Source organism: Mesorhizobium sp. M0854 (assembly GCF_040319815.1).
Classification (GTDB): domain Bacteria; phylum Pseudomonadota; class Alphaproteobacteria; order Rhizobiales; family Rhizobiaceae; genus Mesorhizobium.
In genome coordinates, this window is sequence record NZ_JAMYOL010000001.1 from 569,138 (window position 1) to 624,540 (window position 55,403).

Annotated in this window: 54 protein-coding genes and 1 pseudogene (1 of these 55 cut by a window edge); 19 read left to right on the forward strand and 36 right to left on the reverse strand. The window is 63.7% G+C overall.

What is annotated here, in order from left to right:
• A protein-coding gene (locus NKH99_RS02605; RefSeq protein ID WP_353012384.1) for a 2-dehydropantoate 2-reductase crosses the window boundary here: on the reverse strand, window positions 1-441 show its beginning. Its footprint begins 591 nt before the window's first position; the window shows 441 of its 1,032 coding nt (coding positions 1-441); it begins with the start codon at window positions 439-441; its stop codon lies beyond the left edge, outside the window.
• Between the two features lie 130 nt (window positions 442-571).
• Between NKH99_RS02605 and dapE the strand changes: the two genes are divergently transcribed.
• Window positions 572-1,771 carry a succinyl-diaminopimelate desuccinylase gene (gene dapE / locus NKH99_RS02610; RefSeq protein WP_352615021.1) on the forward strand — a complete coding sequence of 400 codons (1,200 nt, stop codon included), beginning with the start codon at window positions 572-574 and terminating at the stop codon, window positions 1,769-1,771.
• A gap of 2 nt (window positions 1,772-1,773) precedes the next feature.
• Complete coding sequence (locus NKH99_RS02615; protein ID WP_352615023.1) at window positions 1,774-2,382, forward strand: transporter; 609 nt, start codon at window positions 1,774-1,776, stop codon at window positions 2,380-2,382.
• On the opposite strand, the gene truA is transcribed toward NKH99_RS02615, so the two are convergent.
• The 4 genes from truA to def are packed head-to-tail and all read right to left on the reverse strand — an operon-like array spanning window position 2,364 to window position 5,120.
• Window positions 2,364-3,119: a tRNA pseudouridine(38-40) synthase TruA gene (gene truA, locus NKH99_RS02620; RefSeq protein ID WP_353012391.1), complete on the reverse strand. Its 756-nt coding sequence runs from the start codon at window positions 3,117-3,119 to the stop codon at window positions 2,364-2,366. The genes NKH99_RS02615 and truA overlap by 19 nt on opposite strands.
• 18 nt (window positions 3,120-3,137) lie before the next feature.
• On the reverse strand, window positions 3,138-3,647 hold the full coding sequence (locus NKH99_RS02625; protein WP_352615027.1) for a GNAT family N-acetyltransferase: 510 nt from the start codon (window positions 3,645-3,647) through the stop codon (window positions 3,138-3,140).
• A complete protein-coding gene (gene fmt / locus NKH99_RS02630) occupies window positions 3,644-4,573 on the reverse strand; it encodes a methionyl-tRNA formyltransferase (RefSeq protein WP_352615146.1) in 930 nt (309 codons plus the stop codon). Before fmt ends, NKH99_RS02625 begins: the two co-directional genes overlap by 4 nt.
• 16 nt (window positions 4,574-4,589) lie before the next feature.
• Entirely contained in the window at window positions 4,590-5,120 is a 531-nt protein-coding gene (def, locus tag NKH99_RS02635; RefSeq protein ID WP_352455964.1) for a peptide deformylase, read from the reverse strand.
• A 103-nt stretch (window positions 5,121-5,223) separates the two neighbouring features.
• On the opposite strand from def, the gene NKH99_RS02640 reads away from it, so the two are divergent.
• Complete coding sequence (locus NKH99_RS02640) at window positions 5,224-6,486, forward strand: DNA recombination protein RmuC (protein WP_352769475.1); 1,263 nt, start codon at window positions 5,224-5,226, stop codon at window positions 6,484-6,486.
• Window positions 6,487-6,525: 39 nt separating this feature from the next.
• On the opposite strand, the gene NKH99_RS02645 is transcribed toward NKH99_RS02640, so the two are convergent.
• The 3 genes from NKH99_RS02645 to NKH99_RS02655 form a co-directional block, all read right to left on the reverse strand.
• Complete coding sequence (locus tag NKH99_RS02645; RefSeq protein ID WP_352769472.1) at window positions 6,526-6,930, reverse strand: GFA family protein; 405 nt, start codon at window positions 6,928-6,930, stop codon at window positions 6,526-6,528.
• 67 nt (window positions 6,931-6,997) lie between these two features.
• The gene (locus NKH99_RS02650) at window positions 6,998-7,960 is read right to left on the reverse strand and encodes a cation diffusion facilitator family transporter (protein WP_352977479.1); all 963 of its coding nucleotides are present in this window, start codon (window positions 7,958-7,960) and stop codon (window positions 6,998-7,000) included.
• Between the two features lie 122 nt (window positions 7,961-8,082).
• Window positions 8,083-8,892 carry a transglutaminase-like domain-containing protein gene (locus NKH99_RS02655; RefSeq protein WP_352501143.1) on the reverse strand — a complete coding sequence of 270 codons (810 nt, stop codon included), beginning with the start codon at window positions 8,890-8,892 and terminating at the stop codon, window positions 8,083-8,085.
• A gap of 215 nt (window positions 8,893-9,107) precedes the next feature.
• Here NKH99_RS02655 and NKH99_RS02660 point away from each other — a divergent pair, with 215 nt between their 5' ends.
• Both NKH99_RS02660 and NKH99_RS02665 read left to right on the forward strand, forming a co-directional pair.
• The gene (locus tag NKH99_RS02660) at window positions 9,108-9,233 is read left to right on the forward strand and encodes a hypothetical protein (protein ID WP_013528464.1); all 126 of its coding nucleotides are present in this window, start codon (window positions 9,108-9,110) and stop codon (window positions 9,231-9,233) included.
• Between the two features lie 148 nt (window positions 9,234-9,381).
• On the forward strand, window positions 9,382-9,687 hold the full coding sequence (locus NKH99_RS02665; protein ID WP_352539941.1) for a DMT family transporter: 306 nt from the start codon (window positions 9,382-9,384) through the stop codon (window positions 9,685-9,687).
• A gap of 82 nt (window positions 9,688-9,769) precedes the next feature.
• Here the strand turns inward: NKH99_RS02665 and NKH99_RS02670 are convergent, their stop codons facing one another.
• Window positions 9,770-10,198: a DUF6481 family protein gene (locus NKH99_RS02670; RefSeq protein WP_023718183.1), complete on the reverse strand. Its 429-nt coding sequence runs from the start codon at window positions 10,196-10,198 to the stop codon at window positions 9,770-9,772.
• A 228-nt stretch (window positions 10,199-10,426) separates the two neighbouring features.
• On the opposite strand from NKH99_RS02670, the gene NKH99_RS02675 reads away from it, so the two are divergent.
• The 3 genes from NKH99_RS02675 to NKH99_RS02685 all read left to right on the forward strand — a co-directional run bounded on the left by NKH99_RS02675 (window position 10,427) and on the right by NKH99_RS02685 (window position 13,940).
• Window positions 10,427-11,488 carry an LLM class flavin-dependent oxidoreductase gene (locus NKH99_RS02675; RefSeq protein WP_352682292.1) on the forward strand — a complete coding sequence of 354 codons (1,062 nt, stop codon included), beginning with the start codon at window positions 10,427-10,429 and terminating at the stop codon, window positions 11,486-11,488.
• Between the two features lie 133 nt (window positions 11,489-11,621).
• Entirely contained in the window at window positions 11,622-12,782 is a 1,161-nt protein-coding gene (locus NKH99_RS02680) for an AI-2E family transporter (protein WP_023676958.1), read from the forward strand.
• 156 nt (window positions 12,783-12,938) lie between these two features.
• Window positions 12,939-13,940 (forward strand): LLM class flavin-dependent oxidoreductase, encoded by a 1,002-nt coding sequence (locus NKH99_RS02685; protein ID WP_023676959.1) that lies wholly within the window; start codon window positions 12,939-12,941, stop codon window positions 13,938-13,940.
• A 156-nt stretch (window positions 13,941-14,096) separates the two neighbouring features.
• Here NKH99_RS02685 and NKH99_RS02690 read toward each other — a convergent pair whose 3' ends face one another.
• Both NKH99_RS02690 and NKH99_RS02695 read right to left on the reverse strand, forming a co-directional pair.
• Entirely contained in the window at window positions 14,097-14,720 is a 624-nt protein-coding gene (locus tag NKH99_RS02690) for a L,D-transpeptidase (RefSeq protein WP_352682294.1), read from the reverse strand.
• 251 nt (window positions 14,721-14,971) lie between these two features.
• Window positions 14,972-15,991, reverse strand: coding sequence for a LacI family DNA-binding transcriptional regulator (locus NKH99_RS02695; RefSeq protein WP_254815864.1), 1,020 nt, complete (start codon window positions 15,989-15,991; stop codon window positions 14,972-14,974).
• A gap of 217 nt (window positions 15,992-16,208) precedes the next feature.
• Between NKH99_RS02695 and NKH99_RS02700 the strand changes: the two genes are divergently transcribed.
• From NKH99_RS02700 to NKH99_RS02710, 3 genes are read left to right on the forward strand one after another with little or no spacing between them, the layout of a single operon-like run.
• Entirely contained in the window at window positions 16,209-17,792 is a 1,584-nt protein-coding gene (locus NKH99_RS02700) for a sugar ABC transporter ATP-binding protein (RefSeq protein WP_352682297.1), read from the forward strand.
• Entirely contained in the window at window positions 17,789-19,102 is a 1,314-nt protein-coding gene (locus NKH99_RS02705) for an ABC transporter permease (RefSeq protein ID WP_023676963.1), read from the forward strand. The genes NKH99_RS02700 and NKH99_RS02705 overlap by 4 nt, the downstream gene beginning before the upstream one ends.
• Window positions 19,099-20,064, forward strand: coding sequence for a substrate-binding domain-containing protein (locus tag NKH99_RS02710; protein WP_352682299.1), 966 nt, complete (start codon window positions 19,099-19,101; stop codon window positions 20,062-20,064). Before NKH99_RS02705 ends, NKH99_RS02710 begins: the two co-directional genes overlap by 4 nt.
• Before the next feature lie 68 nt (window positions 20,065-20,132).
• Here the strand turns inward: NKH99_RS02710 and NKH99_RS02715 are convergent, their stop codons facing one another.
• The 6 genes from NKH99_RS02715 to NKH99_RS02740 are packed head-to-tail and all read right to left on the reverse strand — an operon-like array spanning window position 20,133 to window position 27,197.
• Window positions 20,133-20,594, reverse strand: a complete 462-nt coding sequence (locus NKH99_RS02715) for a MarR family winged helix-turn-helix transcriptional regulator (RefSeq protein WP_352540033.1) — start codon at window positions 20,592-20,594, stop codon at window positions 20,133-20,135.
• The gene (locus NKH99_RS02720; RefSeq protein WP_023676966.1) at window positions 20,591-21,175 is read right to left on the reverse strand and encodes an amino acid synthesis family protein; all 585 of its coding nucleotides are present in this window, start codon (window positions 21,173-21,175) and stop codon (window positions 20,591-20,593) included. Before NKH99_RS02720 ends, NKH99_RS02715 begins: the two co-directional genes overlap by 4 nt.
• Complete coding sequence (locus NKH99_RS02725; RefSeq protein ID WP_352682301.1) at window positions 21,168-22,043, reverse strand: UPF0280 family protein; 876 nt, start codon at window positions 22,041-22,043, stop codon at window positions 21,168-21,170. The genes NKH99_RS02720 and NKH99_RS02725 overlap by 8 nt, the downstream gene beginning before the upstream one ends.
• Complete coding sequence (locus NKH99_RS02730) at window positions 22,040-23,584, reverse strand: 6-hydroxynicotinate reductase (protein WP_353012400.1); 1,545 nt, start codon at window positions 23,582-23,584, stop codon at window positions 22,040-22,042. The genes NKH99_RS02725 and NKH99_RS02730 overlap by 4 nt, the downstream gene beginning before the upstream one ends.
• Window positions 23,581-26,337, reverse strand: coding sequence for a molybdopterin-dependent oxidoreductase (locus tag NKH99_RS02735; protein WP_353012403.1), 2,757 nt, complete (start codon window positions 26,335-26,337; stop codon window positions 23,581-23,583). The genes NKH99_RS02730 and NKH99_RS02735 overlap by 4 nt, the downstream gene beginning before the upstream one ends.
• Window positions 26,337-27,197: an FAD binding domain-containing protein gene (locus NKH99_RS02740; RefSeq protein ID WP_352539932.1), complete on the reverse strand. Its 861-nt coding sequence runs from the start codon at window positions 27,195-27,197 to the stop codon at window positions 26,337-26,339. The genes NKH99_RS02735 and NKH99_RS02740 overlap by 1 nt, the downstream gene beginning before the upstream one ends.
• Before the next feature lie 272 nt (window positions 27,198-27,469).
• On the opposite strand from NKH99_RS02740, the gene pncA reads away from it, so the two are divergent.
• Both pncA and NKH99_RS02750 read left to right on the forward strand, forming a co-directional pair.
• Window positions 27,470-28,069, forward strand: coding sequence for a bifunctional nicotinamidase/pyrazinamidase (gene pncA, locus NKH99_RS02745; protein ID WP_352697255.1), 600 nt, complete (start codon window positions 27,470-27,472; stop codon window positions 28,067-28,069).
• A gap of 141 nt (window positions 28,070-28,210) precedes the next feature.
• On the forward strand, window positions 28,211-29,536 hold the full coding sequence (locus NKH99_RS02750; protein WP_502899990.1) for a sodium:proton antiporter: 1,326 nt from the start codon (window positions 28,211-28,213) through the stop codon (window positions 29,534-29,536).
• Here NKH99_RS02750 and NKH99_RS02755 read toward each other — a convergent pair whose 3' ends face one another.
• The 8 genes from NKH99_RS02755 to gcvA (NKH99_RS02790) form a co-directional block, all read right to left on the reverse strand.
• The gene (locus NKH99_RS02755) at window positions 29,537-30,256 is read right to left on the reverse strand and encodes an ABC transporter ATP-binding protein (protein WP_352472376.1); all 720 of its coding nucleotides are present in this window, start codon (window positions 30,254-30,256) and stop codon (window positions 29,537-29,539) included.
• Entirely contained in the window at window positions 30,249-30,977 is a 729-nt protein-coding gene (locus NKH99_RS02760; protein WP_352769443.1) for an ABC transporter ATP-binding protein, read from the reverse strand. The genes NKH99_RS02755 and NKH99_RS02760 overlap by 8 nt, the downstream gene beginning before the upstream one ends.
• Window positions 30,974-31,936 carry a branched-chain amino acid ABC transporter permease gene (locus NKH99_RS02765; RefSeq protein WP_352819612.1) on the reverse strand — a complete coding sequence of 321 codons (963 nt, stop codon included), beginning with the start codon at window positions 31,934-31,936 and terminating at the stop codon, window positions 30,974-30,976. The genes NKH99_RS02760 and NKH99_RS02765 overlap by 4 nt, the downstream gene beginning before the upstream one ends.
• Window positions 31,933-32,814, reverse strand: coding sequence for a branched-chain amino acid ABC transporter permease (locus tag NKH99_RS02770; RefSeq protein WP_352455934.1), 882 nt, complete (start codon window positions 32,812-32,814; stop codon window positions 31,933-31,935). The genes NKH99_RS02765 and NKH99_RS02770 overlap by 4 nt, the downstream gene beginning before the upstream one ends.
• A gap of 86 nt (window positions 32,815-32,900) precedes the next feature.
• On the reverse strand, window positions 32,901-34,205 hold the full coding sequence (locus NKH99_RS02775; RefSeq protein WP_353012409.1) for an ABC transporter substrate-binding protein: 1,305 nt from the start codon (window positions 34,203-34,205) through the stop codon (window positions 32,901-32,903).
• A 162-nt stretch (window positions 34,206-34,367) separates the two neighbouring features.
• Window positions 34,368-35,807, reverse strand: coding sequence for a hypothetical protein (locus tag NKH99_RS02780; protein ID WP_353012412.1), 1,440 nt, complete (start codon window positions 35,805-35,807; stop codon window positions 34,368-34,370).
• Between the two features lie 163 nt (window positions 35,808-35,970).
• Window positions 35,971-37,275: a nicotinate phosphoribosyltransferase gene (gene pncB / locus NKH99_RS02785; RefSeq protein WP_353012415.1), complete on the reverse strand. Its 1,305-nt coding sequence runs from the start codon at window positions 37,273-37,275 to the stop codon at window positions 35,971-35,973.
• 192 nt (window positions 37,276-37,467) lie between these two features.
• Window positions 37,468-38,442, reverse strand: a complete 975-nt coding sequence (gcvA, locus tag NKH99_RS02790; protein WP_023676980.1) for a transcriptional regulator GcvA — start codon at window positions 38,440-38,442, stop codon at window positions 37,468-37,470.
• A gap of 183 nt (window positions 38,443-38,625) precedes the next feature.
• On the opposite strand from gcvA (NKH99_RS02790), the gene speB reads away from it, so the two are divergent.
• From speB to NKH99_RS02810, 4 genes are all read left to right on the forward strand, one after another.
• The gene (gene speB / locus NKH99_RS02795; RefSeq protein ID WP_352449470.1) at window positions 38,626-39,687 is read left to right on the forward strand and encodes an agmatinase; all 1,062 of its coding nucleotides are present in this window, start codon (window positions 38,626-38,628) and stop codon (window positions 39,685-39,687) included.
• Window positions 39,688-39,823: 136 nt separating this feature from the next.
• On the forward strand, window positions 39,824-40,633 hold the full coding sequence (locus tag NKH99_RS02800) for a transporter substrate-binding domain-containing protein (protein WP_352472382.1): 810 nt from the start codon (window positions 39,824-39,826) through the stop codon (window positions 40,631-40,633).
• A 6-nt stretch (window positions 40,634-40,639) separates the two neighbouring features.
• A complete protein-coding gene (locus NKH99_RS02805; protein WP_353012418.1) occupies window positions 40,640-41,308 on the forward strand; it encodes an amino acid ABC transporter permease in 669 nt (222 codons plus the stop codon).
• A complete protein-coding gene (locus tag NKH99_RS02810; protein ID WP_353012421.1) occupies window positions 41,305-41,952 on the forward strand; it encodes an amino acid ABC transporter permease in 648 nt (215 codons plus the stop codon). The genes NKH99_RS02805 and NKH99_RS02810 overlap by 4 nt, the downstream gene beginning before the upstream one ends.
• Window positions 41,953-41,968: 16 nt before the next feature.
• Here NKH99_RS02810 and NKH99_RS02815 read toward each other — a convergent pair whose 3' ends face one another.
• The gene (locus NKH99_RS02815; RefSeq protein ID WP_353012424.1) at window positions 41,969-43,372 is read right to left on the reverse strand and encodes an MATE family efflux transporter; all 1,404 of its coding nucleotides are present in this window, start codon (window positions 43,370-43,372) and stop codon (window positions 41,969-41,971) included.
• 232 nt (window positions 43,373-43,604) lie between these two features.
• Here NKH99_RS02815 and NKH99_RS02820 point away from each other — a divergent pair, with 232 nt between their 5' ends.
• Window positions 43,605-44,186, forward strand: coding sequence for a histidine phosphatase family protein (locus tag NKH99_RS02820; RefSeq protein ID WP_353012482.1), 582 nt, complete (start codon window positions 43,605-43,607; stop codon window positions 44,184-44,186).
• Between the two features lie 13 nt (window positions 44,187-44,199).
• On the opposite strand, the gene NKH99_RS02825 is transcribed toward NKH99_RS02820, so the two are convergent.
• The 9 genes from NKH99_RS02825 to gcvA (NKH99_RS02865) form a co-directional block, all read right to left on the reverse strand.
• The gene (locus NKH99_RS02825; RefSeq protein WP_353012427.1) at window positions 44,200-45,786 is read right to left on the reverse strand and encodes an FGGY-family carbohydrate kinase; all 1,587 of its coding nucleotides are present in this window, start codon (window positions 45,784-45,786) and stop codon (window positions 44,200-44,202) included.
• Window positions 45,783-46,466 carry an HAD family hydrolase gene (locus NKH99_RS02830; RefSeq protein ID WP_352539921.1) on the reverse strand — a complete coding sequence of 228 codons (684 nt, stop codon included), beginning with the start codon at window positions 46,464-46,466 and terminating at the stop codon, window positions 45,783-45,785. The genes NKH99_RS02825 and NKH99_RS02830 overlap by 4 nt, the downstream gene beginning before the upstream one ends.
• A gap of 15 nt (window positions 46,467-46,481) precedes the next feature.
• The gene (locus NKH99_RS02835; RefSeq protein WP_353012430.1) at window positions 46,482-47,960 is read right to left on the reverse strand and encodes a mannitol dehydrogenase family protein; all 1,479 of its coding nucleotides are present in this window, start codon (window positions 47,958-47,960) and stop codon (window positions 46,482-46,484) included.
• A 70-nt stretch (window positions 47,961-48,030) separates the two neighbouring features.
• On the reverse strand, window positions 48,031-48,801 hold the full coding sequence (locus tag NKH99_RS02840; protein WP_352449477.1) for an L-iditol 2-dehydrogenase: 771 nt from the start codon (window positions 48,799-48,801) through the stop codon (window positions 48,031-48,033).
• Window positions 48,798-49,802 carry an ABC transporter ATP-binding protein gene (locus tag NKH99_RS02845; protein WP_023676991.1) on the reverse strand — a complete coding sequence of 335 codons (1,005 nt, stop codon included), beginning with the start codon at window positions 49,800-49,802 and terminating at the stop codon, window positions 48,798-48,800. Before NKH99_RS02845 ends, NKH99_RS02840 begins: the two co-directional genes overlap by 4 nt.
• A 51-nt stretch (window positions 49,803-49,853) precedes the next feature.
• A complete protein-coding gene (locus NKH99_RS02850; RefSeq protein ID WP_023676992.1) occupies window positions 49,854-50,678 on the reverse strand; it encodes a carbohydrate ABC transporter permease in 825 nt (274 codons plus the stop codon).
• 207 nt (window positions 50,679-50,885) lie between these two features.
• A complete protein-coding gene (locus NKH99_RS02855; RefSeq protein ID WP_023676993.1) occupies window positions 50,886-51,758 on the reverse strand; it encodes a carbohydrate ABC transporter permease in 873 nt (290 codons plus the stop codon).
• 114 nt (window positions 51,759-51,872) lie between these two features.
• Window positions 51,873-53,183, reverse strand: a complete 1,311-nt coding sequence (locus tag NKH99_RS02860) for an ABC transporter substrate-binding protein (RefSeq protein WP_352814026.1) — start codon at window positions 53,181-53,183, stop codon at window positions 51,873-51,875.
• Window positions 53,184-53,395: 212 nt separating this feature from the next.
• Window positions 53,396-54,307, reverse strand: a complete 912-nt coding sequence (gene gcvA / locus NKH99_RS02865; protein ID WP_353012435.1) for a transcriptional regulator GcvA — start codon at window positions 54,305-54,307, stop codon at window positions 53,396-53,398.
• 110 nt (window positions 54,308-54,417) lie between these two features.
• Here gcvA (NKH99_RS02865) and NKH99_RS02870 point away from each other — a divergent pair, with 110 nt between their 5' ends.
• On the forward strand, window positions 54,418-54,603 hold the full coding sequence (locus NKH99_RS02870) for a hypothetical protein (protein ID WP_023676996.1): 186 nt from the start codon (window positions 54,418-54,420) through the stop codon (window positions 54,601-54,603).
• A gap of 75 nt (window positions 54,604-54,678) precedes the next feature.
• On the opposite strand, the pseudogene NKH99_RS02875 reads toward NKH99_RS02870, so the two are convergent.
• Window positions 54,679-55,403: pseudogene (locus NKH99_RS02875) on the reverse strand (sugar-binding transcriptional regulator); the annotation flags it as partial.

Below are 55,403 nucleotides of genomic sequence, written 5' to 3' on the forward strand. Positions count from 1 at the left end.
CGGCAATTCGCCCTCCGGTGATTGGACCACGTTGAACGGCACCATGCCCGCGAGCACCCGCCGGGCGGTGAGATGGGCTCGCAACTTATCGGCATTGTCGACGCCGTTCTGCAGACTGAGTACCACCGCATCCGGTCGGGCATGGGCCGCAATAAGCCCGGCCATGTCTTGCGTCGCGCCGCTCTTGACCGTTAGCAGGATGACATCGGCACCGGGGAATGCCGCGGCCGGATCGGCGGTGACCGACAATGCCTCCGGCTTGACGGATCGGTCGCGGCCATCACGGTCGGTGATGCGCAATCCACCTTTTTGCAGCGCCTTCTCGATGCGAGGCCGCGCCAGCAGAACCACCTTTCGCCCGGCAAGTATCAGGCAGCCGCCGGCGTAGCACCCGATACTGCCGGCACCGGCGATTACGATCGTCCTGCCATGCGTGATCATGCGATGGCCCTGTCCTGGTTGAGAGGCCTTGCCGCAACTTATACGGCATGAAAACCATAATGTCGGCGGCATGGCTGGCCCTTATGTCTGGCCGTGACAGGCCTTGCGCTTTCGACTATCGCTTTTGCCCATGACGCTGCCTACCGATCCGACCAGAAATCTGGCTGCTCTCATCCGCTGCGCTTCCGTGACGCCCGCCGAAGGCGGTGCGCTGAGCGCGCTGGAAGAAATGTTGAAGCCGCTCGGCTTTGCCGTCGAGCGCCCGGTGTTTTCCGAATCCGGCACACCTGACATAGAGAACCTTTACGCGCGGCGTTCCGGCAACGGCCCGCATCTGATGTTTGCCGGCCATACCGATGTGGTGCCGGTGGGCGATGAAACAGCCTGGACGCACCCACCCTTTGGCGCCGAGATCGCCAATGGCGAGATGTTCGGCCGCGGCGCCGTCGACATGAAGGGCGGCATTGCTTGTTTCGTCGCGGCGGTAGCGCGACATATCGCGCAGAAGGGCGGCCCGAAGGGGTCGGTCTCGCTGCTGATAACCGGCGACGAGGAAGGGCCGGCGATCAACGGCACGACGAAGCTGCTCGAATGGGCGGCTGCCAAGGGTGAGAAATGGCATGCTGCGATCGTCGGCGAGCCGACCAATCCCGACGCGCTCGGCGATATGATCAAGATCGGCCGGCGCGGCTCGCTCTCCGGCACGGTCGTCGTCAACGGCCGCCAGGGCCACGCCGCCTATCCGCAGCTAGCCGACAACCCGGTGCGCGGCCTGGTGACGCTGGTCGACGCCTTGCTTCACCCCGTCTTCGACAACGGAACAAGGGATTTCCAGCCGACCAATCTTGAGGTCACCTCCATCGACGTTGGCAACCCTGCCACCAACGTCATCCCGGCGAAGGCGGCGGCTACCTTCAATATTCGCTTCAACGACATATGGACCGCCGAGACGATCCAGGCCGAGATCCACAACCGCCTCGACCGGGCGGCGAAACGCAAGAAATACCGCGCCGGCAAGAAGACGCCGGTCGACTACGAGATCGTCTGGCGCGACGGACCGAGCCACGTTTTCCTGACACGCGACGACAGGTTGATCGAGACGCTTGGCGGCTCGATCAAGGCGGTGACCGGCAGGAAGCCGGCGCTCTCCACCTCCGGCGGCACCTCCGATGCCCGCTTCATCAAGGATTATTGTCCGGTGGTCGAATTCGGACTGGTCGGCAAGACCATGCACATGGTCGACGAACGCGTGGCGATTGCCGACCTCGAGACGCTGACGCAGATTTATCTGCGCTTCGTTGAAGACTGGTTTGCGCAGGACATATCCTAGTGATGCTTTCAGCGGATGAAACCTACGCTTCGCTTGCCGGTGCCTGGCGGCTGATGCTCGGCAAGGCCGACGGATTTCGCCTGCTCGACCTTTCGGCGGACGGTTTCTGGAACTCCTTTTTTGCCATCGTCGTCGCGGCGCCGGCACTGATCGTCGGCTGGGTCGGTATTGCCAACGAGATCGGCGATCCCAACGCATTCGTCGGCCGTTTCAGCATGTTGATCCGCCTGGCCACCGTCGATATCGGCGCCTGGGTGCTGCCGCTCATAGGCCTCGCCCTGGTGGCGCCGCGGGTCGGCGTCGGCGGCCGTTTCGTCCATTATGTCGTGGCCAGCAATTGGGCCTCGGCGATCATCGCCTGGATGATGCTGCCATCGGCGTTGATCCGGCTTTTCCTGACGTCGGCCAGCGAAGTCTCCGGACTCGTGTCGCTGCTGTTATTCGCGCTGTCGATGGTATTGACCTGGCGGATGACCAACGTTGCGATCGGCAGGGGTGCGGCCACCGGCAGCGCCGTTTTTGCCGGCATGTTCGTGGCGTCGCTGATCGTCCTGTTCGGCCTGCAGGCGCTGCTCGGGATCAGCGTTCCGGATCAGCCAGGCGTCGGATAATCGACGCCGACGAGAAACAGCCCGTCGGGCGGCGCCACCTGACCGCAGGCCGCACGGTCGCGCGCCTCAAGCGCCGCCTTGAGGTCGGCAACAGTCCAGCCGCCTTCGCCGACACGTTTGAGCGAGCCGACCATCGAGCGCACCTGGTTGTGCAGGAATGACCGCGCCGAAGCGCGGACCTCAATGAAATCGCCCGCCCGGCTGACATCCAGCCGGTCGAGCGTGCGGACGGGGCTGGTGGCTTGGCACTGGGTCGAGCGGAAGGTGGTGAAATCATGCCGGCCAAGCAGCACCTTTGCCGCTTCGTGCATGGCACCGGCATCGAGCTGCTTCGGTACCCACCAGATCTTGCCCTTGTCGAGCGCCGCCGGCGCGCGGCGATTGACGATGCGGTAGAGGTAATGGCGGCTGATCGCCGAGAAACGCGCATCGAAGCCATCCGGCACGACGGCGGCCTTCAGGATGGCGATGCGCACCTTGGCCGCCTGCAGATGCGCGTTGACGGCGTCGCGCACCTTGTCGCCGGGCCATGCCTTGATCAGATCGACATGCGCCACCTGAGCGGTCGCATGGACGCCGGCATCGGTGCGGCCGGCGGCGCGCAGCGAAACCTGCTCACCGCAGAAGTTCTCGATCGCCCGCTCGATCGCCTGCTGCACCGAAGGCTGGTTGGCCTGGCGCTGCCAGCCGGCGAAGAGACTGCCGTCATATTCGATGTCGAGGCGAAAACGCGGCATTCCCGGATCGAGGCGAAATCAGGCGGCGAGGGCTGAGCCGAAGGCCGAGGCGTAGACCAGCCTGCCGGTCTCGGGCGCCTCGCCCCAGGCAAGCGCCTGCAAAGCCTCGCTTTGGTAGTCGCTCTCGAATTTCGCTGCACGGGCGCGGCTGTAGCCGAAACGGCCATAGTAAGCGGGATCGCCGAGCACCACGGCGAGCGTCTCGCCAGCAGCCTTCAGGCGGATATGCGCCTCGCGGACCAGCGCACCGCCGATGCCGGTGCCGTGGAACGACGGCTCGACCGCCAAAGGAGCCAAAGCCACCGCCGGGAAGCTCTTGCCGCCATTCCGCACGAAAAGCCGTGAAAACAGGATATGGCCGACCACTTGCCCGTCTTCGTCCGCCACCAGTTCGACGACGGCATCACCGCCGGTGACCAGCGCGTCGACCAGTCCGGCCTCGGTCTGCTGGCCGAATGCGTGTTCTTCGACAAGGCGGATCGCCTCGCGGTCCCGCGGCGTCGCCGCGCGTATGGACATCATGCTCACGACAATTTCATTCCTTTTTCGAGCCTGGCCCCGCGCAGAAACTCCTGCGCGGCAATGGGCCTTGCGCCCGCACGTTGAACTTCGACCGGCCTGATCGCGCCTGACCCGCAGGCGACCGTCAGCCGGTCATCGAGAATTCCTCCCGGTTCGCCGGCGCCTTGCGAGAGCGTCGAGCGAAGCAGTTTCAGCCGTTCCACGCGGCCGCCGATTTCGGCCTCGCACCATGCACCGGGAAAGGGCGACAGGCCGCGAATCTGGTTGTGCACGTCGCCGGCAGGTCGCAGCCAGTCTATGCGAGTCTCCGATTTATCGATTTTCTTGGCGTAGGTCACCCCCACCTCCGCCTGTGTGGTAAATGTCAGCGTATTCCGCTCCAGCCGTTCGAGCGCTTGCACTATCAGCGAAGCACCCAAGACCATCAGCCGATCGTGCAGATCGCCGGCCGTCATGTCGGGTCCAATGGCGCATTTTTCAACCATTGCCACCGGGCCGGTGTCGAGGCCTTCCTCCATCCGCATCACCATCATGCCCGTTTCGGTATCGCCGGCCATGATGGCGCGCTGGATAGGGGCAGCGCCGCGCCAGCGCGGCAGCAGCGATGCATGGCCGTTGAGGCAACCGAGCCGCGGCGCCTCGAGAATGGGTTTGGGCAGAAGCAGCCCGTAGGCGACCACCACGGCGACGTCGGCACGCAACGCGCGGAACGCCTCCTGCTCCGCCTCGCCCTTCAGCGACACCGGCGACCGCACCTCGATGCCAAGCCGCTCGGCCTCGCGCTGCACCGGCGACGGCGTCAGTTCGAGCCCGCGCCGGCCGCCGGCGCGCGGCGGCTGCGTGTAGACGGCTGCCAACTCGTGCCCGGCCCCGGCAATCGCCCGCAGCGTCGGCACGGAGAATTCGGGCGTACCCATGAAGATGACACGCAGGGGCATTCGTCGACGCCTACCCCACCATCTTGCCCGGCGCCTTGTCCCTGGCGAGCTTCTTGAATTTCTTGACCACCATGTCGCGCTTCAGCTTGGAGATGTAATCGATGAACAGCACGCCGTTGAGGTGGTCGATTTCATGCTGCAGGCAGGTCGCCATCAGCCCCTCGGCCTCGATCTCCTGCAGCTTGCCATCGCGATCGAGATATTTCACCCGCACCGCGGCGGGGCGCTCGACTTCCGCATAGTAATCGGGGATCGACAGGCAGCCTTCCTCATAGACCGAACGCTGGTCGGAGCTTTCAAGGATTTCGGGATTGATGAAGACGTGCGGCGCCGGCGTCTCGTCCTCCTTGGCGAGGTCGATCACCAGCATGCGCAAGGGTTCGCCGACCTGGATCGCTGCGAGGCCGATGCCGGGCGCGTCATACATGGTGTCCAGCATGTCGCCGGCCAGTTTGCGCAAATCGCCATCGACACGCTCGACCGGTTTTGAAACCTGGCGCAGGACGGGATCGGGGAGGATGATAAGCGGCTTGATCGACATGGCGTCTCACCTAAGACCTCGCAGGAAAAGCGTCAACCGGGGCGCCTTCGGGTCGTTCACGTTTTGATCTGTGCTGGCAGACCGAATCATCTATGCTGTCGACATGAACGATCTGGCCACCATCCTGTCCGAACCTGTCGCCCGCCTAGGCGCCACCACGATCACGCTCGGCCATGCCCTGGGTTTCGGCGCAATGCTGTTCCTTGGACTGTTCGTGGCGCTCGTCGTTGCGCTCTGGCGATCGGCCAAGGCGCGTGCAGTGGCGGCCGCCGAAGCCGCCGACCACGCCCGCGACGCCGAGGTGCGGATGGCCGGCATCTTGGCAAGCCAGGCGGAAATGCAGGGCCGCATGGGCGCCATCGCCGAAGTGTTCGGGGCGCGCCAGGCGGAACTGACACAGTCGATCGGCCAGCGTCTCGATGCCATGACCGGCCGCCTGGGCCAGACCATGACCGAGCAGACGAGATCGACGCATGAGAGCCTCGCCAAGCTGCAGGAACGGCTGGCGGTCATCGATATCGCGCAAGGCAACATCCAGTCGCTGGCCGGCCAGGTCGTGCAATTGCAGGCGATCCTTTCCAACAAGCAGACGCGCGGCGCCTTCGGCCAGTCGCGTATGGAAGCTATCGTCGCCGACGGATTGCCGCACGGCGCCTATGAATTCCAGGCGACCTTGTCGAATGGCAGCCGGCCCGACTGCCTGGTGAAGATGCCGAACGGCGCACCGTCGCTTGCCATCGATGCAAAGTTTCCGCTCGAGGCCTGGAATGCCATCCGGGCCGCCGAAGGCGCCGAACTGCAGAAGACCGCCGCACAGGCTTTCCGCCGCGACATCGAGGTGCATGTCCGCGATATTTCCGAAAAATACCTGATCCAGGGCGAGACGCAGGACACCGCCTTCATGTTCGTGCCTTCGGAATCGGTGTTCGCCGAAATCCACGAGAATTTCGAGGCCGTTGTCCAGAAGGCGCATCGCTCACGGATCGTCATCGTCTCGCCATCGCTTTTGATGCTGTCGATCCAGGTCATCCAGGCGATCCTCAAGGATGCCCGCATGCGCGAGCAGGCACACCTGATCCAGGGCGAGGTTATCCGGCTGATGGAAGACGTCTCCCGGCTAGACGAGCGGGTGCGCAAATTGCAGACGCATTTCGGCCAATCGGCCAAGGACATCGAGGACATCCTGGTCTCGACATCGAAGGTGACCAGGCGCGGACAGAAGATCGAGGCGCTGGAGTTTGGCGTGCAGCCGGCGGAGGACACCCCCGGTTCGAATGGCAGCGGAGCAAAAGCGGAAAGCAGCCCGCGCGTCGCCGATTCGAAAACCGGGCAGTTGAGGCTAAGGGTCGTCGAAGGCGACGATTGAGAGCTGCGCCGGAACCGGAGGCTTCGCCCCGGTCTGGCGCTACTGCTCCTCGATGATGGTTGTGCCTTCGAATTCCGGCAGCCAATGCAGCGCCGAGCGGTGCCAGATCTGCTTTCTCGGCACCAGTTGCTCGCGCTGCCGTGCCGTGCCGACCCTGATACCGTAAACCTTCGGTCCCTCACCCGCCGAAGTGGCGTAGAGATGCGAGCCGCACTCACCGCAAAATGCCTGGGCGCGCTTGGCGCCGCTCGAACCGGTCTTGATGTAGATCTTCGGCGTGCCCTTGGTGATCCTGTAATTGTCCTCGGACGCCGGCACGGTGACGCGAAAGGCCGTTCCGGTTAGCTTCTGACAATCGATGCAGTGACAAATGGTGGTCTTTTCCGGATCGATCTCGGCCTCGTAAGTAATGGCGCCGCAATGACACCCGCCGTCGATTTTCATCTTCGTTCCTCCTGGAGCTTTTGCCCGCAATCATAACCGGGACTGCCCGATGGCGCAGCCATTTTCCTCAGGCTGGTTCCCCTCCGGACGCCGCCAAGGCCTTGCTCCGGCGTTCCCAGGTGCCGGTGGTCTGCGGTTTGACGAAGAGCCGCGTCACCTCCGGCATCTCCGCCTTCAGCCGCGTCTCCAGGCGCTCGACACAGGTCTCTATCTCCGGCGCCGACAAATGATCCTCGAACTCGATGCTCAAAGCGGCGACGATCTCCTGCGGACCCATATGCAGCGTCAGCGCGCCATTCGCCCGCTGCACCGCCGGGTCCTGCTGGACGATGGCCAGCACCTCTGTTTGCACCTCGGGCGAAGCCGGCTCGCCGAGCAGCAGGCTCTTGCTTTCGCGCGCCAGGAAGATCGCGGTCCCGCCCAGGATCAGCGCGATGCCGATCGACGCGGCGCCGTCGAGCTTCGGCATGTCCAGCAGTTCCGCCGCCGATATCCCGGCGAAGGCGACAACGAGGCCGAGAAGTGCCGCGCTGTCTTCGAACAGCACGGTGTAGACACTCGGGTCTTTGCTGAGCTGCACCGCCTCAAGCCAGCCGTGGCTGCCTTTTTGGTGGCGGAACTCCTTCAGCGCCACCAGCCAAGAGGTGCCTTCGAAGAGAAAGGAAAGGCCAAGGACAGCGTAGTTCACCTTGGCGTTGGCAATCGGCTCCGGCGTCATGATGTGCGTCACGCCTTCGTAGAACGATATGCCGGCGCCCAGTGCAAAGACGAGGAGCGCAACGATGAAGCTCCAGAAGTACAGCTCGCGGCCATGGCCGAGCGGATGCGTGCGGTCGGCCGGGCGCGCGGCACGGTGCATGCCGTAAAGCAGCAGGCTGCCATTGCCGGTATCGACGAGCGAGTGGACGCCTTCCGAGAGCATTGCCGAGCTGCCCGTGAACAAGGCAGCGGCGAATTTGGTCAGTGCGATCGCAAGATTTCCGGCGAGCGCCGCATAGATCACTTTTTTCGACCCGCCATGCGCCGCCATGGTGTGCTGCCTTGGTTGATGCACCGAGATTGGCGGAGCGCCCGCCCACGCTCCACAGTCCCCACAACGCCCGAAGTGCCCAGTTGTTCACAAGGTCAGTTGTTCAAAAGGGCGGCGCGGGGCTATTCGACGACCTCGTCCGTCCAGACCTTGAAGCCAGCCAGCGCGCCCGGCCCAAAAATGTGGGTCAGCGGCACATCGGCGGCATCGCGTCCGGAGGCAATCAGGATGCGGCCGATGCGCGGCGCGTTATTGCGCGGGTCGAACGCGTGCCAGCGGCCGCCGAGATAGACTTCCATCCAGGCGGCGAAATCCATGTCCGACCACGGCTTTGGCAGGCCGATATCACTGATATAGCCGGTGCAGTAGCGGGTCGGAATGTTCAGGGCGCGGCAGAAGGCAACAGCGAGGTGAGCAAAGTCCCGGCATACACCACTCTGCTCGCGATAGGCCTCGGCGGCGGTGCGCGTCGGCCGCGCATTGAAATAGTTGAAGACGATGTGGTTATGGACGAAGTCGCAGACCGCCTGGACGCGCGGAATGCCGAGCGGGGTGCTGCCGAACAGCCGCCACGCTTCATTCGACAGCACGTCGCTCTCGCAATAGCGGCTGGGCAGCAGGAACAGCAGCGTCTCCGACGGCAGATCGCGCACCTCGTGCTGCCACGCCGTCAGCTCGCGCGTCTCGAAGGAGCCGGGGTCGCGGATCACCGCGTCCGTGCCGAACGCAAAGCGCCCGGCCGGCGCAACGAAACGGTTGCACCAATTGCCGAAACTGTCGCGGTAGCTCTCGATCGGCACCGGCGGGTTCGACGTCAGGAAGTCCGGCCGCTCAAGATCGGATGCGCGCGAATAATGGACATTTAGCATCGCGATCAGCGGTGTTTCCTGCGGGAAGTCGAAGCTCATCTGGCAACCGATGTGGATCCGCATTGTCGTCCTGACCGGCCTGCCTGATCATCAGCTGGCGAAACGCGAGGGCTGATGCTGCAGTGCGAAGAAGACCATGGCACGGACCGCTGCGGTTTACGAGGGAATTAGAAACCGGTTGACAGCCCATCGGCCAGGCGACTGCACGGCAGCGGCCTCTTGCAGTCGAACGTTTTCTCTTGTTTCACTTCGCCAGATATCAACTGGAGGAACGAATCATGGCTAAGGGTGCGATGAAGGCAGGCAAGGAGGCCCGCAAGCCGAAGAAGGACGCGAAGAAACCGGCTCCGGCGCCGGCCCTGAAGGCACCGCCGGTGAAGGCGATGAAGCTGAAGGACAAGTAGAGCCGCAGCTACCGGCTTATTTCGACCGGCCGCAAACGCGGCCGGTATGATTGTTCATTAAGCTCACGCGCATCCCCTTGGATGCGGCGAAGGCAATTTTTGCGCTTTTCAAGAAATCGGCCGAAAGCCATCGAAACGGAGCGTTCCGATGTCGTCGGTTTTCCTGTTCCTCGCCGGCCTGTTCGAGATCGGCTGGGCGATCGGCCTCAAATACACCGACGGATTCTCGAAGCCGCTGCCAACCGTCCTGACGGTTGCCTCGATGATCGTCAGCCTGACCTTGCTCGGCCTGGCGCTGAAGGCGTTGGCGGTCGGCACCGCTTACGCGGTGTGGACCGGCATCGGCACGGCGCTGTTGGGGATATGGCTGCTCGGCGAGCCAGCGACGGCGATCAGGCTGGCCTGCATCGCGCTAATCGTCTGCGGCATCATGGGACTGAAGCTCGCGGCTTAGCCGATTCTGACAGACGAACGCGTTCGGGGCCGCTGCAAGGCGGCCCTGATTCTTGAATTCGGCTGATCAGTGCCGGAAGGCGCTATCGCGCGGAGAAGCCGGGCGGCGTCCTGCCGGTGCGCTGCTTGCGCGCGGCATAGCGTGCGTCACGCTTGGCCTTGCGTTCGGCCTCGTCGGCAAGAAAACGGGCGATGCGCTCGTTCTCTTCAGCTTCCCGGATCTTCGCTTCGGCCTGTGCGGCTTCTTCCGCGGCGATGCGTGCCGCTTCGGCAGCTGCCTCGCGCTCGGCCTTTTCGGCCGCTTCGCGCGCCAGCTTTTCCTGCTTCAGCCTGGCCTTTTCGGCCTCACGTATAGCGCGGGCCTCGAGGATTGCCTTGCGCTCGGCCTGTCGTGCCAGCACCGCTGGATCATCTGCCGCCGGCTTTGCCTTGAAGCGCTCCAGAAGCGCCTTCTTTGCCTCGTTTGCGGCATTGCGCCGCTCGAAAACGTCTTTTTCCCTATAGATAGCCAAGTCCACTTCCCTGAAGTCAATTTGCGACGCTTACATACGCGCGAAAACCGAGAGTTCAAGCGCCAAAACGGTATGCCAGCCATGAAATTCTGATCTGTTGCAGCCGGGAGACGCCATTTCGATTGAATTCGGCTGAAAGGCACCCGCACTGTTCACCATCCAGGCATCTGGCGGGGCGGCGGACTGATCGCTACGTGTAGCGCCAAGACAAAACGCTGAGATGACAGTATGGAACTCGGTCTCTACACCTTCGCCGACGTCAGCCCGGAACCGGGTCCCGGTGCGATCGGTGCGCATGAGCGGTTGCGCAATTTGATCGAGGAGATCGAGCTCGCCGACCAGGTCGGGCTGGACGTCTTTGGTCTCGGCGAGCACCACCGTCCCGACTATGCTGCCTCGGCTCCGGCGGTGGCGCTGGCGGCGGCGGCCGAACGGACCAAGCGCATAAGGCTGACCAGCGCTGTCACCGTGCTGTCCTCCGACGATCCGGTGCGCGTCTTCCAGCAGTTTGCCACCCTCGATCTTCTGTCCGGCGGCCGTGCCGAGATCATGGCCGGGCGCGGCTCGTTCATCGAGTCCTTTCCGCTGTTCGGCTACAATCTCGAAGATTATGACGAGCTCTTCGCCGAGAAGCTCGACCTGCTGCTCGCCATCCGCGATCATGTCAAGGTGACCTGGTCGGGCAGTCTGCGCGCGCCGATCAACGACCGCGGCGTCTACCCGCGGCCCTTGCAGGACAAATTGCCGATCTGGATCGCCGTCGGTGGAACACCGCAATCCGTCGCCCGCGCGGGCGTGCTCGGGTTGCCGCTGGCACTGGCGATCATCGGTGGCGAGCCGGCGCGGTTCGCACCGCTGTTCGACATCTACAGGGATGCAGCCAGGCGCGCCGGCAACGATCCGGCAAGCCTTGCCACCAGTCTCAACGTGCACGGCTTCATTGCCGACAGCACGGACCAGGCAGCCGACGATTTTTACGGGCCGCAGGCCGAGGTGATGAACCGCATCGGCCGCGAGCGCGGCTGGGGGCCGACATCGCGGGCGCATTTCGACCAATCGCGCGGTCCAAACGGCGCGCTGTTCGTCGGCAATCCAGAACAGGTGGCCGAGAAGATCATTGCCCAGCACAGGATATTCGGCAACGACCGCTTCCTGCTGCAAATGGCGATCGGCACCATGCCGCACGCCAAGGTGATGAAGGCCATCGAACTCTACGGAACCAAAGTGGCGCCGATCGTGCGCCGGGAAACTGCGAAGGCCGTTCCCGCCGTGGCGGCGCCGGTTGCCTGATTCCCAGTCACCTGATTCACCGGCAAGGCCGCGAGGCGGCCTGGCCGGTGACGCCGGCTAACGGAACCTTGAAGCGACAGAGGCGTTTTCGCCAACGGTCTGCACCAATCGCGGTGTGCCGCCGAGGGTCAGAATGAAAGCCGAACCCGACGCTTCGGGCGCAAGCGCTGCCGAAAGCCCGGATCCGCGCGTCGAGGCGCGGGCGGATGCGCATCTGATGCGTTCGCTGCTCGTCGGCATCTTCATCCTCATGGCGATCTACGCGCTTTACTTCGCCCGCGCCTTCTTCATGCCGGTCATTCTGGCTTTCCTGCTGGCGCTGACGCTGACGCCGATCGTTCGCTTCCTGCGCAAGCATGGCATGCCCGATGTCATTTCAGCGACACTGCTGGTGCTGCTTTCGTTCTGCCTCGTCGCCGTCGCGGGATATCTGCTCAGCGGCCCGGTCATCGACCTCATCAACAACACCTCGACGATCGGCCAGCAGCTTACCGAACGTCTGGCACAACTGCGCCGTCCGTTCGAACGGATCGTGGAGATTTCGCGCCAGATCGAGGGCCTGACACAGACATCCCAAGAGCCGGGCGTTCAGAGGGTGGCGACGGCGCCATCCGGTATTCTCTCGCAGGCCGCCGGCAATGTGCTGTCGGCCGGCGCCAGCGTTACCATCGTCTTCGTCCTGTCGCTGTTCCTGCTCGCCTCGGGCACGATGTTCTATGAAAAGATCGTCCAGTCCTTCCCCAGTCTCAGCGAAAAGAAGCGGGCGCTGCGCGTCGTCTACGACGTAGAACGTGAAATCTCGCATTATCTGCTTACTGTCACGGTCATCAATACATGTCTCGGCGTGGTCATCGGGCTCGGCCTGTGGGCGCTCGGCGTGCCCAACGCGCAGGTCTGGGGCGCGGCAGCGGCTCTGCTCAATTTCCTGCCCTATATCGGGGCGCTGACCACCATCACGCTGGTTACGATCATCGCGCTGATAAGCTTCGACACGATTTCCTATGCGCTGCTGGCGCCGGCCTTCGTCCTTATGTGCGATGTCGTCGAAGGCCAGTTCGTGACGCCGACGGTGGTCGGCCGCCGTCTCGAAATCAACGCAGTGGCGATCCTCATCGCCATCGCCTTCTGGTCGTGGCTGTGGGGTTTTGTCGGCGCGCTGCTGGCGGTGCCGCTGCTGGTCGTCATCAAGGTGTTCTGCGATCATTTCGACGGTCTCAGCCATGTCGGCAATTTCCTGGCGGCGCAACACACGGCAGCGATCGAGGACGAAGAGATTCCCGAGGTGAAAAAGTAGCGGCTTAAAGGGTCAAAAGCGTCCCCCCGATGGGGCAGATCACGACCTTGCATCGGTCGCACGTCCGTTGTGCCCTCAGCGCTCCATCAACATTTTGAATTTGCCGCCTCGGCAACGGCTTCCTACATCCCTTCGGCCCACAGGAAACCCGCGCCGATGACCGTTCTTTCCGTTCTCGACCTGTCGCCGATCGTCGAAGGCAGCAACGCTTCACAGTCACTCGCCAATTCGCTCGATCTCGCCCGTCATGCCGAGCGGCTGGGTTACCGGCGCTATTGGCTGGCAGAGCACCACAATATGCCGGGCATCGCCAGCGCCGCCACCTCGGTGGTCATTGCCCATGTGGCCGGCGGCACCAATACGATACGCGTCGGCGCCGGCGGCATCATGCTGCCCAATCATTCGCCGCTGGTCATCGCCGAGCAGTTCGGTACGCTTAACGCTCTGCATCCTGGCCGCATCGATCTCGGCCTCGGCCGGGCGCCCGGCACCGACATGGCCACCGCACGGGCGCTGCGCCGTAACCTCGACGCTGGCGCCGACAATTTCCCGCAGGACGTCGTCGAGCTGATGGGTTACTTGCAGCCGGCCGAAGACGGCCAACGCATCCGCGCGGTGCCCGGCGAAGGCGAAAAGGTGCCGATCTGGATTCTCGGTTCCAGCCTTTACGGCGCGCAGCTTGCCGCCATGCTCGGCCTGCCCTACGCCTTCGCTTCGCATTTTGCGCCGGCCGAGCTCGACCATGCTCTGGAGATCTACCGCTCGCGTTTCCAGCCTTCGGAGCAGCTCGACAAGCCTTATGTGATGCTCGGCCTCAACGTCTTCGCCGCTCCTTCCGATGCCGAGGCGCGGCTGCTGTTCACCTCGCTGCAGCAGGCCTTCGTCAATCTGCGCACCGGCCGGCCCGGCCGATTGCCGCCGCCGGTCGAAGGATATGAGCGCGACCTCGATCCAATGGCCAAGACCATGCTCGGCCAAGCGCTTTCCTGCGCCGTCGTCGGCTCTCCCGAAACGGTCAGGCAAGGCATCGAGGCGTTTGTGCGCCGCACAGGCGCCGACGAGCTGATGGTCACAGCGCAGATTTTCGACCATGCGGCGCGGGTGCGCTCGTTCGAGATCCTCGCCGACGCTCACAAATCGCTGTCGGAAGCTGCCTGAGAGTTGGTTCGCCACTTGCCACTGCTGCGGGCAAGGCCGGCCTTAGGCAGGGAACATCGCGAACAGGTGTGCGAAGACATAGCGAACATTTCGCGCGTTTTGCGCGGAGGTTTTCGATCCGTCATGCTCGTCCGTTAGCAGGAAACGCGGCGTCCACTAAATGACGATCACCTTGGTGCCGATTGTGGCGCGGTCATAGAGATCGATGATGTCCTGGTTCATGAGGCGAATGCAGCCCGCCGACACAGCTTTGCCGATGGACCACCATTCAGGGCTACCGTGCAGGCGATATCCAGTGTCACCTTTCTCGTTAAAAAGATAGAGCGCCCGCGCCCCGAGCGGGTTCATGAGTCCGCCCTCCATATGGGCCGGTATGATGCGGCCTCGCTTCTGCTCGCGCATGATCATCGCAGACGGCGCGCTCCAATCCGGCCATTCGCGCTTCCTCGCAACGTGAGCAGTGCCATGCCACTCGAAGCCCGCCTTGCCGACGCCGATGCCGTAGCGCAGCGCCTGACCGTCTCCCAACACGTAGTAGAGGAACTTCGCTCCTGTATCGACAATGATGGTGCCCGGCGCCTCGTCAGTCGCATAAGGTACTGTCTGCCGATGGAACTTTTGGTCAACCTTGTAGATCGGAACCGGCGGAACGCGAAAACCGGCGTCGGTGAGGCCGCCATAGGCCTGGGGAAAGGTCTGTAACGCTCCGCCGGTGGTGCAGCCGGAGAATGCGGCCATCCCAGCAAGTACCAGCCCGATTAGGATCGATTTCACGCGCATGACTCAAGCCGGCGCCCGTGTGAACGATCTGTCGCATCTCGTCATATTCCTAATCCGACATGCTTCGATTGCCAAGATTTTCCTGACTGTCGGCTGGCTGATTGTTGGCCACCTGGCCCGATCGGCGCCGCGTCCTTCAATTGCTCGGTTTGAACGACGACCCCCCGCAGTGGCTGCGCAGACCCGGGGTCGGCAGGACAGAGGAGCGCTGTCCGTCCGGCATTGCAAAGTTTCTGAACAGAGCCCACGCGCTACGCGCTGACGCTCTGCGCAGTCGCACCTAGCGGACGGCATGAATTGCGGATCATCAAGCGTCCCTTGAGCGTCAGCTTGCGCGGCGGCGCATCCCTGTTTCCGGCGAGCCGGTCGAGCAGCAGATTGGCCGCCTGTTCGCCGATCGCCTGCACGGGCTGTGCGACCGTGGTCAATTGCGGCCGGAACACATCCGACCACGGAAAATCGTCGAAGCAAGCGACGGAAATATCCTCCGGACAGGACAGGCCGATATCGCGAATGGCCTTCATGGTGCCGATCACCATCGGGTTGTTGGCCGAAAAGATGGCGCTCGGCCGGTCGTGCAGCGAAAGCAGCTGCATGGTGGCGTTGTAGCCATCGACTTCGTGGAAGTTGCCGAAGCGGACGAGCTCGGGTTCGGCCGGCAGGCCGGCGGCCTGGAGGGCCTCGCGGTATCCCGCCATGCGGTCATGCATCGGCGAGATATCGAACGAGCCGGAGATATAGCCGATGCGCCGATGGCCGAGATCGATCAGATAAGTGATGGCGTCGAACACCGCGCGCTGATTGTCGAGAACGACGGCATCGGTGTCGACACCCTGGCAAACACGGTCGAGCAGCACGACCGGCACATTGGCGTCGTCGACAATCCGTTTGAGGATCGCGCCGTCACCGACACGCGCGACGATCAGTCCGTCGACCATGCGGTCGAGCAGCAGCCTGATCTGGTCGTCCTGCGTGTTCAGGTGCTCGTCGGTGCAGCACAGCATGACGGCGTAGCCGGCCCTGTCGAAAGCCTGCTGGATGACCGAAACCACGTCGGTAAAGAACGGATTGGTGATGTGTGGGACGGTGAGCCCGATGGTGCGTGTGGTGCCCATCTTCAGGCTGCGGGCAATGGCGTTGCGCTTGTAGCCGATGTCGCGGATCGCCTGTTCGATGCGCTGGCTGAGCTCGGGGCTGACGGTCGCGGTGCCGTTGATCAGCGCCGATACGGTGGCCACGGAAACACGCGCGGCCTCGGCCACATGAAGCATAGTCGGGGCAGTGAATTTGCGCTGCTTTTTTCGTCCTGACGCTGTCATTTTCGAAACGTTTCACCACTCCACGGTAGCAATACGTACGGAATCTTATGATTTTGCGCAAGAATTGAAATGGAACAATCTCAGGCTCCAGATATTGCCTTGACATGATCGAAACGTTTAGATTAGCGTTTGAGGTGTTCGGTGACGACGGAGGGAGGCCGTCCTTGTCATGCAGCACGGCAATTCCATCCCTGCGCAAGGCGTTGTGGCGGACGGCTCGGCTATCGTGCTGAGCGCCGAGCACATCTCCAAGTCCTTCGGCGGTATCGCAGCACTCGTCGATGTCGGCTTCGAGCTGCGGCGCGGCGAGGTCCATGCGCTGATGGGCGAGAACGGCGCCGGCAAGTCGACGCTGATGAAGATCCTGTCCGGCGTCTATACGGACTATAACGGAACGGTCAGTATCGATGGCCACCCGGTGCGCTTTACCGGCGTCCGCGAGGCCGAGCGCGCCGGCATCGCCATCATCCACCAGGAGCTGAACCTCGTCCCCGAACTCAGCGTCGCCGACAACATTTTTCTCGGCCGCGAGAAGCTGATCGCCGGACTGATCGTCGACCGCAAGACGAGCAGCCGCGCCGCCGGAACGCTCTTGCAAAGGCTCGGCATCGAGCTCGACCCGGATGCACGCGTCGGTGCCTTGCGCGTCGGCGAACAGCAACTGGTCGAGATCGCCAAGGCGCTGTCGATGTCGGCACGCATTCTGATCATGGACGAGCCGACCTCGGCGCTTTCGCCAGCCGAATGCCAGCGGCTGTTCCGCATCATCCGCCAGCTCGCCGACAGCGGCGTGGCGATCGTCTACATTTCGCACCGCATCGACGAGGTCATGCATCTGGCCAGCCGCGTCACCGTGTTTCGCGATGGACGCCACGTCCTGACGCGGGTGATGGACAAGCTCGACGAAGACGCCATAATTTCGGCGATGGTCGGGCGAAACCTGCTTGCTTCCTCCCAGGAGCACCGCATCCCCGGTGGCAACACGGTCCTGTCCGTAAGCGAGCTGTCGCTGTCGAAGCCCAATCGCCATGGTTGGCGCACCGTGCTCGACGGCGTCAGCTTCGATCTTGCCGCAGGAGAAATCCTCGGTATCGGCGGGCTGCTGGGCTCGGGCCGTACCGAAATCCTGGAAACCATCTTCGGGTCCAGCGGCGGACGTGCCGGCGGTGAGATCAGGCTCGATGGCGAGGCAGTAGAAATCCGTTCGCCGCGCGATGCGCGCCGGCTCGGCATCGCCCTGGTCACGGAAGACCGCAAGACGCAAGGCCTGCATCTCGAGGCCTCGATCACCGACAATGTCGCGCTGCCGCTGGTCGGCGCGCTGGCGCGGTTCGGCGTGCGCTCGCTGGCCGGTGAGCAAGGGCTGGCACGGGACGCCGTCAAGGCGCTCGGCATTCGCTGCGAGACCGTCGAGCAGCCGGCCGGCACGCTGTCCGGCGGCAACCAGCAGAAGGTCGTCATCGGCAAATGGCTAGCGACGAGGCCGCGGGTGCTGCTGCTCGACGAGCCGACACGCGGCATCGATGTCGGTGCCAAGCGGGAAATCTACGATCTCATCTTCAAGCTGGCGCGAGACGGGCTGGCGATCGCCGTCATCAGCTCGGAATTGCCGGAACTGCTGCATCTTTCCGACCGTATCCTGGTCATGGCCGACGGCCGCCAGACGGGAATCCTGTCCCGCGCGCAAGCCAGCGAGGAGGCCATCATGCGGCTTGCGGCGCCGCGACGGACGATGACGAGGCCTGCCGCATGAGCATTTTGCATATCCTGTCCCGGACGAAGCTCTATTGGGGCCTGATCGCCATCTTCCTGATCGGCGTGCTCGGCTCGCCGATCAGCTCCAAGGGCAACAACATCTTCCTGTCCTACGGCAACCTGCTCGACGTGCTGCGCCAGGTGTCGACCACCGGGCTGATTGCCACCGGCATGACTGCGGTGATCATCACCGGCGGTATCGACCTTTCCGTCGGCTCGCTGATGGCTATCTGCACGGTCGTCTGTGCCATGCTGCTGACGGTCCCCGGCGTGACGCCGGCGGTGGTGCTGGGGGTGCCGACAGTTGCCCTGGCAGCCCTTTGCCTCGGCATTCTCGTCACTCGTTTCATCCTGCTGAACATCGAAAAATCTCGCGCCGGCGCGCAGGCCACGCACGACATCAGGTTGGACAGCGTTCGCGGGCTGGTGACACCCGGCATTGTCGGGGTGATCCTGTGCAGTCTGGTGCTGTGGTTCCTGCTGCCGCAGGTGGGCTCAAAATTCGGCGTGCTCGGCGTGCTGCTGGTGGCGCCTTGCGTCGGCCTGCTGTTCGGCGCGCTCAACGGCTTCATCATCGTCGCCGGGCGGCTGCAGCCCTTCATCGTGACGCTGGCGATGATGGTCACTGCGCTCGGCATCGCCCGGCTGACAGCCGGCCAGAACAATGCGGTGCTGCCGGTCTACACCGGCTCGAATGCCACCGCCGATTTCGAAATGCTGCGCTCGCTGGTATTCGGTGTGATCCCGATGCCGGGCCTGTTCTTCCTCGGCGCCATCCTGATCTACGGCGCTGTGCTGCGCTTCACCCCGTTCGGCCGCTATGTCTATGCGATCGGCGGCAATGAGGAGGCGGCGCGGCTGTCGGGCATCGCCGCAGGCCGCGTGAAGATCGCCACCTATGCCGTGTCAGGGCTGCTGGCCGGCATCGCGGCGGTGCTCTATGTCGCGCAGTACCGGCAAGGCAAGCCGGACGCCGGCGCCGGGCTGGAGCTCGACGCGATTGCCGCCGTGGTCATCGGCGGCACCAGCCTGATGGGCGGACGCGGCAGCCTCACCGGGACGTTCTGCGGCGTGCTGATTTTCGGGCTGCTCTCCAACATCCTGCAGCTGCACAACATCAATTCGAACCTTCAGCTGGTGCTGAAGGGGATGATCATCATCGGTACCGTGCTCGTACAGGAGCGCAGTGCCGGTGATCTTCTCTTCTATCTGCGACTGCCCGGCGGGCAAGCGCACAAGGAAACGGCCGCGGCAAAGCGGCCGTCGCAAGAGACCGCGTCTCTGAATATTGGAGGAAACAAGAAATGAAACGACGTGAATTGTTGAAGCTCGCCGGGCTGACAGCGGCACTCCTGACCACGACCGCCATGCTTGGCGGCGGCGCCCATGCTCAGGACAAGAAGTGGAAGATCGGCTTCTCGCAGGTGACGACCATCGAACCCTGGCGCGCCCAGTTCAACAAGGACATCCTGGCCGAAGCGGCCAAGCATCCGGAAGTCGAGCTGATCATCACCGACGGCGAGGACAAGACCGAGAAGCAGGTCGCCGATGTCGAAAACCTTATCCGTCAGGAGGTCGATGCGCTCTTGGTATCACCGAAAGAATCCGCCGGCCTGACCGGTGTCGTGCAGCAGGCGATCGATGCCAAGATCCCGGTCTTCGTGCTCGACCGCAACGTCGAAACCAACGACTACACGCAGTTCGTCGGCGGCGACAACAAGCTGATCGGCCGGGCTGCCGGTGAATATGCCGTCGAGCTGCTTGGCGGCAAGGGCAAGGCCGCCGGCAACGTCGTCGAGATCTGGGGCGGCATGGGCACCCAGCCGGCACACGACCGCCATGACGGCTTCCATGAATTCACCGACAAGGAGCCAGGCATAAAATACCTGCTCGACCAGCAGTCGGGCGACTGGAAGCAGGACCAGGCCTACAACATCATGGCGACGGCGTTGCGCAACAACGAGAAAATCGATCTTGTCTACGGCCACAATGATCCGATGGCCTATGGCGCCTATCTTGCCGCCAAGGACGTCGGACGTGAGAAGGACATCAAGTTCATCGGCATCGACGGCCTGCCCAATGAAGGCGTGCAGCTGGTCGCCAATGGCGAGCTGACGGCGACGTTCACTTATGTGACGCCGGGCGCCGAAGGGCTGCGGCAGGCGATCAAGTTCCTGAACGGGGAGAAGGTGGAAAAGACTATCACCCTGCCGACGCAGAAGATCACCAAGGAAAATGCCGCCCAGATCCTGAAGGACAACGGCCTCTGAGACGAGGCTTTCCTGCCGGGCGTTCAGCGCCCGGCAGGAACAACAACCAAACGCCGGCAGGCAGCAGATTAAGCCAGCTTGGCCAGCAGCTTCATGAAAATGGCCGCTTCCTTGGCGGAAAGCGGCGCCAGCGTTTCCTGCGTAATCTCACGGGCAAGCGGAATCAGCCGCTCGATCGCGTCGCGCCCCTCGGCGGTCAGATTGACCTGCAGGCGCCGTTTGTCGACTTCGTGTTTGCTAAGTTCGACAAAGCCACGCGCTTTCAGCCGGTCGATGACGCCCTTCACGGTCGCCGCATCCATGGCGATCAGGCTGCCAAGCTGGTTCTGCGAGGTCTCGCCGACGTCGCGCAATTTGGCCAAAGCGGCAAATTGCGGCGGCGTCAGATCGGCGATGTGTGCGGCGAAGATCGAGACATGGCGCTGATGCGCCTTGCGCAGGATGAAGCCGACCTGCTCCTGCAAGCGATAGTCGTTTTCGTCAGGCTCCTCGGCCTCGACCAGCTTGAGCAGATTGTCCTCGGCGCTCACCGCAGCCCATCCCATGCCTTAATGTCCTTGGCCGCCAGCCCACCCATGCGGTCGTGCACGCGCGGGCCGCAGGTCATGGCGAGGCAAAACAGGATCTCGTCGGGACGGGGGCCATCGCTGATGCCGATTTCCATGGCATCGAAATGGCTGCGCACATAGGCGGCGTTGATGTGGCCGAGCGGCACATCGAGCCGCGCCCCGAAGCCGCCGACCTTCTTCGCCGAGGGCACGATCGCCTTGGCGTCGCCGAGCCGTTCGCGCATGGCATAGCCGCCCGGCACATGCCACAGCGCGCCATGCTCCAGCTCGCCCGCCATGCCGACGATGGCGCCCTTGCCGTAACCGTCGATCTGTTTGACGTCGCCGCCCAATGCGGCAATAAGCCTGTCGGAGAGCAGCAGCCCGAGCGGCTTCAAATCCTCCATGGCGCTCTGCAGTTCCTCGACGTAACGGCCGGCGAACGGGTTCTTGACCACAGCCATGGCCGCCGCGCGGCGCCGCGGCACCTTCGCCACCGGCCCGCCTTCGTGAAAAATCTCTTCGGTCAGCACGGCGATCTTGCGGATCGGAAACTCAGGCATGAGCAATTTCCCTCTCTAAAACTTTATTGGCGAGCGCCATCGGACCTGCGATGCGCGCCTGACCGCCGAGGAAAAGCGCCGCGGCGGCAATCAGGCCGCGCCGCCGAAACTCCTCGGCAACGGCAAATCCGCCTTCCAGTGCAATATCGATTTCAGCGGCGGAAAGCAGCCCCACGCCCTGCGTCACCAAACGGTCGCCGAGGTCGCTGTCAGGTGCGAGATCGCGCGCCCGCACGCGCCTAACGGCCGGATGACCGGGCAGATCGACGGCGTTGGCGATCAAGGTCGCGGCGGCATCGGCTTCAGCACCCGTTCGCGCCAGCACCGTGACCGCGTCGGCGATGCCCAGCGAAAAGGAGCGGCCGCGCCAGCCGCTTGTCGCGACACCGCGGATCCCGTCTTCGGGGCGGATCGTGAGACGATCTGCCAACCCATGACCTGTCCCGGCAATGACAAGCGTCATCGACTGGCCGTGGCCGAGATAGATCGCGCTGTCGCCGCCATTGTTGACATAGGCGCGCTCGAGCCGGCGGCCGGCAAGCAGCGCGCCAAGCACTTCGTCGGCTACCGAGCCGGCGACAGCCGCCATCGGTGTGATGAATTGTTTCGCTAGCGGAACGACCGCCGCTTCCATGCGGCGCGCCGTCGGGCCAGCGAAAGCACGTGGCCGCGAGGCGGCCGGGCGCCGCAGTTCGGGCAACTCTTCGACCAGTTCGGGCAGGATTGTCTGGAAGCGCGCCACTGCCTGGCGATGTGCGGCGCTGCATTCACTCGCCTCGCCGAATGCCTCGACGATCAGGTCGATCGGCCCATGATTGAGGTGAAGCCTCCGGCCGTCCTCGAGCCAATGCGCCTGCGGGCCGTTCATCGCCCGGCCCCGTTTGCGGCCGCGCGACGCAACTGCGCCAGCGGCGGCCAGGGATTGTCACGGGGTGCGGCCGTGCCGCGGCGCGGATTGAGATATTCGCCGCCCTTGGCCAGGATATCGTCGACGCTGCGGATTTCGCCTTCGTAGCCGCCAAGCCTGACATAATCGTCGCGGCGCATGGTGAACTCGATCGGCGCCACCAGCGCCGGCGTCGGCACATAGCCGAAGGCGCCTTCCGGGACGCGGGTGACGTCGACCATCAGCGTGATGCCGCCGCCCGGCCAGACATAGACCGGCGCGCCGCCGACCGTCACGTAGGTCGTCAAGCCCTGCACCGAGCGGGTCAGATTGACCGGGTTCTCGGTGACGCCGGCGCGCAGCGAGCCGCCGGCGCCGCCGACGAAAAGCACGGTGCAGAGCGCCGGCTCGCAATTGTCCTCGATCAGTTCGACCGACTTCCGCAGCCGCTCCGGGAACGGTTTCTGGACCGACTTCAATTCGTCGTCGAGCTCGTAATAGGCGAATTGCTCACCGGTGGTCGAGACCATCAGCAGCGACATGCCGGGGCGCGCACCCTTTTTGGCGTTCCATTCACCAAGGATCGACAGCGGGTCGGAAATGCTGGTGCCGCCCCAGCCGAGGCCGGGCTCCGACACCTTGAAATAACGGCCCGGCGTCGAACGGCGGCCGATGATCTTGATGCCGGTATCCTGCCAGCCAAGCACCTTGCCGGCCTGATGCTCGGAGACGACGCCGGTGATGTGGTCATCGACCACCACCACCTCGTCGACAAGGCCGCGCCATTGGGTCGCGAACATGCCTATGGTAGCCGAACCGCAGCCGACGCGCATGCGCTGCTCGAGCTTGCCGTCGATGACCGGCGGCTTGCCGGCTTCGACGATGACGGTGGCGCCGCCGTCGATGACGAGTTCAACCGGTTTGCGGTTGCACAGGGCGAGCATGGCGTCGCAGGTGGCGCGCCCTTCAGCCTTCGAGCCGCCGGTCAGATGATGTACGCCGCCCAGCGACAGCATCTGCGAGCCGTATTCGCCGGTCGTGACATGGCCGATCGCCTCGCCTTGGGCACGGACCGTAGCCGTTTCGGGGCCGATATGACGGTCGGTGTCGATCTTCACCTTGACGCCGCAATAGGAGAAGATGCCCTCGGTGACGACGGTGACCAGATCGACGCCCTCGACCTCCTGGCTGACGATGAAGGGCGCCGGCTTGTAATCGGGATAGGTGGTGCCGGCGCCGATGGCGGTGACGAAGCGGCGGCCGGTGTTGACCAGTTCGCCGTCCCATGCCTCGCCTTCTTCGGCAAAGGGTACGATTGCGGCGCCGGTCTCGGCCGCGTGGTCGAGGATGGTCAGTGGATCCATCCGCACGATCCTGCCGCCAACATTGCCGTAGCGATCGCAGGCGCCGGTGCGGCCATCGGCGATGTAGCACATGACCGGACAGGCATCGCAGCGGATCTTCTCGGCCACCAGCTTCTCGCCGGGATCGTGGGTCTCGAAGCGTTCGGCAAGCTCGCTCATCGGCGCGCCTCCTTGTCGAGGATGGCGGCGCGGATGCGGGTCGGCGTCGCCGGAATTTTGGTGACCAGCACACCGGTGGCGTGGCGGATAGCATTGAGGATCGCCGGCGCCGTCGGGATCAGCACATGCTCGCCCAAACCCTTGGCGCCGAAGGGTCCTTCCGGATCCGGAACTTCTATCAGGATGGTCTCGATCGGTGGCACGTCGCCGATCGTCGGGATCAGATAGTCGTGCAGGTTTTCGGTGCGGCCGGGGATGAATTCCTCCATCAGCGCCATGCCGATGCCCTGGGCGATGCCACCCTCGATCTGGCCCTCTGCCAATAAAGGGTTGATGGCCTTGCCGACATCGTGAGCGGCGGTGATTTTTATAAGCTTCACGGTGCCGAGCCTGAGGTCGACCTCCAGTTCGGCGATCTGCGCGCCATAGCCATAGACGGCATAAGGCTTGCCCTGGCCCTTGGCATCGAGCGGCAGCGTCGGCGGGTCGTAGCTTTCCTCGGCGCGAAAGACAAAGCCTTCGGGGTCTGCCTTTAGCGAGGAAAGATTGACGCGGCGGGTCGCTTCGCCTTCCCTGATGCTCAGGCTTGTGCCGTCCAGCGCAATCGCCGCCTTTTCCGAGACATTGGCGAAACGCAAGATCTCCTCGCGCAAGGCGCGGCCGGCCTTTTCGGCGGCCTTGCCGGTGACGAAGGTCTGGCGCGAGGCCGACGTCTTGCCGGCGTCGGGGGTGATCGCCGTGTCGGCGCCTTTCAGCCGCAGCTTTTCAAGCGGAAGACCCAACGCGTCGGCGCAGATCTGCGCGATGACAGTGTTCGAACCTTGCCCGATATCGACCGCCCCCTGATGCAGGACGACTTCGCCCGATGCCGAGATGCCGACCTTGATGGTCGACGGATTGGGCAGCGAGGTGTTGCCGCAGCCGTACCAGCAAGAGGCGACGCCGACGCCGCGTTTTTTTTCGCTGCTGCTACGGGCGTTGAACGCGTCGGCGTCAGTTAGGGCACGCCGCCAATGTGAGCGGAGGGCCTCGAGGCAGTCGGCGATGCCGACGCCCGACTCGAGCCGCTGGCCGGTGACTGTTTCGGATCCGTTCCGAAGGCAGTTCTTCAGGCGAAAGTCGAGCCGATCCATGCCGAGCTTGTCGGCTAGCTCGTCATAGAGGGTCTCCTGCATGATCGTCGCCTGCGGTACGCCGAAACCGCGAAAGGCGCCGGCAATCGGGCCGTTGGTGTGGATGGCGCGGCCTTCGGCGCGATAGTTCGGCGTCGCATAGGGGCCGGAGGCGTGCACCGGCACGCGGTTGGCGACCGTCGGCCCCCAGCTGGCATAGGCGCCGGTGTTGAAATCGCCGGCGAAGGTCATGCCGGTGACACGGCCGTCGGCATCGGCGCCGATGCTCGCTCTCATCTGAGCGGGATGGCGCTTGGTGGTCGAGATCATCGATTCGGTGCGGCTGTAGGCGAGCGCCGCCGGCCGGCCGGTTTTCATGGCGACGAGGCCGATGAGCGGTTGCAGCGAGACGTCGAGTTTGGAGCCGAAGCCGCCGCCGGTGGCGGTCGGCACGATGCGCACCTTTTCCGGGGCAAGGCCGAGCACTTTTGCCGTGTCGTCACGGTCCATATAGGGTGCCTGCGTGCAGGCGACGACGACCAGCGTGTCGCCGTCCATGAAGGCATAACCGGCTTCCGGTTCGATATAGGCGTGCTCGACATAGGAGGTGTCGATGGCGCCGGCAACGACGAAAGCCGCACCGGCAAGCGCGGCTTCCGGGTCGCCACGCTCGACGAAGCCGGAGGTGAGCAGGTTCGAGGGCCGGTTTTCATGGACCAGTTGCGCACCGCCGGCCTGCGCTTCGCCAGTTTCCAGAAAATGCGGCAACTCGGTCCAACTGACAGGAAAATCGGCAAGGTCGAGATCGAGGATAGCCTCGCGTTCGCCGGCAACCAGGGCCACCGCCTCACCGCGAAAGCGCGAAACCCCTTCGGCCAGCGCCGGCTGGTCGGCGAAGGGCGCGATGACGCCGAAACAATTCTTTCCCGGAATGTCGGCGGCGGTGAAGACGCCGGCAATGCCAGGACGGGATTTCACCCAGCTGCCGAGATCGCCAAAAGTGAAAGCGGCATGATAATGCGGCGAGCGGACCACCAGCACCGACAATGCGTCAGCCGGGAATGAATCACCGCCGAATTTTTCGTCGCCGGTGACTTTCGGCAGGCCATCTACGCGGATCGGGGAGGAGCCGACGGCATGGCCAGAGGATGGCATGCGCGGATCGAGGCCGTCGGCGTGGCGCCAAGCATCCATCACCGCGGCGACGATCTTGCGGTAGCCGGTACAGCGGCAGAGCACGCCGCCCAGCGCATCCTGCGTTTCGGCCTCGCTCGGGCAAGGCGTCCTGTCCAGGAGTGCCGTTGCGGCGACCAGCAGGCCGGGCGTGCAGGCGCCGCATTGCGCTGCGCCATGGCTGAGAAACGAGGCCTGCAGCCCCGACAGCCGGCCATTGGCGAGGCCTTCGACGGTCGTCACCACGGTGCCGGAGGCGGAAGCCGCGGGAATCAGGCAGGCGCAGACCGGCTCGCCGTCGACCAGCACCGTGCAGGCGCCGCAGTCGCCGGCATCACAGCCGATCTTGGTGCCGGTCAGCCGCAACTCGTCGCGCAGCACCGCGGACAACCGCCGCACCGGCGGCACACAAACGCTGACGGCGGCGCCGTTGACTTCGAAGGCGATGTCGGCGCGCTCCATGCCCATCAGGCCGCCGCCCTTTCGTCGGGAACAGCGCCCATCGCACCAAGCACGGCGCGGGCGACGATCTCGCGCGCAGCGTCCAGTCGATATTCGGCGCTGCCGCGCACGTCGCCGATCGGCGACAGCTCGTCCATCGGTGCGGATTGGATCGCAGTGGCCAGCGCGTGGCCGACGGGCCGGCCGCGTAGCGCCGCCTCGACACCCGCCAGGCGCCTGGCGACAACCGAGCAGGAACCGACGGCGACGGCCGCGTTCCTGACCATACCATCTTCGACGGCCAGGCGTGCGGCGGCCATGGCGATGGAGATGACGAGATAACGCCGCGCGCCGAGTTTCACGAAGGCGGAGCTGCCGGCGGTCGCGGGTTTGGGAATGCGGATTGCCGTGACCATTTCGCCGGGCTGCAGTGCGGTGCGACGGTTGCCGAGGATGAATTCTGCAAGGGGCAGATGCCGGGTCGCCACAGCGGAACGCAGTTCGACTTCGGCATCGAGCACCAGCAGCGCCGGCACGCCGTCGGCGGCCGGCGAGGCGTTGCAGAGATTGCCGGCAATCGAGGCAACGTTCTGGATCTGCACCGAGCCGACTTCCCGCGCCGCCTGCTTCAGCGCGTCGAAAGCCGCCGGCAGAGGATGGCGGACGAGATCGGTCCAGGTGGTGCGCGCGCCGACGAGCCAATGGTTTTCGGCTTCGGCAATGCCGCGCAATGCCACCAGGCCATTGATATCGAGGACATTGTCGCGGAAAGGCTTGCTGCCCTGTGCCGGATAGAAGTCGGTGCCGCCGGCGAGGATGCGCCATTGCCCTTCGCCCAGCAAAGCGAGGGCGTCGTCGACCGTGGTGGGTTTTGCGTAACGGATCACGCTTTGCCTTCCCAGAATGGGCTTCCCGAGAGGGGATCCTGCCGAAAGATTTTCCCGAGCATTCAAGGCACGAAATTCATTCGTATGCAAATGATATCAAGCCGGCAGGAATTGTCAAAGCCAGAGTTTGCACGGCTGTTGGCCCCGGTGCACCCGGAACGCATTTGTTATGCCATGAGAGGTTGACGCAGCCGGCCATCTGGTCAAGTTTCTGCGTCCGGTCGCGTTTTCATTGGAGCCTAAGCTCAAGACCAAGAAAATAAGGAGGCTCCATGGCCGACGAAGCGCTTGTCGTTATCGACCTGCAGAACGATTTCTGCCCGGGTGGCGCCCTTGAAGTGGCCGGTGGCGACGAAATCGTGCCGTTGGTCAATGACCTAATCCGGCGGACCGAGCACGTCCTGCTGACGCAGGATTGGCACCCTGCCGGCCATTCGAGCTTTGCCTCCAGCCACCCCGGCAAGCAACCGTTCGAAACGATCGACGTGCCTTATGGCCACCAGACGCTGTGGCCGGATCACTGCATCCAGGGCAGTCTGGGATCGGATTTCCATTCGGGCCTCGCCTGGAGCAAGGCCGAGCTGGTGATCCGCAAGGGGTTCCGTCCTGCGATCGACAGCTATTCCGCATTCTTCGAGAACGACCGGACGACGCCGACCGGCCTTGCCGGCTATCTCCGGGATCGGAACATCGAGACGCTGACCCTGGTCGGCCTGGCGACGGATTTCTGCGTCGCCTTTTCGGCGCTCGACGCGGTCAAGCTCGGTTTTGAGACGTCCGTGCGGCTCGACGCCTGCCGCGGCATCGATCTCAACGGCTCCGTGGAGAGGATGCTGGGCCGGATGCGCGACGCCGGCGTGACACTGATTTGAACGTCATCCAGCCGAACCTGACAGACTTTTGAGGGCTTCATGCGGTTTGCGGCGTTGACGGCAAGTGCTGCACTTATTGCAGCAATCTCTTCTCCAAGAGCGGTTCTCGCGGCCGAAGCGCACGAATTGCCTGGCGCCGCCATGTCGCTTTGGTGGGTGCTGCCGTTTGCCGGGCTATTGCTTTGCATCGCGACCGGCCCGCTGCTGTTCCATCATGCCTGGGAGCACCATTACGGCAAGATCGCTGCCTTCTGGGCAGCGTTGGTGATCGGGCCGCTGGCCATCGCCTTCGGCATCCCGTCCGCCACGCAGGCGGTGCTGCATGCGCTGCTCACCGAATACATGTCGTTCATCATCCTGCTGTTTGCGCTGTTCACCATTTCGGGCGGTATCTTCGTTGCCGGCAACATACACGGCACGCCGCTGGTCAATGCCGGGCTGTTGCTGGGAGGGGCGCTGCTTGCCTCGATCATTGGCACAACCGGCGCCTCGATGATCCTGATCCGGCCGCTCATCCGCGCCAACGACAACCGGCGCTTCAACGCCCATGTCGTCATCTTTTTCATCTTCCTGGTGTCCAACATCGGCGGGTCGCTAACGCCGCTGGGCGATCCGCCGCTGTTCGTCGGCTTTCTGCGCGGCGTCGATTTCTTCTGGACGACAGTTCACCTGCTGCCCGAGACGCTGTTCGTCGCCGGCGTGGTGCTGGCTGTTTTCCTGGCGATCGACATCATCATGCATCGCCGGGAGGAAGGCGCGCCGAAGATCAAGGATCCGACGCCCGACAGCAAGGTGCGCATTCGCGGCCTGGCCAACATCCCGCTGCTGGCCGGCGTAATCGCCGCGATCCTGATTTCCGCTGCCTGGAAGCCGGGAGTGAGTTTCTCATTTCAGGGTGTCAGCCTCGAGCTGCAGAATCTGGTGCGGGACGCCGCCATCCTGATACTGGCCTTCACTTCGCTTGTCGTCTCGCCGAAGGAGTTTCGCGGCGCAAACGCCTTCAACTGGGGGCCTATTGCCGAGGTGGCGAAGCTGTTCGCCAGCATCTTCATCTGCATCGTGCCGGTCGTCGCCATATTGCGGGCCGGGCTCGATGGCGCGCTGGCGCCGTTGGTACTGCTGGTCAGTTCGCCGACCGGCGCGCCGGACAACCTTGCCTATTTCTGGCTGACCGGAGCGCTGTCGTCCTTCCTCGACAATGCGCCGACCTATCTGGTGTTCTTCGAGCTGGCTGGCGGCGATGCGCAGCATCTGATGACCGAGCTCGCCTCGACGCTGGCGGCGATCTCGGCAGGCGCGGTGTTCATGGGCGCCAACACCTATGTCGGCAATGCGCCGAATTTCATGGTCTATGCCATTGCCAGGCATCGCGGCATCAAGATGCCGAGCTTCTTTGGCTATATGGCATGGTCGGGCGCGGTGCTGATCCCGACATTCCTGCTTGCCGGCTTGCTGTTCTTTGCCTGATCATCCTACGCCGACATAGCGACGGACCGCGGAGGGATCGGAACGCAGTTCCTCGACATCGACCGTCTCGCGGTTGCGGCCGTTTTCGATGAAACAAACGCGGTCTGCGACCGACAGCACGGCATCGACGCGCTGCTCGACAAGAATTGTCGACACGCCAAGCGCACGCAGCTTCGACACGGTTTCGCGGATCTTGGCGATCATCGACGGCATCAGCCCTTCGGTCGGTTCGTCGAGCAGGAGCACCTGCGGTTCCAGACACAGGGCGCGGGCCATGGCCAGCATCTGCTGCTCGCCGCCGGACAGCGTGCCCGAACGCTGCCTGAGGCGCTGGCGCAACAGCGGGAAGAGATCGAGCACGTTCTCGCGCGTCGCCTTGCCCTTGTTGCGGGCCATCAGGCCGATCTCGATGTTTTCCGCCACCGTCATCTCGGCGAACAGCCGCCGGCCCTGCGGCACGTAGGCGACGCCGGCCTTGGGTACCTCGTGCGCCGGCAAGCCGCTCAATTCCCGCCCTTCGAGCCGAATCGACCCGGAGCTTACCGGCACCAGACCCATGATTGCCTTCAGCGTCGTCGTCTTGCCGGCGCCGTTGCGGCCGAACAGGCAGAGCACTTCGCCCTCGTTCAAGACAAGATCGAGGCCATAGAGCACCTGGACCTCGCCATAGAAGCAGTCGACCCCGGAGATCGTCAGTGCCTTGGACTGGGCCTCAGCCATGGGTCGTCCCCAGATAGGCGTCCTGCACCGCGGCATTGGCGCGGATCTGCTCGGGCGTGCCTTCAGCCAAAATCCTGCCGGCGTTGAAGACGGTGATGCGGTCGGCGAGCCGCATGACCACCGGCATGTTGTGCTCGATCAAAAGCACGGTGGCGCTATCGGCGATCGCGCGCACCAGCTCGATGAAATTGTCGATCTCGCTGTCGGCAAGCCCTTGCGTCGGTTCGTCGAGGATCAGCAGCCGCGGCTTCAGTGCCAGTCCCATTGCCACTTCCAGCAACCGCTGGTGACCGTAGGACAATTGCCCGGCAGGCATTTGCGCCCGGTCGGCAAGGCCGGTGCGCTCGAGCGCCGCCATGACGCCGGTGTGAACCGCGCCCTTCGAGCGGCCGTCGGTCAGCGTGCGCTGCACCGGCAGGGCAACATTGTCGTAGGCGCTGAGATTGGCAAAGACGCTGGTGATCTGGAACGTATAGGCGATGCCGAGGCGAACCCGGGCGTAGGCAGGCAGGCTGGTGATGTCGGCGCCGTCGAAGACGATCATGCCCGACGAGGGCTGGATGCGGCCGCTGACCAGGCTGACGAAGGTGGTCTTGCCGGCACCGTTGGGGCCGATAATGGCGCGAATCTCGCCCGGTATCAGCGCGAAGTCGACGCCGTCGACGGCACGCAAGCCGCCGAAACTGCGCGACAGGCCTTTGGTGGTGAGCAGCGGCATCATGGCAACCACCCGAGCCAGCGCTGGCGGATGCTGCCGAGAATGCCTCTCGGGAAGAACAGCACCAGCAGGATGAGCGCTATGCCGACGACCAGCAGATAGGCCGAGGTGTAGCCGCTGGCGACGTCGATGACATAATACATGAACAGCGTGCCGATCAGCGGACCGAGCGTGGTGGCGGCACCGCCCAGCAGCACCCAGAGCAGCGGCAGGATGGAGTATTGCACCGAGGCGAAGCTCGAGCCGACATAGCCGAACAGCAGCGCATAGGCCGCGCCGGAAGCCGCGCAGATGCTGCCGGAGATGACGACGGCGGCGAGCTTGCTGGAGAACGTGTCGTAGCCAAGCATCTTGGTCCGCTCCTCGTTCTCGCGGATGGCGACCAGCACGCGACCGTAGCCGGAGCGGACTATCGCCAGGCTTATGAGCAGCACGATCGAGAACAGTGCCAGCGCGCTCATATAGCGCACGGTCGGGTTGGTGAGGTCGAGTGACGTGCTGCCCAGGACAAGGACACGCATCGGCTGCGGCACGACCATGCCCTGGTCGCCACCGGTCCAGGCAGCGAAATAAAGAATGACGAGATAAAATACCTGAGCGAACATCATGGTGACGATCATGAAGGCGACGCCGGAGGTGCGCAGCGCCAGCAGCCCGATCACCAGCGCGAGAAGCGCGCCGTAGGCAAGCCCGGCTGCGAAGGCGGCCGGTACGCTCCAGCCGAGATGGATGACGGCAAGGCCGGCGCCATAGAGCCCGGCTGAAAAGAACATGGCATGGCCGAGGCTGAGCAGCCCGACATAGCCGAACAGCAGATTGTAGCCCATGGCGAAGACCGCCAGCACCATGATGCGGGCGAGCAGGCCGTGATGGTATTCCGGCAGGACGAAGCTAAGCCCGAAAAGCAGGGCGATGACGCCGAGGTGCAGCGCATATGGCTTTGCCGGCGAAGCATCCTTCATCGCGATGTCGTCCCGAATAGGCCCTGCGGCCGGAACACCAGCACCATGGCGACGAGCAAGGTGGCGATGATCTTGGCCAGCGTCGGTGAGAAGAACACCGAGATGATGCCGTCGGAAAGGCCGATCAGCACCGCGGCGACGACCGTGCCGCGCAGCGAGCCGAGGCCGCCGATGATGACGACGATGAACGACAGCAACAGCGGGTCCTGTCCCATCAGATAGTGGGCCTGGCTGATCGGCACGATCAGCACCGCGGCGACAGCAGCCAGCATGGCGCCGAGCGCGAAAACACCGGCATAGACTCTGGTCACCGGGATGCCGAAGGCCTGCGCCGTCTCGCTGTCATATTGCGTGGCGCGCATGACGAGGCCGATTTTCGTGCGCGTCAGCACCAGCCAGGTCGCGACCAGCAGCAGCGCCGACGCGGCGATGATCGACAGCTTGTAGCCGGAATAGCCGAACCACGGCAGGAGGATGCGGTAGCTGAACGGCGGCTCCACCGGCCGCGCCTCCGGGCCGTAGAAGGTCAGCGCCAATTGCTGGATGATGTAGAGCATGCCGATGGTGGCGACGATGGTGGCTTCCGGATTGTAGTTGAGCCGGCGCAGCACCAGCCGTTCGGCGAGCAGCGCGATCAGGCCGACGATCAGCGGCGCCAGCACCAGGGCGGCCAGGAAGCCGAGCGCCGGATGGCCGGATATCGCCGTTGAGATCGCCCAGGCAAGCACCGCGCCCAGCATGAAGAACTCGCCATGCGCGACATTGACGACGCGCATGACGCCGAACACCAGCGACAGCCCAAGCGCCGTCAGCGCCAGCACGGCGGAGGTGACGAGGCCTTCGAGGGCGGCGAGGAGCAGGTGAGGTCCGAAGTGCATCGCCTAAGCACCGGCGGATGCGCGAAGCACCCCCCTCTGGCCAGAGGGGGGTATCTTGGCGCTCACGCTTGCTGCAGCAGCCAAGCTCACAGCGTCTGCGTCGTGTAATCCCCCTCAGGCTCGTAGAGGCCGTCCTCGATCTTGGTCTTGTGGACGACATTCAGCCGGCCGCCTTCGACCTTGGAGATGTTCTGGATGCCAAAGCACTGGTGGATCTTGCCGTTGAAGGTTTTCGGCCCCTGCGGATGCTCCGGCCCCTCGGCGAACTCGGTCAACGCCTCGGTCGCCTCGACCAGCTTGGCGCGGTCTTCCGGGCCCTTGTAGCCGGCATCCTCCATCGCCTTCTTGACGACGTAGAGCGTTTCCCAGCAGCCGAACATATGCGCGGCGGTGGAGACGTCCTTGGGGTCGCCGACGGCGGCACCATTGTCGTCGATGCCGACGGCGGCGCGGTAGGCTTTCTGCGCAGGGGAGTCATCGGGCTGCGCATAACGCGGCGAGCCTTCCCAGAAATGGCTGCCGTCGAGGAATTCGAGGCCGGGGCTGTTGATGTCGGTGGCTTCGAGCGAATCGATGAAGCCGAACAATTGCGGCCGATTGGAGCCGTAGAACTCGCCGAGCTCCTTGACGAAGGTGAGCACCGCCGGGCCGACCATGACGTGGTAGATCACCTCGGTCTCTGCGGGGATCTGCGGGAAATATTTGGTGAAGGAGGATTCCGTCGGCGGAATCGCGATCTGCGCAATGACCTCGGCGCCTTGCGCCTTCAGGGCCGGCGGCAGGTAGTCGCGATGGTCGTAGCCGAAAGCGAAATCGGGGAAGATCTGCGTCACCTTCTTGCCGGCATTGGCGGCAATCCACGGCGCCATCGACTGGATCTGGCTCTTCACATCGGTGATGCCGGGCTGGAAGACGTAGCGGTTCAACTTGGTCGAGGCGACGTGGTGGCCTTCGCTGACAACGAAATAGGGCATCTTGGCCTCGCCGGCGGCCGGCGCCGAGCCGATGACGACATGCGAAAACAGCGTGCCGTAGACGATATCGGTCTTGTGCTGAGAGGCGAACTTGCCGACGACTTCGGCTCCCCGGCCGGGATCGGTGCCGTCATCCTCAATGATCACCTCGAGGGGTCGGCCGTTGATGCCGCCGGCATCGTTGATCGCCTTGACGGCAGCCGCTGTGGTTTTCTCGTACCAGCGGCCATAGGCGGCGCCGATGCCGGTGCGGTGCGACTGGAAGCCGATCTTGATCGGCGCCGAGTTCTGCGCCTGGCTGTAACGCACGAAACCCGGCGCGACGGCAAGACCGGCGCCGGCGGCAAGGCCCTTCAGCGCCGTGCGGCGGGTGAGAGCGGATCTGGAGAGATCGAAAAACCCATTCTTGTCAGTCACGGCAGTTCCCCTTGTTTTTGAGCTTTGACCAATGGCTGTAGCAGGCAGGCCACTCTTGTTAAGAGGGGCGAAAATTGCATGTGTACAAACTAAATCACCAAAGCTCTGACGTGGCAAGCGAGCTTTCCCCAAGGTTCGATTGACGGCCATCGCACACCTCGTTCATCCGGCGCTCGGCGTCGCAAGCAGCCATAGGCCGAGGACGGTGTAGGCGATCATCAGCACGGTGAGCGGGAACTGGCTGAGCGCGGCGCGAGCCGGAATGGCGTGCAGCCGCCAGGCCAAGCCATGGGCGACAAGCACAGCAAGCATGTGGCCGCCAATGATGACGCCGGCCTGGAGGTTCCACAGCCACCACGCCGAGCCGGCGCCGGCGACAACGCCGGCTTCAATTGACATGTCTGCGGTACCGAACAGGTTCCAGCCAAACGCAAACGGGTCGGAGAGAGCGGCAATTGCATATTGGCCGTCGACCAGCAGCGCCGTCAGATAATGCGCGAAGTGGTAGGCGAGCGCGATCGGTACGATCGACCAGGCCAAAAGCCCGGCGGCGTGACCGAGCGAATGGTTGCTGCCGGCAAGGTGCTGGCCAAGAAAGACGGCTAGCGCGAACACGGCCGCAAGCACGGCAAAGCTCAGCACAAGACCGAAACTGCCGATGCCGATCAAAGCGGTGCGTCCAGGAAACTCCAGCGGATTGATGCCGAACCAGCCTAGCCAGAAGAAGGTTTTCGACAGGCCGTCGAAGGACACAGACGACAGCGCAAGCAGCAGGAAAGCGACGCCGCTGAGCGGTAGCGGCGCGCCACCGAGCAGCTTGGCACCCGGCCAGCAGAGTTTGAGCCGGCCGTCTTCGTTGCGCTCGATGATGGCGAAGTGCGCTACCATGGAAAAGAACACCGTCAGGAACTCACCGCGCAGGCTCCAGTCGCGGTATCCGACGACCTGCATAGCGGCAAAGGTCAGCAGCCAATAGGCGCCGGCGGCCCAGGCCAGCCGCGCCGGATCGTCTGGCGCAGGGTCGATCAGCTCGAACCAGGCGAAGGCGAAGAACAGCAGGAAAGCCGGCCAATAGCCGAGCCGTTGGGGGAGCAGATTCGGCTGCGTTCTGCCGGACAGGCGCGAGGCGACGCGGCATGGCCCGTACCAGGGGTTGAGCCACGACCAGAGATCGCCGGCGAGCCCCTGCAACAGAGCCAGGCCAACCCAGAGCAGCGTCCACACGGTCAGCGGCAGCGGATTGGAAAGCGGATCGCGGCTGCCGAATAGGCCGGCGGCAATCAGAATTGCAAAGCCGGCAAAGGATACCAGGCTGACGGCAGTCCGCGCGCCGTCGCCGAAGGTAAAGAGCGGCAGGCGTTTGCGCCAGAAGCGGTCGAGGGAGTCCGGCGGCAGTAGAGCCAGAACAAGGAAGCTGGCGGCAACCGCGAGCGCGCCACCGACGACGTAGTAGCCGGTGGGAAGCAGCAGGACATGGCCGCGGTCGGAGGCGTGGGCGAAGGCGGGCGTGGATGGGAATGCCAAGAAAGCGACGAGGCCGGGAAAGGGCCGGATTGCCGAAATGCAGCGCTCTACAGCGCCCCCCTCTGTCCTGCCGGACATCTCAAGCGGGGAGATCGGCGGTTCCGCCGTCGGCTCTCCTTCTGCAACTTCAGCAATTGGCGAAAGCAGCAATGAGGGCGCAATCTCCCCCCTCGCGGGGGAGATGTCCGGCAGGACAGAGGGGGGCGCGAAGGAACTCATGCTGCGCAAGAGTTCCCCTACCTCACACCTTCACCAACTGCTCCACGCGGTCCTTCTGGCCGAAGATGCGCAAATAGCGCGAGATCTCTTTCTCGTCGCCTGTCGACTTGGCCGGATTGTCGGAAAGCTTGACCGCCGGCCTGCCGTTGGCTTCGGTGACCTTGCAGACCAGCGAGATGGCGTCTAGCCGGTTGGTCTCGGTCGGCGCGCAGCCCTCGAAATCGTTGGTCAGGTTGGTGCCCCAGCCGAAGGACATGCGCACCTTGCCGCGGAAGTGGCGGTAGGTTTCCTCGATGGTCTCGACCTCCAGCCCATCAGAGAAGATAAGCAGCTTCTGCTTGGGGTCCTTGCCCTTTTCGCGCCACCAGGAAATGATTTTCTCGCCGCCTTCGATCGGCGGCGCGCTGTCGGGGCGGAAGCCGGTCCAGTCGGCGACCCAGTCCGGTGCATCGCGCAGGAACGCCGCGGTGCCGAAGGTGTCCGGCAGTACGATCAGCAGGTTGCCGCCGTAGTAGCGCTGCCAGTCCTGCAGCACGTTGTAGGGCGACCGTTTCAATTCCTTTTCCGAATTGGTGAGCGCGGCGAACACCATCGGCAGTTCATGCGCGTTGGTGCCGAGCGCCTCGAGATCGTTGTCCATGGCGAGCAGCACGTTGGAGGTGCCAGTGAAGGCCTCGCCGATGCCCTCCTTCAACGCTTCGACGCACCAGCGCTGCCACAGGAAAGAATGACGGCGGCGGGTGCCGAAATCCGAGATGCGGATGCCGGGCAGCGCCTTCAGCCGCTCGGTCTTGGCCCACATCTTGGCCTTGGCGCGGGCATAGAGCACGTCGAGCGCGAACGGCCCGAACGCCCGCATGGCCGCGCGAGATCGAAGTTCATTGATAATTGCCAGCGCCGGGATCTCCCACAGCGTCGTGTACATCCACGGACCGCTGAAGGCGAGTTCGTATTGGCCGTCGCGCTTGGAAAGCTCGTATTCGGGCAGCCGGAAATTTTCCAGCCAGGCGAGGAATTCCGGTTCGAATATCTGCTTGCGGCCATAGAAGGTGTTGCCGCCGAGCCAGATCATTTCTTTCTTAGAGAAGCGCAAGGTGCGGGCATGGTCGAGCTGCTCGCGCAGCTCCGTCTCATCGATCTCCTCGGCAAGGCGGACCGAGGTGGTGCGGTTGATCAGCGAGAAGGTGGCGTCGACCTTGGGATACATGCCCCAGATCATCTGCAGCATCAGAAGCTTGTAGAAATCGGTGTCGAGCAAGCTGCGGACGATCGGGTCGAGCTTCCAGGTGTGATTGTAGACGCGCCGCGCTATATCGGTCTTTGCCATCGCTTAATGCGCCTTCGTTGCTCGCTCTAGCTTTTGTCTAGCGCAATTCCGGACGGAAAACCGCTGCGCACTTTTCCTGGAATTGCTCCAAATGCCTCTTAGCATCGAATTTTTGAACGCGCCTCCCGCTTTGCGGGCTGGCCCGACAAAAAGAAGCCCCTGCTGCAAGCGGCGCCTACGGCAGTTTCGGCCTCAGGATGCGGTCTTGGCGCCGACCACCTTGAGCGCTGGACGCTTGCGGCGAATGCCGATGCGGCCTGCCACCGGTGCGTCAGCGCGGCGGTCGGCCTGTTCTTTCTCGGCAAACAGCCAGTCGATGAACAATTGCACGATCGGTGCCGACCGCATCTCGTTGCGGCAGACGACGTAGAAATCGTCGACGGCCGGCACGGAAAGGCTGAACGGGGCGACAAGCAGGCCCCTGGCGAGCAGTCCGCTTGCCGTCACCGTATCGCCGAGCGCCACGCCATGGCCGTGAACCGCGGCCTCGGTCGCCATCCGCGCATCGCCGAGATGATGGCGACGGCCGCGCTCGAGGTCCAGCGCGTCGGCGGCGGCCAGCCAGGTATGCCATTCGCGGCCGTCGTCGCCATGCAGGAAGACGTGATCGGCGAGGTCGCGAACGGTGCGGATCGGGCGGTTGTTGATCAGCGTCGGGCTGACCACCGGGAACAGTTCGAGGCCCGACCATTTGCGCATCCAGCAGTCGGTCCAGCTGCCGTCGCCATAGTGCACGCAGACATCGATATGCGGTGCGCGGACGTCCTTGGCATCATTGGATGGGATCAGCGTCAGCCTGATATCCGGATATTGCGAGGTGAAGCTGCCCAGCCGCGGGATCATCCACAGCAACAGTAGCGCCGGCACGCAGGATACAGAGAGAACGCCGGTGCTGGCCGGTCTCGTCATGCGCTGCGTGGCGGCGGCAATGCCGTCGAAGGCGGTCGACACCGCCGGCAGCAGCTCGGCGCCGTGCGGCGTCAGTTTCACCCGCTGACCGGCACGCTCGAACAGCTTGACACCCAACGATTGCTCGAGCGCCTTGATCTGATGGCTGATGGCGCCGTGGGTGACGTTGAGCTCAGCCGCCGCCTTGCTCAGCGAGGCGTGGCGCGCCGTCGCCTCGAAGGCGCGCAGCGGGTTGAGCGGTGGCAAACGCTTGGCCATTTGGACCCTGGGCTCTGTGAGATTTTCTCACAGATAACACACTAACAATATCAATTGATTTTTCAATGCAGCTACGGGACACTTTGCCCAGGCATTGCATCAAGACGTGAAATCTGCAGGCAGCCGGCGGCTGCGGCTATCGAGGCCGCCGCCCGCGCGCCGCACCAGCCATGGAGGACCGACATGGGTTACGACCGCGGCAAGCTCGAAGCGTTGCGCCGCAAATACGGCGAGAGCCATGGCGGCGAAATGTTCGACCCGAAATTCCAGCGTGTCGCCGACAAGATCTTCTCCAAGACCGGCACGCGACTGGCGCCCTATTCCGGCATCCCGACCTTCCTCGCGGCGCCCTATCGTGAAATCGCCGCCGACAATCCGGATTTCGGCGATCTGCAGGTGGCGATGATCGGTGTGCCGATGGATCTGGGCGTCACCAACCGGCCGGGCGCCCGTTTCGGGCCAAGGGCGTTGCGCGCCATCGAGCGCATCGGCCCCTACAATCATGTGCTGGAATGCGCACCGACGCATGAGCTGAAGGTCGCCGACATCGGCGACGTGCCGTTCCAGAGCCGCTACCGGCTGGAGACCAGCCATGACGACATCGAACGCCGCACCAACCAGATCGTCGACGCCGGCGTCCTGCCCTTGTCTGTCGGCGGCGACCATTCGATCAGCCACCCGATCCTGAAGGCTGTCGGCAAGAAGGCGCCGGTGGGCATGATCCATATCGACGCTCATTGCGATACCAGCGGCCTGTTTGACATGACCAAGTTCCACCATGGCGGGCCGTTCCGCAACGCGGTGCTGGACGGCGTGCTCGACCCGAGCCGCACCATCCAGATCGGCATTCGCGGCTCGGCCGAATATCTGTGGGAGTTCACCTATGAGTCCGGCATGACCGTCGTGCATGCCGAAGAGGTGACCGGCCTCGGCATTCCCGCCATTATCGAGAAGGCGCGCAGGATAGTCGGCGACGGCCCGACCTATGTCTCCTTCGACATTGACAGCATCGATCCGGCCTTCGCGCCGGGCACCGGCACACCGGAAGTCGGCGGGTTGACGACGCGCGAAGTGCTCGAGCTGCTGCGCGGCCTGAAGGGACTCAACATCGTCGGCGGCGACGTGGTCGAGGTGGCACCGCAGTACGACGCGACCACCAACACGGCGCACGCCGGCGCGCAGGTGCTGTTCGAGATCCTCAGCCTGATGGTCTTCAGCCCGGCAATCACCGGCAAGGCGGGCTGACACGCTCGACCATGATCCCGAAAGTGGGAACCGGTTTTCGGAGAAGATCATGGCCCACCAGAGAATCCAAAGGCGACCGCCGCGCTGGAGCCGGCGGTTGCACTCAAACAAACAAGCTTCCAGCAGGGGAATGACAATGACACTTCACATGAAACTTAAATCGTCCATCGCCGCCGTGCTGATGCTCGGCGCGACCGGTTTTGCTTTCACCACGCAGGCCGTCAATGCCGACGCGATCGACGACATCGCCAAGGCCGGCGCCATCAATGTCGGCATCTTTTCCGACTTCCCGCCCTTCTCCTCGGCCAGCGCCGACATGAGCATCAAGGGCTACGACATCGACGTGGCGCAATCCATCGCCGACCAGCTCAAGGTCAAGCTCAATCTGGTCAGCGTGACCGGCCAGAACCGCATTCCGTACCTGACCGACAAGCGCGTCGACCTGCTGATGAGCGTCGGCTACTCCAAGGAGCGAGAGCAGGTAATCGATTTCGCCGCCGCCTACGCACCCTACTACATCGCCGTCATCGGCCCGGCAGCACTCTCGGTCAAAGGCAAGGAAGACCTTGCCGACAAGTCGATCGCCGTCAATCGCGGCACGCTGGAGGACACCTCGCTGACCGAGGCGGCACCCGCCTCGGCCGACATCCGCCGTTTCGACAACTATAATTCCGTCATCCAGGCGTTCATCTCGGGCCAGACCCAACTGATGGTGGTCGGCAACGATGTCGGCGCCCAGGTGCTCGCCCGGCAGGAGGAACTGAAGCCGGAGCAGAAATTCCAGCTTCTCACCTCGCCCTCGCATATCGGCCTCAACAAGAAGGAAGACCGCCTCAAGCAAGCGGTCAACGATGCGGTCGCCAAGATGCTGGCCGACGGCAAACTGGACGAAAGCTCGAAGGCCTGGCTGAAGACACCGCTCGATCCCGCCAATCTCAAGGATTGACGGCCAGTGACCTATAGCCTCGACTTCGGCTGGCTTGCCGGGGCAACAGGGGCGATCGCGCGCGGCGCGGCCACGACGATCCTGCTGATCGCCGTGACCACGCTGGCGGGAACGTTGCTCAGCATCCTCGGCGCGGCAGGGCGGCGGAACGGTCCGCTGCTGCTCAAGCGGGCGATCGGCGTCTATGTCGAGATGATCCGCAACACGCCGTTCCTGGTGCAGCTGTTCTTCATCTTCTTCGGGCTGCCCAGCATCGGCGTCAGGCTCGATCCGGTGCTGGCAGCCATGTTGGCGATGACGCTCAACATGGCCGCCTACACGATCGAGATCGTCGGCGCCGGGCTCGACGCGGTGCCGCCCGGGCAGACGGAAGCGGCACTGGCGCTTGGGCTCAGGCCGCGCCAGGTCTTCATCAAGATCGTGCTGCCGCAGGCGCTCAAGGTGATCTATCCGGCGCTGACCAGCCAGATCGTCATCATGATGCTGGAATCCGCCGTGGTGTCGCAGATCGCGGTGCGCGAGCTGACCTATGAAGCCGACATGCTGCAGGCGCGCACGTTCCGGGCTTTCGAGACCTATTTCGTGGTGACGATGGTCTACCTCGCCCTGTCGATTGGGCTGCGCCAGCTGCTGGTCGGCGGCGGCCGCCGGCTTCTCGGAGCCGGCGTGTCATGATCGAATTCACCTTCTGGGACATTCTGCGCAACCTGCTGCTGGCGGCGCGGTGGACGGTGCTCTTGTCGCTGGCCGCGTTTGTCGGCGGGACCGTGGTCGGCATGATCGTGCTGTTCTTCCGGATCGCCAAGAATAAATGGGCGCGCCGGTTTGCCTCCGGCTACATCGCGCTTTTCCAGGGCACGCCGCTGCTGATGCAGCTCTTCCTGATGTTCTTCGGCTTGCCGATGCTGGGCCTGCGCATCGAGCCGTGGACCGCGGCGGTGCTTGGCCTGACCTTCTTCGCCAGCGCCTATCTCGCCGAGATCTGGCGCGGCGGCGTCGATGCGCTGCCGCGCGGCCAGTGGGACGCCGGCGCCAGCCTCGGCCTGCACTATCTGCAGGAACTCCGGCTGATCATCTTGCCTCAGGCGTTTTCGATCACCCGCGCACCGACCGTCGGCTTTCTGGTGCAGCTGATCAAGTCGACCGCGCTGACGTCGATCATCGGTTTCGAGGAGCTGGTGAGGACATCCAACGCGATCAACAATGCGACCTTCGAACCGTTCAAAGTCTATGGGCTGGTAGCGCTGATCTTCTTCGTCATGTGCTTTCCGCTGACGCAATACGCACGTTCGCTCGAGCAACGGGCGGCGGCCCGCTGAGCGGGCGACCAGCAATTCAACGCCCGAATACCAGCGGCGGCGCGATCCTGTCACGCCGCAGCCAGCGCACCAGCAGGAGTGCCGCAACCACCGCCAGTCCCGACGACAGGCCGATCCAGATGCCGACGCCGTTGAAGCCGAAACGAAAGGCCAGCAGCACGCCGAGCGGCAGCCCGATGCCCCAATAGCCGATCGCGGCATAGATCATCGGCACCTTGGTGTCGTGCAGGCCGCGCAGCATGCCGCTGGCGACCGCCTGCGCACCGTCAAAAACCTGGAACAGCGCAGCAAAGGCGAGGAACGAGACGGCAAGCGCCACCACCTCGGCATTAGCCGGATTGCCCAGATCGATGAAGGCGCCGATCAAGAGTTGCGGCCACAGGATCATCACCAGCCCCATCAGCGCCATGAAGGAGACACCGACGACATAGGCGGTCCAGCCAGCCCGGCTGACACCTTCCGGATTGCCGGCGCCGTGGGCAAGTCCGACGCGCACCGTCACCGCCTGGTTGAGGCCGAGCGGCACCATAAAGGTGACCGAGGCGATCTGGATGGCGATCGCATGGGCGGCAAGCGAAGCCGCATCGATCAGGCCCATGAGAAAGGCGGCCGCGTTGAAGATCGTCACCTCGAACGCCAGCAGGCCGGCGATCGGTAGGCCGAGCCGCAGCAGGCCCTTGAAGCGCGGCCAGTCGGCGCGCCAGAAGCGTCCGAACAGACGATAGCGCCGGAACTTCTTCTCAAGCATCACCACCATCGCCATGCCGGCGAACATCAGCGTGCTGGACAGAGTGGTGGCAAGGCCGGAGCCGGCGATGCCCATCGAAGGGATGCCGAGATTGCCGAACATGAACAGCCAGTTGAAGAAGGCATTGCAGGCGACGGCAACGAAAACGATGATCAGTGCCCAGCCCGGCCGCTCCAGCGCCGAAATGAACGAGCGCAGGACGATGTAGCCGAAAAAGGGCAGCACCGCCCATTCGAGCCAGCGCAGATAGATGCCGGCCTGGTGCGCCAACGCCGGTTCCTGACCCATGGCCAGCAACACGCTCTCGCCGTGCCAGAGAAGGGCCCATATCGGAATGCAAATGAGGATCGCCAGCCACAGACCCTGGCGCACGGTGCGGCGCAGGTCGCGCACCGAGTGCCGACGGCGGCCGAGCTCCGTCGCCATCATCGGCGAGGTCGCCAGCATCAGGCCGAGCCCGAAGATGAGCGGCATGAAGTAGAGGTTGGCACCAAGCGCACCACTGGCCAGCGTGTCCGGCCCCAGCCGTCCCATCATCATGACGTCGGTAGCGGTCATCGCGGTCTGGCCGAGATTGGTCAGCACCATCGGCCAGGCGAGCGCCAGCATCGCCCTGATTTCCCGACGCCAAAGGTTTTCCGGCGCGCGAGCGTCGGCTTCGATCGCAGACATTCTAGTTTTCCGCCTATCCGATTGCGGCACGTCGGCAAGAGCCGGAAGCCGCGTCTCAGCGCGGAAACGGCCATGATCGGCCGGATTCCGCATTACGGCGAGTTTGTCTATGAAATAGGCACCGGTGGCAAGAGGCTGACTTGCGGAAGGGTTAAGCCAGTCAGCTCCATGCAGGCTGTTGGAGAGGCTATGGAAGCCGCTATGGTCGCGGCAGATCCATTTGAAAGGCAGCCTGATGAGCACGTTTCCCGAAATCTATCTGGTTCGGCATGGCGAGACGGAATGGAGTGCGTCCGGAAAACATACCGGCCGAACCGACATACCGCTGACGCCGGCCGGCGAGAAAGCGGCAAGGCGGATCGCTGAGCGGCTCAAGGGCCTGTCCTTCTCGGCGGTGTGGTCGAGCCCGTCGCAGCGCGCCTTCAACACCTGTGCCCTGGCCGGCTTCGGCTCGTCAGGCGTGAAGAAGGACGATCTGGCGGAGTGGGATTATGGCGCCTATGAGGGATTGATCACCAAACAAATTGTCGCCGAGCGCCCCGGCTGGCGTCTTTTTCGCGACGGCTGCCCGAGCGGCGAGTCCGCCACGGATGTCGGTTCGAGGGCGGACCGGATCGTCAGCCGGTTGCGCGAGGTCGGCAGCAATGTCCTGGTCTTCTCAAGCTCGCATTTCCTTAGAGTGCTGGCCGCACGCTGGCTCGGCCTGCCGCCGCAAGCCGGCGCGTTTTTCGTGCTGGATACCGCCAGCATAAGCGTGCTCGGTTATGAGCACGACCTTGACGAGCCGGTCATCCGGCGCTGGAACCAGAGATAGCAACCGATCCGATTTATCGGATCGCGTCCAGCGCCTGCCTTTGCCTGTGCATTTCGAGAAACACGCGGTAGTCGCGATCGAACCGGCCGGCGGCAGCCGGATTGGGCTCTCGCGTCCTGCCGCCCTGTTGCATGGCGACGCAGGCAGCGTTCAAATCGGGAAAAAGCCTAGCCGCGGTGGCGGCAATCATGCCGGTGCCGAGCAGCACCGCCTCGTCCGCCAGCGGCTCGACCACCGTGCAGCCGGTGGCATCGGCATAGAGCTCCATCAACAGCGGGTTCTTGGTGTGGCCGCCGGTGACGTGCAGCGTGTCGATCAGATAGCCGTTCTCGTTCAGCGCTTCCAGCACATGACGGACGCCAAGCGCGACGCTGACGGCGCTGCGCCAGTAGAGCTTGCACAGACTGTCGAAGGAGGCATCCAGCGTCAGCCCGCTGATGACGCCGACGGCATGCGGGTCGGCGAGCGGGGAGCGGTTGCCGTGAAAATCGGGCAGCACGTGCAGCCTTGCGGCGAGGTTGTCGCCCTCGGCGGCGCGCAGCTCGGCGACGCGGCGGGCAATTCTGGCATGCATGGCGGCATCCGGCTCGCCGCCGGCGCCATGCCAGCGGATGATGTGGTCGAGCAGCGCGCCGGTGGCCGACTGGCCACCTTCCGACAGCCACAGGCCGGGAAGGGCTGCGCCATAATATGGGCCCCAGACACCGGCGAAAGGCTGCGGATCGGGCGACATCGCCATGACGCAACTCGACGTACCTGCAATCAGGGCCAGATTGCGGCCGATGTTCGTCGCGTCACCGGCGAAACCGCCGAGCACGCCAAGCGCGCCGGCATAGGCATCGATGACGCCGGCGCCGACCCGGCATTTTTCGGTGAGGCCAAGCTCCGTCGCGGCTTGCGCGCCGAGCGGGCCGATATCGGCACCGACCGGGCTTGCCTTTTCCGGCAGGTTGCCGTGCTCAAAGACATCGCCGAGCCCGACGGCTTCGAAGAAGTCGCGCCGCCAGCCGGTCGCTTCATGGGCTAGATAGGTCCATTTGGCGGTCAGCGTGCATTGTGAACGGGAGAGCGAGCCGCTCGCCTTCCAGGTGAGGAAGTCGGTGAGGTCGAATAGATAGCCGGCTTCGTTCCATGTTCCGGGCAGGTTGCGCTTCAGCCACATCAGCTTCGGCGTCTCCATTTCCGGCGACATGACGCCGCCGATATAGTCGAGCACAGCGTGGCCGCTTTCAGTGCATTCGTCGGCCTCGGCAATTGCGCGATGGTCGAGCCAGACAATGGTGTCCCAGCGCCTTTCACCAGTGACGGACACGCTGAGCTGGCCGCCTTGCCGGTCTCGCACCACCAGCGAGCAGGTGGCATCAAAGGAGATGCCGACGATATCCTCGGCCCGCACGCCCGCCTTTTCGCGGGCAGCGCGGACGGCCATGCACACCGCCGACCATATATCCTGCGAATCGTGCTCGGCATGGTCGGCCTTTGGCTGTTGCATGGCGATCGGGTGCTCGGCGCGGCCGAGCAAGGCGCCACCGGTGTCGAGAATGCCGGCACGAGCGCTTCCGGTGCCGACATCGACCGCGCAAACGAAACTGTTGGTCAAGGTGTTCTTGCTCTCGCTCCCAGGCCTGCAATCAGATCGGGCAATTGCAGCATGTCAGCGAATATAAAGTCCGGCTCACTCGACGCAAGCCGCGCTTTCAATGCCGGGTTGCCGGTGTGCGAGCCGCCGGTGAAGGCAAGGACGCGCATGCCGGCCGCCCGCGCCGCTTCGATGCCGGCCGGGCTGTCCTCGACGACGAGGCAGTTTCGCGGGGCCGCTCTCATTTTATCTGCTGCATGGAGAAAGAGATCGGGCGCCGGTTTGCCCCGCGCCACCATGGCGGCGCTGAATAAATGCGGCTCCAGCAGCCCAAGCAACCCGGTGACGTCGAGCGCATAGCGGATGCGTTCCAGGGTGCCGGAGGAGGCGACGCAGCACGGTACGCCGAGCCTCGGCAGGACCTGTGCGATACCTGGCATCGGTTTCAGCTCATCGCGGAATCTGCGCATCAGTTCGGAGCGCATCTCGGTCAGATGCTGCTCGGTGAGATCGAGCCCGAAGTCGCTTGCGAGGATTTCGCGGACGCTCTTCATGCTCTTGCCGAGGAAGTGCTCGTAGGCAATGTCCTCGCTGACGTTGCCACCGGCAAGCGCGATCATCTCCAGCAATGCCGAGACGGACAGCATCTCACTGTCCACCAGCACGCCGTCACAGTCGAAAATGACCAGTTCAGGCGTCATCGCGCTGGATCGGCTTCAGAGGTCGCCGGCGAGATAGCGCGTCAGTGTCGCGCGCGCGCCGTCCGCCCACAGCAGTCTCAGCGCTTGGCCGAAGGCTTCAGCGAACGGCGGCGAGCGGCCGACATCGCCATAGATGTCCTCCATGGCAAGCCAGGCGGCAGGCATGTCCCTGGCCGCCTTGGCCGTCGCCTGCAACCGGCCCCAGTTCGGGTCGTTGGGCTCGGTGACGGCACCGGAATCCGTCGTGCCGAAGCAGTAGCGAGACCAGAGCGCCGATTCCAGCGCAAGGCCGGTGACACTTTTGCCAGCCTTCAGCCGGTCGGTGATGGTCGGGATGATGAATTTCGGCTGGCGGTTGGAGCCGTCGAGGCAAAGCCGGCGTATGGTGTCGCCGATCTTCGGATTGGAGAAGCGGTGCTCGATGAGCTGGTAGTAATCTTCGAGGTCGGTGTCCGGAACCGGCGGCACGGTCGGGATGATTTCGTCATGCTCGAGCTTGTCGAGGAAGCCGCGTACCAGCGGCTCCTGCATCGCCTCATGGACGAAATGGATGTCCATCAGCCCGGCCGGATAGGCGATGGTCGCATGGCCGCCATTGAGGATGCGGATCTTCATCAGCTCATAGGGCGCGACGTCGCTGACGAACTGCACGCCGACTTTTTCCAGCGGCGGGCGGCCGTCGGTGAAACGGTCCTCCAGCACCCATTGCTTGAACGGTTCGCAAAACACCGGCCAATTGTCGTCGAGGCCGAACTCGCTGGAGAGAATGCCGCGCTCGCGGTCGGTGGTGGCCGGCGTGATGCGGTCGACCATGCCATTGGGAAAGGTAACGTTCTCGCTCACCCAGTTTGCCAAACCTTCGTCGATCAGCCGCGCAAGGCCGATGACGCCATCTGAGGTGACGTGGCCGTTATGGGGAATGTTGTCGCAGGACATGATTGTGAAGGGCACGATACCGTCGGCGCGGCGGCGCAGCAGCCCGGCGAGAACGAGGCCGAAGACGGTCTTCGGCGTCGCCCCCGGCTCAGCGTCGGCAACGATGTCGGGATGTGTCGGATTGAAGACGCCGGATGCCGGATCGATGAAATAGCCGCCCTCGGTTATGGTCAGGGAGACGATCTTGATCGCCGGATCGGCAAGCCGTTCGACGATTGCGGCCGCATCGCCCGGCACCAGGAAGTCGATCATGACGCCGGTGACGCGCGCGCTCATATGGCCGCTGTCCTGCTCGACCACGGTGGTCAGCCAGTCCTGCTCCTGCAGCTTGCCGCGGCCGACCTTCTCGCCTTCGAAGACGCCGGCGCCGACAATGGCCCAGTCGTGGCCGACACCCGAATTGAACAGGTCGTCGAGATAGACGGCCTGGTGCGAGCGATGGAAATTGCCGACGCCGAAATGCACGATGCCGGCCTTGAGCGCGGCGCGATCATATTTCGGGCCGGCGACCTTGGGCGGCAGCTTGGCGAGGATGGAAGAAGAGAGTTTCACGGTCATCTGCTTTACCCTTTAGCGGGACGGCTCTTCCCCCCGTGGAGGAGACGGGGGGAAGAGCGCCTTCGCCCCCTCAACTCATCCACTGGCCGCCATCGACATTATAGGTCTGGGCGACGATGTACTCGGCCTCATCGCTGGCCAGGAACACCGCCATGCCGGTGAGGTCTTGCGCCGTGCCCATGCGGCCATAAGGCACGGCTTCGCCGACCAGCCTCTTCTTCTCGCCCCTCGGCCGGTTCTCGAACTTGGCGAACAATGCATCGACATGGTCCCAATGCTCGCCGTCGACGACACCCGGGGCGATGGCATTGACGTTGATGCGGTGTTTGATCAGGTCGAGCCCTGCCGACTGGGTGAGCGAGATGACCGCGGCCTTGGTGGCGCAGTAGACGGCAACCACCGCCTCGCCGCGGCGCCCGGCCTGGCTTGCCATATTGATGATCTTGCCGCCCTTGCCGCGGGCAATCATAGAACGGGCGGCGGCCTGCAACGTAAACAGCGTGCCGGCGACGTTGACCGAAAATAATTTGTCGTAGCTTGTCTTGGTGATCTCGACGATCGGCGCCAAGTCGAACAAAGCAGCGTTGTTGATCAAGATATCGAGGCCGCCGGCCCTGGCTTCGACCGCCTTGACGGCCTCATCGATAGACGCGAGATCGGTGACGTCGAGCTTTACCGCGTAGGCATTGCGGCCGATTTCCGAAGCCGTCTTCTCGGCGGCTTCGAGGTTGATGTCGCCAATCGCGACCGTCGCCCCTTCGCGCATGTAGGCTTCGGCAAACGCCCTGCCGATGCCGCGCGCCGATCCGGTAATCAGCGCCGATTTACCCCGGAGCCTCATTGCAGCATCGCCTTCCCGTCGGCGCCGAAACGATGCAGCTTGGCCTTTTCCGGCGTCAGGTAGATCGTGTCGCCGTGATGGGCGGCCAACTCGCCGTCGGCACGCACCGTCAGCTGCCCGACACCATCCGCCTGGACGTGCAAAAACGTGTCGGAGCCGAGATGCTCGGCAACCCCGACCGTCGCCTTCCAGTCGCCTGACGTCTTCGAAATGTTCATATGCTCCGGGCGGATGCCGACTGTCTTGGCGCCATATTTGGCGGCCGGCGCGCCTTCGATCAGGTTCATCTTCGGCGAACCTATGAAGCCGGCGACGAACAGGTTCTTCGGCGTCTTATAGAGCTCCATCGGCGAGCCGACCTGCTCGATATTGCCGGCATTGAGCACGACGATCTTGTCGGCCATGGTCATCGCCTCGATCTGGTCGTGGGTGACGTAGACCATGGTGGTCTTGAGCTGGTGATGCAGCTCGCTGATCTCCAGCCGCATGGTGCCGCGCAGCGCCGCGTCGAGATTGGACAAAGGCTCGTCGAACAGGAAGGCCGACGGCTGGCGCACGATGGCGCGGCCGATGGCGACGCGCTGCCGCTGGCCGCCGGAGAGCTGGCCGGGGCGGCGGTCGAGGTAGTTGGTGAGGTTCAGGATCCGCGCGGCGTCCTTCACCTTCTTGTCGATGGTCGCCTGGTCCTCGCCCGCCATCTTCAGCGGGAAGGCGATGTTCTTGGCCACCGTCATGTGCGGGTAGAGCGCATAGGACTGGAACACCATAGCCAGCTTGCGCTTGGCCGGCGCCTCGCCGGTGACGTCGCGACCATCGATGATGATGGTGCCGCCGCTGGTATCCTCGAGACCGGCGATCAGACGCAACAGGGTGGATTTGCCGCAGCCCGACGGGCCGACGAAGACGACGAACTCTCCGTCCTCGATGACCAGATCGAGGCCGGGGATGATGGACGTCGCCCCGAAGGATTTGGAGACGTTCTTGAGCGTGATGTTTCCCATGGTTTCCTCCCCCGAAGGGCTATCTTTTCGTTTTGCGTCAGGCGATGCCCGCTACTTTACCGCACCGAATGTCAGGCCTCGGACCAGCTGCTTCTGGCTGAACCAGCCCATGATCAGGATCGGCGCGATCGCCAGCGTCGAGGCGGCCGAAAGCTTGGCCCAGAACAGCCCCTGCGGGCTGGAGAAGGAGCTGATGAAAGCGGTGAGCGGCGCGGCCTCGGTGGTGGTCAGCCGGATCGTCCAGAACGCCTCGTTCCAGGCGAGAATGATGTTGAGCAGCATGGTCGAGGCGATGCCGGGGACCGCCATCGGCGTCAGCACGTAGATGATCTCGTTCCAGAGCGATGCGCCGTCCATGCGCGCCGCTTCCAGGATCTCGCCCGGGATCTCGCGAAAATAGGTGTAAAGCATCCAGACCACGATCGGCAGGTTGATCAGCATCAGCATGACCATCAGGCCGATGCGGCTGTCGAGCAGACCGGTATCGCGGAAGATCAGATAGATCGGAAACAGCACGGCGACGGCCGGCATCATCTTGGTGGAAAGCATCCACATCAGGATGTCCTTGGTGCGTTTGCCCGGCGAAAACGCCATCGACCATGCCGCCGGTATGGCGACGAGCAGAGCCAGGATGGTCGAGCCGACCGACAGGAACACCGAGTTCAGGAAGAATTTGAAATAGCCGTTCTGCGCCTGGACCTCGGAATAGCTCTCCGTGGTTCCCGACGGGAACAGGTTGAAGCCCTGGATAGCCTCCTGCTCCGACTTGAACGAGGTGATGATCGTATAGAGGATCGGGAAGAAGATCAGCAGCGCGACGATCCAGGCGGCCGCGGTAGCAATCGTCTTGTGCTGGGTGGTGACTGCACGTGCCATGGTCAGGTCCTCCCTATCGGCGATGTTGGCGGCAGGGTCGACCCCCACTCCGGTTTGCTGCGCAAACCACCTCTCCCCCGATCGACGGGGTAGAGGAAGGGCGCGGCTTCGATGCAGGCCTTTCCTCTCTCCCGGGCAGGGGGAGAGGTGTCCCGCGCAGCGGGACGGAGTGGGGGTGGTTCAGCGCACGTGCCATCTTATCCTCCCTTATTTATCCAGGTTCTTGCCGACAGCGCGCATGGCGAAGAAGGCAACGATGTTGGCGAGAATGACGGCAATGATACCGCCGGCGGACGCCTGGCCGATTTTGAACTCCAGCAATGCCTTCTGATAGACGAGGAAGGGCAGGTTGGTGGAGGCGTAACCCGGGCCGCCATTGGTGGTGACGAGGATCTCGGCATAGACCGACAGCAGGAAGATCGTCTGGATCAGGATGACGACGGTTATGGCGCGCGACATATGAGGCAGCGTCAAATAGATGAAGCGGCTGATGAAGCCGGCGCCGTCCATTTCGGCGGCTTCCTTCTGCTCGACGTCGAGCGACTGAAGCGCGGTCAACAGGATCAGCGTAGCAAACGGCAGCCATTGCCAGGCAACGATGATGATGATCGCCAGGAGCGGGTGCTGCCCGAACCAATCGATCGGCTGCCCGCCGAAGAAGCGCGCAATATCGGCGAAAACCCCGTACTGCGGATGCATGATCATGTTCTTCCAGACCAGTGCTGCCACCGGTGGCATGACGAAGAACGGCGAGATGACAAGGATGCGGACGATGCCCTGTCCCCACATCGGCTGATCGAGCAGAAGGGCGAGCAGAATACCGCCAATCACCGTGATCAAAAGCACGCTGACGACGATGGTGAGCGTGTTGAGGATCGACTGCAGGAATGCCGGGTTGGAATAGAACAGCGCGTAGTTCGAAAACCCGACGAAGCCGTCGCGCATCGGATTGAGCGGGTTGTATTGCTGGAAGGAAAACCACAGCGTGAATGCCAGCGGCACAATCATCCAGACCAGCAGCAGCACCACGGATGGCGCCATCATGAAACGGGCAAGCGAACGGGTCTGCTGAGTAGCCATGACGGTCACCCTTCGAGGTCGGCCAAGTTTTTCAGCGGTGTGAAAGCTGGCCGCCCGAACTGGGATTCGGGCGGCCGTTGCCGGTCGCCATTGGCAACCGGCACCGGGAGGAGCTTACTTGATGTAACCGCCCTCGGTCATCGTCGCGGTGGCGGCGTCCTGCGCCTGCTTCAAGGCATCGTCGACGCTCGACTGGCCGGCAAGTGCCGCCGAGAAGAGCTGGCCGACGGTGGTGCCGAGACCCTGGAACTCAGGAATGGCGACGAACTGGACGCCGACATAAGGCACCGGCTTGACGGTTGGGTGCGTCGGGTCGGCGGAGTTGATCGAGTCCAGCGTCATCTTGGCGAAAGGTGCTGCCTTCTGGTATTCGGGATTGGCATAGAGCGACGAGCGCGTTCCCGGCGGAACGTTGGCCCAGCCTTCCTTCGAGGCGACGAGCTCGGCATAGTGCTTGCTGGTTGCCCAGGATACGAACTTTTGAGCGGCGTCGGCCTTCTGCGTGCCGGCGGGGATGGCTAGCGACCATGCCCACAGCCAATTGCCGCGCTTGCCGAGGCCATTGTCCGGCGCCAGCGCATAGCCGACCTTGTCGGCGACGGTGGAGTTCTTCGGGTCGGAAACGAAGGAGGCAGCGACGGTAGCGTCGATCCACATGCCGCATTTGCCCTGCTGGAACAGCGCCAGGTTTTCGTTGAACCCATTGGACGACGCGCCCTCGGGGCCGTCGGCTTTCATCAGGTCGACATAGAACTGCAGCGTGTTCTTCCATTCGGGCTGGTCGAATTGCGGCTTCCAGTTCTCGTCGAACCAGCGCGCGCCGAACGAGTTCGACATGGCGGTCAGAAAGGCCATGTTCTCGCCCCAGCCGGCCTTGCCGCGCAGGCAGACGCCGTTCACGCCGTTGGCGCGGTCGGTCATCTTGTCGGCGGCCTGCTTGATGAAGTCCCAGGTCGGTGCATCGGGCATCTTGAGCCCGGCCTTTTCCATCAGGTCCTTGCGGTACATGACGAAGGAGCTTTCGCCGTAGAACGGGGCTGCGTAGAGCTTGCCGTCGACCGACAGGCCGCCGGCTATGGCCGGGATGATGTCCTTGACGTCGTAATCGTCGCCGAGCTTGTCGAGCGGCAAAAGCCAGTTCTGCTTGGCCCAGATCGGCACTTCATAGGTGCCGATGGTCATCACGTCGTACTGGCCACCCTTGGTGGCGATGTCGGTGGTGACGCGCTCGCGCAGGACGTTTTCCTCGAGCGTGACCCACTGCAGCTGGACGTCGGGATTCTTGGCGGTGAAGTCGTCGGTCAGCTTCTGCATGCGGACCATGTCGCCATTGTTGACCGTGGCGATGGTGATGGATTCGGCATGCGCGGCGAAAGCGAGGGCGCTGGCCGAGAACAGGCCTAGGGTGAACGTGCGAAGTTTCATCAAAATTCCTCCCATAAACCAAGATGAGCATTTGCCTTGGCTGTGAGCAATTACTCACTTGCGATGAATTATGTCAAGACGGATTCGTTGCTGCAGCGCAGCACGCCGGGTCTTGTGCAGCGGCAAGCCTGGGACGTTTGCGGCATGTCTGACGAAGGATTCGGCCGGGCTGATTGGGCCCGGCGCTTTGCTCGGGCTTGCTGGGATTCAGCCTACTGGCAAGCGATCTCGCTCAGGATCCAATCGCGGAAGGCGCGGATCTTCGGCACGTTGCGTCGTGCCGTCGGATAGACCAGCCAATAGGCGTGGCCGTCGTCACCGACCAGATCAAAGGGCTGGATCAGGCGGCCGTCGGCAAGTTCGGTCTTGAACAGCGCCTTGGTAACGATCGCCACGCCGTGGCCGGCAATCGCGGCATTGGCCTCGTAGGCCTGCGCGCCCATGCTGGTGCCGGGACGCTTGGCCAGCTCCTCGACCGGCAGGCCGGCGGCGGCAAACCAGTCCCGCCACCAGATGTCACCCGGGTCGAGGATCGGCAGCCGCAGCAGGTCGGCCGGCTCCGTGACGCCGCCGATGCTTGCCGCGAGCTTTGGACTAAGGACCGGCGTGAAATCGGCCCTGAAAAGCATATGGGTCTCGACGCCCGGCCAGTTGCCGCCGCCGGAGCGGATGGCGATGTCGATATCCTCTCTGGCAAAGTCGACAACCCTGTTCGAAGTATCGACGCGCACCGCCAGCGACGGATGCGCGACCTGGAATGAACCGAGATGCTGCGCCAGCCAGTTGGAGGCAAATGTCAGCAGCGTCGAAACGCAAAGCACGCCGTCGGCGCCGGTGCGCGCGGCGGCATAGGCGCCGCTCAACAGCGCGAACGCCTCGCTGACCGCGGGCGCCAGGCGCTGGCCGGGTTCGGTCAGCACGATCTGTTTTGGCTGGCGCAAGAACAGGGGCGCGCCGATGCGCTCCTCCAGAAGCTTGATCTGATAGCTTGCCGCCGCCTGCGTCATGCCAAGCTCCTGGGCGGCCTTGGTGAACGAGAGATGCCGCGCCACCGCCTCGAACACCCGGATCGCCTGAAGCGGAGGAAGCTGCGAAACCAGCTGTCGTGAATTGAGCTCCGGCATAAGCCCTCCTTATGGGCAGTGATCGACGTTTGATTGGCGGCACCGGCCGGTCCTACCGATATTTCGTATTGAAGATCAATTACGCCTAGAGATAGCGAAGGCTGACGATCATGACCACAATACAGGAAAAGCTGCTTCTTGCTCCAGCCCATGGCTGGTTTTCACAATTGGCGCGGGGATTGGCAAGGCACGCGGCGCGGAAACGGGCCTATCTCGACGTCCGGGAGCTGCCGCCGCATCTGCAGCGCGACATGGGCTTTCTCGACGGCAACGATCCTTGCGGCCGGCACCAGTAGTGACGCTCGTTTTATCGGGGATTCAGATGCGTTTCGATTTCACATGATCGTTTCCGACCGCCAGCGGCTCGGAGATCATGCGCCCGCCAGCAAGGCGGCGGCGGTCCGCTCATCGGTGATGAGGCCATTGACCAGCCGCCGGTTGACGGCGGCGAAGATGCCCGGCAGCTTGCGGTCGCCCATGGCAAGCGCGATCACCAGCGACTTTTCGCGCGACGGCAGCGGTGCCGACGACACCCGATCATTGGTGATGCCCTCGATCATGCGGCCGTCACGATCGAATACCCAGCCGACGATCTCGGCGACGCCGCCGGCCTTCTGCAGCGCCTTTAATTCACCCTCCGAAATGAAGCCGTCCTCGTAAAGCGGCGCCTTCGGGCCGAGATCGCCGATGCCGACAAAGGTGACGTCGGCCTCGGCCGCAAGCGCCAGCGTCGGCTGGATCATCGGCTGGCTGAGCAGCATCTCGCGCTCCTCGGGCGAGGAAGCGATGACCGGCAAAGGCATCGGAAACGAACGCGCCTTGACCCTGTCAGCCATGGTGAAGATGACGTTGTAAAAGGCCGCCGAGCCGTCCGGCGAGATGTTGCCGGTCAGCGATACCACCTTGTGCTGCGGGCATTCCATCGGCGGCAGTTGCTCGATCGCGGCCTTCAGCGTGCGGCCGGTTCCGCTCGGCATGACGCAAGGCACCCGCGACCGCAGCCCCCCTTAGATAGAGGCCGCCGCCCCCACGGGGGAGCCGATGACGGTGGAGGGAGCAGAAGGGTCGCTCCGCACCACCACGACCCGATACGGCG

Bases quoted from the DNA above. Each gene is read 5' to 3' on its own strand.
- pncB (WP_353012415.1), bottom strand. From the start codon at position 37,275: ATGGCAAAGACCGATATAGCGCGGCGCGTCTACAATCACACCTGGAAG.
- truA (WP_353012391.1), bottom strand. From the start codon at position 3,119: ATGCCGCGTTTTCGCCTCGACATCGAATATGACGGCAGTCTCTTCGCC.
- NKH99_RS02815 (WP_353012424.1), bottom strand. From the start codon at position 43,372: ATGTCTGCGATCGAAGCCGACGCTCGCGCGCCGGAAAACCTTTGGCGT.
- NKH99_RS02810 (WP_353012421.1), top strand. From the start codon at position 41,305: ATGATCGAATTCACCTTCTGGGACATTCTGCGCAACCTGCTGCTGGCG.
- NKH99_RS02780 (WP_353012412.1), bottom strand. From the start codon at position 35,807: ATGTCCGGCAGGACAGAGGGGGGCGCTGTAGAGCGCTGCATTTCGGCA.
- NKH99_RS02850 (WP_023676992.1), bottom strand. From the start codon at position 50,678: ATGGCACGTGCAGTCACCACCCAGCACAAGACGATTGCTACCGCGGCC.
- NKH99_RS02645 (WP_352769472.1), bottom strand. From the start codon at position 6,930: ATGAAAATCGACGGCGGGTGTCATTGCGGCGCCATTACTTACGAGGCC.
- NKH99_RS02760 (WP_352769443.1), bottom strand. From the start codon at position 30,977: ATGATGCCGCTGCTCACCACCAAAGGCCTGTCGCGCAGTTTCGGCGGC.
- NKH99_RS02840 (WP_352449477.1), bottom strand. From the start codon at position 48,801: ATGAGGCTCCGGGGTAAATCGGCGCTGATTACCGGATCGGCGCGCGGC.
- NKH99_RS02750 (WP_502899990.1), top strand. From the start codon at position 28,211: ATGTCGCTTTGGTGGGTGCTGCCGTTTGCCGGGCTATTGCTTTGCATC.
- NKH99_RS02755 (WP_352472376.1), bottom strand. From the start codon at position 30,256: ATGGCTGAGGCCCAGTCCAAGGCACTGACGATCTCCGGGGTCGACTGC.
- NKH99_RS02640 (WP_352769475.1), top strand. From the start codon at position 5,224: ATGAACGATCTGGCCACCATCCTGTCCGAACCTGTCGCCCGCCTAGGC.
- NKH99_RS02855 (WP_023676993.1), bottom strand. From the start codon at position 51,758: ATGGCTACTCAGCAGACCCGTTCGCTTGCCCGTTTCATGATGGCGCCA.
- NKH99_RS02685 (WP_023676959.1), top strand. From the start codon at position 12,939: ATGACCGTTCTTTCCGTTCTCGACCTGTCGCCGATCGTCGAAGGCAGC.
- NKH99_RS02655 (WP_352501143.1), bottom strand. From the start codon at position 8,892: ATGCGGATCCACATCGGTTGCCAGATGAGCTTCGACTTCCCGCAGGAA.
- dapE (WP_352615021.1), top strand. From the start codon at position 572: ATGACGCTGCCTACCGATCCGACCAGAAATCTGGCTGCTCTCATCCGC.
- NKH99_RS02720 (WP_023676966.1), bottom strand. From the start codon at position 21,175: ATGCCTGAGTTTCCGATCCGCAAGATCGCCGTGCTGACCGAAGAGATT.
- NKH99_RS02765 (WP_352819612.1), bottom strand. From the start codon at position 31,936: ATGAAGGATGCTTCGCCGGCAAAGCCATATGCGCTGCACCTCGGCGTC.
- def (WP_352455964.1), bottom strand. From the start codon at position 5,120: ATGTCGATCAAGCCGCTTATCATCCTCCCCGATCCCGTCCTGCGCCAG.
- NKH99_RS02680 (WP_023676958.1), top strand. From the start codon at position 11,622: ATGAAAGCCGAACCCGACGCTTCGGGCGCAAGCGCTGCCGAAAGCCCG.
- NKH99_RS02845 (WP_023676991.1), bottom strand. From the start codon at position 49,802: ATGGGAAACATCACGCTCAAGAACGTCTCCAAATCCTTCGGGGCGACG.
- NKH99_RS02615 (WP_352615023.1), top strand. From the start codon at position 1,774: ATGCTTTCAGCGGATGAAACCTACGCTTCGCTTGCCGGTGCCTGGCGG.
- NKH99_RS02730 (WP_353012400.1), bottom strand. From the start codon at position 23,584: ATGAGCGAGCTTGCCGAACGCTTCGAGACCCACGATCCCGGCGAGAAG.
- NKH99_RS02860 (WP_352814026.1), bottom strand. From the start codon at position 53,183: ATGAAACTTCGCACGTTCACCCTAGGCCTGTTCTCGGCCAGCGCCCTC.
- NKH99_RS02665 (WP_352539941.1), top strand. From the start codon at position 9,382: ATGTCGTCGGTTTTCCTGTTCCTCGCCGGCCTGTTCGAGATCGGCTGG.
- NKH99_RS02650 (WP_352977479.1), bottom strand. From the start codon at position 7,960: ATGGCGGCGCATGGCGGGTCGAAAAAAGTGATCTATGCGGCGCTCGCC.
- NKH99_RS02725 (WP_352682301.1), bottom strand. From the start codon at position 22,043: ATGAACGGCCCGCAGGCGCATTGGCTCGAGGACGGCCGGAGGCTTCAC.
- NKH99_RS02675 (WP_352682292.1), top strand. From the start codon at position 10,427: ATGGAACTCGGTCTCTACACCTTCGCCGACGTCAGCCCGGAACCGGGT.
- NKH99_RS02800 (WP_352472382.1), top strand. From the start codon at position 39,824: ATGACACTTCACATGAAACTTAAATCGTCCATCGCCGCCGTGCTGATG.
- NKH99_RS02660 (WP_013528464.1), top strand. From the start codon at position 9,108: ATGGCTAAGGGTGCGATGAAGGCAGGCAAGGAGGCCCGCAAGCCGAAG.
- NKH99_RS02770 (WP_352455934.1), bottom strand. From the start codon at position 32,814: ATGCACTTCGGACCTCACCTGCTCCTCGCCGCCCTCGAAGGCCTCGTC.
- gcvA (WP_353012435.1), bottom strand. From the start codon at position 54,307: ATGCCGGAGCTCAATTCACGACAGCTGGTTTCGCAGCTTCCTCCGCTT.
- NKH99_RS02710 (WP_352682299.1), top strand. From the start codon at position 19,099: ATGAAACGACGTGAATTGTTGAAGCTCGCCGGGCTGACAGCGGCACTC.
- NKH99_RS02690 (WP_352682294.1), bottom strand. From the start codon at position 14,720: ATGCGCGTGAAATCGATCCTAATCGGGCTGGTACTTGCTGGGATGGCC.
- NKH99_RS02705 (WP_023676963.1), top strand. From the start codon at position 17,789: ATGAGCATTTTGCATATCCTGTCCCGGACGAAGCTCTATTGGGGCCTG.
- NKH99_RS02700 (WP_352682297.1), top strand. From the start codon at position 16,209: ATGCAGCACGGCAATTCCATCCCTGCGCAAGGCGTTGTGGCGGACGGC.
- NKH99_RS02835 (WP_353012430.1), bottom strand. From the start codon at position 47,960: ATGACCGTGAAACTCTCTTCTTCCATCCTCGCCAAGCTGCCGCCCAAG.
- NKH99_RS02695 (WP_254815864.1), bottom strand. From the start codon at position 15,991: ATGCTTCATGTGGCCGAGGCCGCGCGTGTTTCCGTGGCCACCGTATCG.
- gcvA (WP_023676980.1), bottom strand. From the start codon at position 38,442: ATGGCCAAGCGTTTGCCACCGCTCAACCCGCTGCGCGCCTTCGAGGCG.
- NKH99_RS02870 (WP_023676996.1), top strand. From the start codon at position 54,418: ATGACCACAATACAGGAAAAGCTGCTTCTTGCTCCAGCCCATGGCTGG.
- NKH99_RS02735 (WP_353012403.1), bottom strand. From the start codon at position 26,337: ATGGGCATGGAGCGCGCCGACATCGCCTTCGAAGTCAACGGCGCCGCC.
- NKH99_RS02830 (WP_352539921.1), bottom strand. From the start codon at position 46,466: ATGACGCCTGAACTGGTCATTTTCGACTGTGACGGCGTGCTGGTGGAC.
- pncA (WP_352697255.1), top strand. From the start codon at position 27,470: ATGGCCGACGAAGCGCTTGTCGTTATCGACCTGCAGAACGATTTCTGC.
- speB (WP_352449470.1), top strand. From the start codon at position 38,626: ATGGGTTACGACCGCGGCAAGCTCGAAGCGTTGCGCCGCAAATACGGC.